37 protein-coding genes and 2 pseudogenes are annotated in these 44,555 nt (G+C 64.5%); 19 read left to right on the top strand and 20 right to left on the bottom strand.

Going from position 1 to position 44,555, the window contains the following annotated elements:
- The 5 genes from ACLP9N_RS34380 to ACLP9N_RS34360 all read right to left on the bottom strand — a co-directional run.
- On the bottom strand, window positions 1–744 hold a 744-nt coding region (locus tag ACLP9N_RS34380; RefSeq protein ID WP_442411573.1), incomplete at its 3' end, for a peroxidase family protein.
- Window positions 745–766: 22 nt separating this feature from the next.
- Window positions 767–1,207, bottom strand: a complete 441-nt coding sequence (locus tag ACLP9N_RS34375) for a Fur family transcriptional regulator (RefSeq protein WP_442411572.1) — start codon at window positions 1,205–1,207, stop codon at window positions 767–769.
- Window positions 1,208–1,271: 64 nt separating this feature from the next.
- Window positions 1,272–1,556: a hypothetical protein gene (locus tag ACLP9N_RS34370; protein ID WP_442411568.1), complete on the bottom strand. Its 285-nt coding sequence runs from the start codon at window positions 1,554–1,556 to the stop codon at window positions 1,272–1,274.
- A gap of 52 nt (window positions 1,557–1,608) precedes the next feature.
- Window positions 1,609–1,833: a hypothetical protein gene (locus ACLP9N_RS34365; protein WP_442411567.1), complete on the bottom strand. Its 225-nt coding sequence runs from the start codon at window positions 1,831–1,833 to the stop codon at window positions 1,609–1,611.
- A 29-nt stretch (window positions 1,834–1,862) separates the two neighbouring features.
- Window positions 1,863–3,137 carry a L,D-transpeptidase gene (locus tag ACLP9N_RS34360; RefSeq protein WP_442411566.1) on the bottom strand — a complete coding sequence of 425 codons (1,275 nt, stop codon included), beginning with the start codon at window positions 3,135–3,137 and terminating at the stop codon, window positions 1,863–1,865.
- Window positions 3,138–3,398: 261 nt separating this feature from the next.
- On the opposite strand from ACLP9N_RS34360, the gene ACLP9N_RS34355 reads away from it, so the two are divergent.
- Entirely contained in the window at window positions 3,399–4,262 is an 864-nt protein-coding gene (locus tag ACLP9N_RS34355) for a cyclopropane mycolic acid synthase family methyltransferase (RefSeq protein WP_442411565.1), read from the top strand.
- Here ACLP9N_RS34355 and ACLP9N_RS34350 read toward each other — a convergent pair.
- From ACLP9N_RS34350 to ACLP9N_RS34340, 3 genes are all read right to left on the bottom strand, one after another.
- Window positions 4,246–4,728: an SRPBCC family protein gene (locus tag ACLP9N_RS34350; RefSeq protein WP_442411564.1), complete on the bottom strand. Its 483-nt coding sequence runs from the start codon at window positions 4,726–4,728 to the stop codon at window positions 4,246–4,248. The two genes, ACLP9N_RS34355 and ACLP9N_RS34350, sit on opposite strands and share 17 nt — an antisense overlap.
- Window positions 4,725–5,432, bottom strand: a complete 708-nt coding sequence (locus tag ACLP9N_RS34345; RefSeq protein WP_442411563.1) for a DUF899 domain-containing protein — start codon at window positions 5,430–5,432, stop codon at window positions 4,725–4,727. The genes ACLP9N_RS34350 and ACLP9N_RS34345 overlap by 4 nt, the downstream gene beginning before the upstream one ends.
- Window positions 5,433–5,522: 90 nt before the next feature.
- A complete protein-coding gene (locus ACLP9N_RS34340; protein ID WP_442411562.1) occupies window positions 5,523–5,921 on the bottom strand; it encodes a PPOX class F420-dependent oxidoreductase in 399 nt (132 codons plus the stop codon).
- A gap of 863 nt (window positions 5,922–6,784) precedes the next feature.
- On the opposite strand from ACLP9N_RS34340, the gene ACLP9N_RS34335 reads away from it, so the two are divergent.
- Window positions 6,785–7,108, top strand: a complete 324-nt coding sequence (locus ACLP9N_RS34335) for a DUF732 domain-containing protein (RefSeq protein ID WP_442411561.1) — start codon at window positions 6,785–6,787, stop codon at window positions 7,106–7,108.
- 132 nt (window positions 7,109–7,240) lie between these two features.
- Here the strand turns inward: ACLP9N_RS34335 and ACLP9N_RS34330 are convergent, their stop codons facing one another.
- On the bottom strand, window positions 7,241–8,224 hold the full coding sequence (locus ACLP9N_RS34330) for a D-2-hydroxyacid dehydrogenase family protein (RefSeq protein WP_442411560.1): 984 nt from the start codon (window positions 8,222–8,224) through the stop codon (window positions 7,241–7,243).
- 164 nt (window positions 8,225–8,388) lie between these two features.
- Window positions 8,389–9,135 carry a cutinase family protein gene (locus ACLP9N_RS34325; protein ID WP_442411559.1) on the bottom strand — a complete coding sequence of 249 codons (747 nt, stop codon included), beginning with the start codon at window positions 9,133–9,135 and terminating at the stop codon, window positions 8,389–8,391.
- 260 nt (window positions 9,136–9,395) lie between these two features.
- On the opposite strand from ACLP9N_RS34325, the gene ACLP9N_RS34320 reads away from it, so the two are divergent.
- The gene (locus ACLP9N_RS34320; RefSeq protein WP_442411571.1) at window positions 9,396–9,899 is read left to right on the top strand and encodes a MarR family winged helix-turn-helix transcriptional regulator; all 504 of its coding nucleotides are present in this window, start codon (window positions 9,396–9,398) and stop codon (window positions 9,897–9,899) included.
- 25 nt (window positions 9,900–9,924) lie between these two features.
- Here the strand turns inward: ACLP9N_RS34320 and ACLP9N_RS34315 are convergent, their stop codons facing one another.
- The 3 genes from ACLP9N_RS34315 to ACLP9N_RS34305 form a co-directional block, all read right to left on the bottom strand.
- Complete coding sequence (locus tag ACLP9N_RS34315; protein ID WP_442411558.1) at window positions 9,925–10,473, bottom strand: thioredoxin family protein; 549 nt, start codon at window positions 10,471–10,473, stop codon at window positions 9,925–9,927.
- A gap of 28 nt (window positions 10,474–10,501) precedes the next feature.
- A complete protein-coding gene (locus ACLP9N_RS34310) occupies window positions 10,502–11,152 on the bottom strand; it encodes a DUF1345 domain-containing protein (RefSeq protein WP_442411557.1) in 651 nt (216 codons plus the stop codon).
- Window positions 11,153–11,308: 156 nt separating this feature from the next.
- On the bottom strand, window positions 11,309–11,962 hold the full coding sequence (locus tag ACLP9N_RS34305) for a cutinase family protein (protein ID WP_442411556.1): 654 nt from the start codon (window positions 11,960–11,962) through the stop codon (window positions 11,309–11,311).
- A gap of 148 nt (window positions 11,963–12,110) precedes the next feature.
- On the opposite strand from ACLP9N_RS34305, the gene ACLP9N_RS34300 reads away from it, so the two are divergent.
- Window positions 12,111–13,619, top strand: a complete 1,509-nt coding sequence (locus ACLP9N_RS34300; RefSeq protein ID WP_442411555.1) for a PecA family PE domain-processing aspartic protease — start codon at window positions 12,111–12,113, stop codon at window positions 13,617–13,619.
- 56 nt (window positions 13,620–13,675) lie between these two features.
- Here ACLP9N_RS34300 and ACLP9N_RS34295 read toward each other — a convergent pair whose 3' ends face one another.
- Window positions 13,676–13,951, bottom strand: coding sequence for a hypothetical protein (locus ACLP9N_RS34295; RefSeq protein WP_442411554.1), 276 nt, complete (start codon window positions 13,949–13,951; stop codon window positions 13,676–13,678).
- A 187-nt stretch (window positions 13,952–14,138) separates the two neighbouring features.
- Between ACLP9N_RS34295 and ACLP9N_RS34290 the strand changes: the two genes are divergently transcribed.
- Both ACLP9N_RS34290 and zwf read left to right on the top strand, forming a co-directional pair.
- The gene (locus ACLP9N_RS34290; RefSeq protein WP_442411553.1) at window positions 14,139–14,951 is read left to right on the top strand and encodes an LLM class F420-dependent oxidoreductase; all 813 of its coding nucleotides are present in this window, start codon (window positions 14,139–14,141) and stop codon (window positions 14,949–14,951) included.
- Between the two features lie 91 nt (window positions 14,952–15,042).
- Window positions 15,043–16,542 carry a glucose-6-phosphate dehydrogenase gene (gene zwf / locus ACLP9N_RS34285; RefSeq protein WP_442411552.1) on the top strand — a complete coding sequence of 500 codons (1,500 nt, stop codon included), beginning with the start codon at window positions 15,043–15,045 and terminating at the stop codon, window positions 16,540–16,542.
- An 89-nt stretch (window positions 16,543–16,631) separates the two neighbouring features.
- Here the strand turns inward: zwf and ACLP9N_RS34280 are convergent.
- A pseudogene (locus ACLP9N_RS34280) lies at window positions 16,632–16,922 on the bottom strand (diguanylate cyclase domain-containing protein); the annotation flags it as partial.
- Between the two features lie 103 nt (window positions 16,923–17,025).
- On the opposite strand from ACLP9N_RS34280, the gene hrpA reads away from it, so the two are divergent.
- The 3 genes from hrpA (at window position 17,026) to ACLP9N_RS34265 (ending at window position 22,229) form a co-directional block, all read left to right on the top strand.
- On the top strand, window positions 17,026–20,970 hold the full coding sequence (gene hrpA / locus ACLP9N_RS34275) for an ATP-dependent RNA helicase HrpA (protein ID WP_442411551.1): 3,945 nt from the start codon (window positions 17,026–17,028) through the stop codon (window positions 20,968–20,970).
- A 236-nt stretch (window positions 20,971–21,206) separates the two neighbouring features.
- Window positions 21,207–21,554, top strand: a complete 348-nt coding sequence (locus ACLP9N_RS34270; RefSeq protein ID WP_442411570.1) for a WhiB family transcriptional regulator — start codon at window positions 21,207–21,209, stop codon at window positions 21,552–21,554.
- A gap of 366 nt (window positions 21,555–21,920) precedes the next feature.
- Window positions 21,921–22,229, top strand: coding sequence for a WhiB family transcriptional regulator (locus ACLP9N_RS34265; protein WP_442411550.1), 309 nt, complete (start codon window positions 21,921–21,923; stop codon window positions 22,227–22,229).
- A gap of 14 nt (window positions 22,230–22,243) precedes the next feature.
- Here ACLP9N_RS34265 and ACLP9N_RS34260 read toward each other — a convergent pair whose 3' ends face one another.
- Complete coding sequence (locus ACLP9N_RS34260; RefSeq protein WP_442411549.1) at window positions 22,244–23,494, bottom strand: MFS transporter; 1,251 nt, start codon at window positions 23,492–23,494, stop codon at window positions 22,244–22,246.
- Window positions 23,495–23,896: 402 nt separating this feature from the next.
- On the opposite strand from ACLP9N_RS34260, the gene ACLP9N_RS34255 reads away from it, so the two are divergent.
- A complete protein-coding gene (locus ACLP9N_RS34255; protein WP_442411569.1) occupies window positions 23,897–25,906 on the top strand; it encodes a glycoside hydrolase family 172 protein in 2,010 nt (669 codons plus the stop codon).
- 156 nt (window positions 25,907–26,062) lie between these two features.
- Here ACLP9N_RS34255 and ACLP9N_RS34250 read toward each other — a convergent pair whose 3' ends face one another.
- Entirely contained in the window at window positions 26,063–26,458 is a 396-nt protein-coding gene (locus ACLP9N_RS34250; RefSeq protein ID WP_442411548.1) for a hypothetical protein, read from the bottom strand.
- Between the two features lie 705 nt (window positions 26,459–27,163).
- Between ACLP9N_RS34250 and ACLP9N_RS34245 the strand changes: the two genes are divergently transcribed.
- The 8 genes from ACLP9N_RS34245 to ACLP9N_RS34210 all read left to right on the top strand — a co-directional run bounded on the left by ACLP9N_RS34245 (window position 27,164) and on the right by ACLP9N_RS34210 (window position 40,999).
- Window positions 27,164–28,216, top strand: a complete 1,053-nt coding sequence (locus tag ACLP9N_RS34245) for an alpha/beta fold hydrolase (protein ID WP_442411547.1) — start codon at window positions 27,164–27,166, stop codon at window positions 28,214–28,216.
- Between the two features lie 337 nt (window positions 28,217–28,553).
- Complete coding sequence (locus tag ACLP9N_RS34240; RefSeq protein ID WP_442411546.1) at window positions 28,554–30,005, top strand: condensation domain-containing protein; 1,452 nt, start codon at window positions 28,554–28,556, stop codon at window positions 30,003–30,005.
- Between the two features lie 21 nt (window positions 30,006–30,026).
- Window positions 30,027–31,376: a hypothetical protein gene (locus tag ACLP9N_RS34235; RefSeq protein ID WP_442411545.1), complete on the top strand. Its 1,350-nt coding sequence runs from the start codon at window positions 30,027–30,029 to the stop codon at window positions 31,374–31,376.
- A 292-nt stretch (window positions 31,377–31,668) separates the two neighbouring features.
- On the top strand, window positions 31,669–33,039 hold the full coding sequence (locus tag ACLP9N_RS34230) for a hypothetical protein (RefSeq protein WP_442411544.1): 1,371 nt from the start codon (window positions 31,669–31,671) through the stop codon (window positions 33,037–33,039).
- Between the two features lie 240 nt (window positions 33,040–33,279).
- On the top strand, window positions 33,280–34,758 hold the full coding sequence (locus ACLP9N_RS34225) for a wax ester/triacylglycerol synthase domain-containing protein (RefSeq protein ID WP_442411543.1): 1,479 nt from the start codon (window positions 33,280–33,282) through the stop codon (window positions 34,756–34,758).
- 4 nt (window positions 34,759–34,762) lie between these two features.
- Window positions 34,763–36,247, top strand: a complete 1,485-nt coding sequence (locus ACLP9N_RS34220; RefSeq protein ID WP_442411542.1) for a wax ester/triacylglycerol synthase domain-containing protein — start codon at window positions 34,763–34,765, stop codon at window positions 36,245–36,247.
- Window positions 36,244–37,611: a hypothetical protein gene (locus tag ACLP9N_RS34215; RefSeq protein WP_442411541.1), complete on the top strand. Its 1,368-nt coding sequence runs from the start codon at window positions 36,244–36,246 to the stop codon at window positions 37,609–37,611. The genes ACLP9N_RS34220 and ACLP9N_RS34215 overlap by 4 nt, the downstream gene beginning before the upstream one ends.
- 235 nt (window positions 37,612–37,846) lie before the next feature.
- Complete coding sequence (locus ACLP9N_RS34210; RefSeq protein ID WP_442411540.1) at window positions 37,847–40,999, top strand: MMPL/RND family transporter; 3,153 nt, start codon at window positions 37,847–37,849, stop codon at window positions 40,997–40,999.
- Window positions 41,000–41,021: 22 nt separating this feature from the next.
- On the opposite strand, the gene ACLP9N_RS34205 is transcribed toward ACLP9N_RS34210, so the two are convergent.
- Both ACLP9N_RS34205 and ACLP9N_RS34200 read right to left on the bottom strand, forming a co-directional pair.
- The gene (locus ACLP9N_RS34205; RefSeq protein WP_442411539.1) at window positions 41,022–41,705 is read right to left on the bottom strand and encodes a response regulator; all 684 of its coding nucleotides are present in this window, start codon (window positions 41,703–41,705) and stop codon (window positions 41,022–41,024) included.
- Entirely contained in the window at window positions 41,702–43,378 is a 1,677-nt protein-coding gene (locus tag ACLP9N_RS34200; RefSeq protein WP_442411538.1) for an ATP-binding protein, read from the bottom strand. Before ACLP9N_RS34200 ends, ACLP9N_RS34205 begins: the two co-directional genes overlap by 4 nt.
- A 353-nt stretch (window positions 43,379–43,731) precedes the next feature.
- On the opposite strand from ACLP9N_RS34200, the gene ACLP9N_RS34195 reads away from it, so the two are divergent.
- Entirely contained in the window at window positions 43,732–43,896 is a 165-nt protein-coding gene (locus ACLP9N_RS34195) for a hypothetical protein (protein ID WP_442411574.1), read from the top strand.
- Between the two features lie 234 nt (window positions 43,897–44,130).
- Here the strand turns inward: ACLP9N_RS34195 and ACLP9N_RS34190 are convergent.
- Window positions 44,131–44,295 (bottom strand): annotated as a pseudogene (locus tag ACLP9N_RS34190) (TetR/AcrR family transcriptional regulator); the annotation flags it as partial.
- Between the last annotated feature and the right edge of the window lie 260 nt (window positions 44,296–44,555).

Genomic DNA, 44,555 nt, shown 5'->3' with positions numbered 1-44,555 from the left:
GGCGACTGGATCCGGCTTGCCTTCGGGGCCTTCGGGATTCACATAGATCAGACCCATGGTGGTCGCACCGTATGGTTGCGCGAGATCCCGCTTACCGGAGTAGCGCTTGTCGGTGCCCAGCCAGGTGTCCTCTTCGCCGAAGAGAATCTCTTCGGGCTCCCAGATGTCGGTGCGACCGAAGGCGAAGCCGAAGGTCCTGAACCCCATCGACTCCAGGGCGCAGTTACCGGCGAAGATGATCAAGTCCGCCCAGGAGATCTTGTTGCCGTACTTTTGCTTGACCGGCCACAGCAGCCGGCGAGCTTTGTCCAGGCTCACGTTGTCCGGCCAGCTGTTTATCGGGGCGAAGCGCTGGGCGCCCTGGCCGCCGCCGCCGCGGCCGTCGTGAATGCGGTAGGTACCCGCAGCATGCCAGCTCATCCGGATGAACAGGCCGCCGTAGTGGCCGTAGTCGGCGGGCCACCAGTCCTGCGAGGTGGTCATCACCGAGATCATGTCCGCCTTGAGCGCCTCGACGTCGAGCTTGGCGAACTCCGTGGCGTAGTCGAAGTCCTCGCCGAGCGGGTTGGCCTGGGGTGAGCGCGGGTGCAGCCTCGACACGTCGATTTGGTTGGGCCACCAGTCCTGATTCGTCAGGGGACGATGCGCCTTCGGCTCGGGCGCGGGGATTGCGGGGCTTTCGCTTTCGCTGGTGCTATGGGATGTCTCGGAGGACACAACATTCCTTTCGGGGGGTGGGTGAATTGGGCTGCGATCACGACTGTGATCAGGAATCTGCAGTCGAGCAGTCGGGGCACAGGCCCCAATAGTTGACTTCGGCCTCGTCCAGGACGAAGCCATCCGGAACGTTGTCGTCGTCCGATGGGGTCAGGCACGGCGCCTCGCCCACCGCACAGTCGACGTCGGCGATGACCCCGCAGGACCGACACACGACGTGGTGGTGGTTGTCGCCGACCCGCGCCTCGTAGCGCGCAACCAGCCCCGACGGCTGGATCCGCCGAACCAGACCCGCCGTGGTCAGTGCATTGAGTACGTCGTACACGGCCTGACGGGAGACGTCGGGCAGGCCAACCCGCACCGCCGAGAAGATCGTCTCGGTGTCGGCATGTGGATGGGCGTCCACAGCCTCCAACACGGCGACCCTGGGCCGGGTCACGCGCAGATCGGCCATCCGCAGCCGGTCCGCGTAATCCGCCGTTGAGAACACCATGCCAATATGGCGCGTTTTCTGGAATCAGTCAAGACTTTGTCGAAGCCGAGTTCGCCCGCTGTCACACCTGGCGCCACGACGGCTGCGTCGGATCAACCAGTTGCATGTCGACCGGGCCGAGCCCGAAGATGGCGATCACCGCCGGGTCGCGCCGGTTGGCCGGGACGCCATCGTAGTGCGGGGTACGCGCGGTCCTTTTCACATAACCGCCGGGCCCGACCGGGACCGCGTCTTTCGGCTGAAAATCATTGCCGCTGTTGACAAACCAGGTGCCGAACACCACGACCTGGATCCGGTCGGTTGCATAGGTATGCGGCGCGCTGAACCAACCGGGATTCCATTTCATCATCACCAGGTATGGCCCCGGCTGGTTGAGGATCCCCGTCGAGCCCCATAAATCACTGCATTTCGCCGCTGTGCGGCGGCAGGTTACCCCATGACTCAAAACTCATTTTTTCGTAGGGCAGTGTGAACGTTTCGTTGGGATCCGGGCCAGTCTTGGGTGCCGGCGCCAACGGCACGTCGCCGATGGTGCCTGTCTTGTCGCCTGCGGCAACCGCCGCAAGCAGCAGTGGGGCTGCTGCCATCAGCAGCGACCGCCGGTTCGATTCCATATCGCCCATCCGATGCCTCCCGATACCCGGCTGGCCCATCACTTCAGGGCGCTGCCGTTGCGCCACTGATCCCGACCGAGCGTCCAGTCTCCGTTCTGCGCCAGTTTCAACGGCGGTCCTCCGCTGTTGCGGATCTCCACGACGTCACCGGGGACTGAGAAGCCGTAGAACCATTTCGCGTTGTCGGCGTTGAGATTCAGGCATCCGTGGGAGGTGTCGGTGTGGCCCTGGGCCCACACCGTCGCGTCGAGCTCATGCAGATAGATGCCGTCGGTGCTGATCCGGGTGGCGTAATTGATAGTCTCGCGATATCCGAGGCGTGAATTCTTGGGCAGCCCGAATGTCGAGGAGTCCATCACGACCGGGTTGCCCTTGTCGAGCACGGTGTAGATGCCCGGCGGCGTCCACAACGATATGTTCTGCGCACCGACGTTTTCCGTACCACCCATTCCCATGGAGGTGGGCATGGTACGGACCAGGGCTCCGTTGTCGAAGACGCTGACCAACTTGGTGGCATCGTCGGCAATGGATACGTGCGCGTCGCCGATCCGAAACGACACCTTGCTATCTTCTTGCCCGAATAAGCCTTTCCCCAAGGAGATTCCGTAGATCTTGGCCTCGGCGGTGACCGTCGTACCCGGTGTGTAGTAGTGCTCTGGCCGCCAGTGGACGTTCTGGTCGTCGACCCAGAACCAAGAACCCTGCACCGAGGGGTTGGTCGTCACCGTCAGCTGCTTCTCGGCGGCGGCGCGGTTGGCGATCTGCTCATCGAAGTGAGCGACGACCACTGTTCCGACGCCGTAGGTGCCGCCGTCTTTCAGTGCCGCCTCCGACGTGGTGGTGAAGGAAACCCTGGTCTGATTGGACGGCCGCAGTGTGGAGAACGACGACACCTGAGTCGAGTCAACGCCATTGGGGCCATGGCTGCTGACTCTTAGCGTGTACGTCCGTCCGTAGCCCAGCGGGACGGTGGGTTTCCAGACCGTGTTATCCGGAGTCATCACGCCCTCGACTGGTTTGCCGCCGTCATTGAACATGCGGACATCAGTCAGCGTCCCCGCGTTGGCTTTTACCACTACGTGCGCGACCGGGTCGACGTCGTGCGCGTTGGGGTCGGGTGTGATCGTCACCTGTTCTGCCCCAAGCATTTTCGAGGGAACCCCGAGCACGTTGCAGTTTGGGCAACGCGGCAACGATGCAATCGTGACCGCGCCGGCCACACCGACGACGACCAACACGGCAAGCAGGAACCGGCGCCGCCCGCTGATGCCGGGTATCCGGCGGACGAGCTGATCACTGTTCTTGGACGTCATCGAAAATGCCGAATCCCTACGTGCTCTCACTTGCTGGCTCGAGGTCATCCCATGCGAACGCAATGTTGCATGTGAAGTTGCGTATCAAGTAGCCCGACCGGTGCGCTCCGAAACCAGGCCACCGGCCCGCGGCCACCATCCGGCGATCCTTAGCGGTGCGAACCAAGTCGGTTTGTTTCGACTGAGCATGCGCGGGTTACCCTGCGGGCATTTGCACGCCACCCGCGGTGGGCCTCGGGGTCCAGAAAGGCACACTCGATCATGGCTCAGAGGCTGACACCGCATTTCGCCAACGTCCAGGCACATTACGACCTATCCGACGACTTCTTCCGCCTGTTCCTCGATCCCACCCAGACGTACAGTTGCGCGTACTTCGAGCGGGAGGACATGACGCTGGAAGAGGCCCAGATCGCCAAGATCGATTTGGCGCTGGGCAAGCTGGGCCTGCGGCCCGGCATGACGTTGCTCGACATCGGCTGCGGTTGGGGAGCGACCATGCGCCGCGCGATCGAGAAGTATGACGTCAACGTCATCGGCCTGACGTTGTCCAAGAACCAGGCCGCCCACGTGCAGAGCTTGTTCGACGGGATGGATACCGCGCGCAGCAGGAGGGTGCTGCTGCAGGGCTGGGAAGAGTTCACGGAGCCCGTCGACCGGATTGTGTCCATCGGCGCGTTCGAGCACTTTGGCCACGATCGCTACGGCGAATTTTTCGGGTTGGCCAACAAGATCCTGCCCGCTGAGGGCGTGATGCTGTTGCACACCATCACCGGGCTGACCGCAGAACAGGTAAGTGACCTGCGCCTGCCCGTCTCGATCGAGCTGGCCCGCTTCGCCAAGTTCATCGTCACCGAGATCTTTCCGGGCGGCCGGTTGCCGTCGATCGACATGGTGCAGGAGCACTCGGCGGTGGCAGGTTTCACGCTGACCCGCCGCCAGTCGTTGCAGAAGCATTACGCGAGGACCCTCGACATCTGGGCGCACGCCCTGCAGGCCCACGAGGCCGAAGCCATCGAGCTCCAGTCCCAAGAGGTCTACGAGCGGTACATGAAATACCTGACCGGCTGCGCCGGCTTATTCCGCTCCGGCCACGTCGACGTCAACCAGTTCACTCTGCAGAAGTGACGGTGCGCTCCAACGTGGCCAGCGAGGCGGCCAGGTAGTCCTCCGGGAACAACGGCATCCCGCCGACCCGGTCACGGAAGCTCTGTGGGGTGCCGCTCCAGTCGTAGGTGAGGGTGACGTCGGTGCGGTCCCCGTTGGGAGCGAGGTCGTAGCGCCAAAACCAGCCACCGGGGGAGTGCTGGCCGGCGTCGTCGAGTTGGCCCGGTATCCATCCGATGGCACGGTCCTTTTCATACACATTCACCAGGTTGTGGGTGACGTAGTCACCGCCGGCCTGCTCGAGGAACATGTTCATCGCGAACATCTGCCCCGTGCCTGTGACCGGCGCGTTGTCCACCGACTCGCGGACCCAGTCGCCGGGCTCGGTGTCCTGATGGTGCGACGGGTCGGCCAGGAAGGCGAAGATCTCCGCCGGGGTGGCGGCGATGGTGCGGGTGACGACGTAGCGTTCGGCGGTCGCGGTCATAGTTGTCCTTTACTCTCGCCGGGCCCGTAGGCGCTGGCGATATCGGGGGAGTCCAGCCAGCCTGAGTATGTGGGACGCGAGGGCCAACCCTCGGGCGAATCGAGCCATTCCTCCTGCCGGCCCCAAGGCAGGATATCGATCAGCGCGAACGAGTGGCTGAGCTGCTCGGTGCCTCGCCCGTTCGTGTGCCAGGTGCGATAGACGGTGTCACCGTCGCGCAGGAAAACATTGACCGCGAAGCCCCCGCCGGGCGGTGCGTCCATGTCGGCGCCGAAGGGGCTCCCCGATGAGGAGTACCACTCCATCCGGTTGCCGACCTTCCGCTTGTAGGCCAAGGCCTCGTCGATCGGTCCGTTGGTGACGATGACGAAACGTGCGTCGTAGTTGTCGAGGAACTCCAGTCGGGTGAACTGCGACGTGAAGCCGGTGCACCCGCCGCACTGCCACTCCGCGCCGTCCGACCACATGTGGTGGTAGACGATGAGCTGCGAGCGGCCTTCGAACACATCGGCGAGACGGATAGGCCCGTCGGCGCCGTTCAGGGTGTAGTCCGGCAACTCGACCATCGACAGACGGCGCCGTTGGGCGGCGATCTCATCGAGTTCGCGGGTGGCGGCCTTCTCGCGCTTGCGCAGTTCGTCGAGCTCGGAGCGCCAGGTCTGGTTGTCGACGATTGGCGGTAGTGCATCAGGTTCAGAGGACATAGGATCCACCCCTTTTCTCTCCGATTTGTGGCGTCTCAAAGGTATGACCTGTGGTGCGCCCAGGATTCATCGCTGGAGCCCGCTAGCGGCTCAGTACGACAATGTGATCCGCAGGATGACCCGCGGCTTGCGTCCACGCGTCGCGATCGTTTCGACCAGGGTCACCAGGCGATATCCGAGGCCGTATTTTCTGCGGATCACATCCCGGAGCCGTTCCACCGTCACTGGATCGGTGACCACCTGCGCGGCGCCCTCGGTAGCCAAAACGCCGTCGCGGACCTTGCCGAAGCGGCTGCTGGGCGCCAACAGGACGCGTGGATTGTTGCGGACCCGTTTGACTTTCCAACTGTCCGCCGGTGTCCACACGAAAAGGTCAGCGGCGTCGCGGCCGATCCACATGGGCGTTGCGACGCCCTCTCCGTTGCGTTTGAACGTGGTCAGCGACACGAAACGCTGCTGGCCAAGGGCGGTCGTTGGATCGCTAGTCACGGCTGCTTCGCTCCGTTCGGGTCCGGGCGAGTCCAGTCCACAATAGTCAACAGCCGCCGATCCTGCTGGCGCATCCGAGACAACGACATGGTCAACGAGGGGCAACAAAGAGTAACGATTCGCGCACCACACTGGATTTGGCGATGGAGCCGATGGAAATGTGGTGTGCGTGAGTGTTCATGCCGGCGATCAGGCGCACTGCTCGCCCAGGCGATGGAAAGACAGCCCGCCTCGACGCTGTGGGCGTGGTCACTGGCTGCTGCCGGGGCACATGATCGTCGCCACCATCCCGTGTTCCTGCGGTGCCCACATCAGCTGGGAATGCGAGTGCGGCACCGCCACATACGAGCCAGAGTTGATCGAATCGTGCAGCCTGGTGACCGGTCGGCGCTGATCTTGACCTACGGACCGGGCCCCAAGGCGCAGCCTGGTCTGAGCCTGGTCGCTGTATCATGTTGTGCCACAGCATATTCGAGTTGGCTCTATTCGATCGCACCGTCGTGAAACGGCCCCCACGGACCGGTTGAGCTGCGCCTGAGGTCCGAGGGAGCCGGCGTCGTACGTTCGCAACGTTGCACCACATCGTTGACGCCGGCGCAACTAGCTTGAAATCGAACCTTCCTACGGTGAGGCGGTTCACGTCCCCTCGGCGTTAGGAATCAATGGAGCGGAAGCGCGGTCCTTGCCGTCATCAGTTTGCCCGCAGACAGATCATCGGCTGCAACGTGTTCGCCAGGGCTGAAACATAGGCGCCACTTTCAGTCGTTCACAGGTTCTTCCCAGCTTCGTCTGTTTTTCAGATTTGCAGTGCTCCGACGCTTCATAATGACGGCGTAGCCGCCAACATAAAGAAAGGGCATTAAATGTCTTCACGTCGCTGGCTCACCAGACTAGTTATCCCGGCGATCATTGGCGCCGCCTTAACCACTGGCACCGCGATTGCCTCCGCCGACGCCAATGACGACGCGTACCTTTCAAAGCTGCGCAACCTCGGCTTTAGCTGGCAGACGGGATCGGACTCCGACATCATCGGGATGGGGCACAGCATCTGCTCCGACCGCCTGGCCGGTAAAACGCCGGACGCGATCGCTGCGGATCTCCACGGCCAGTTGAGTTCGAAAGGGTACTCGTTCGCGGACATCACAGGAATGGTGAGTGCCGCGGAATCCGTCTACTGCCCGGGTTAATCGATTTCTGGCCGTCGCCGCATTCCGCGGGGGCGGTTAAGGGACTGCGTGAGCGGCGCGGGCGTTAGCTCGCGCCGCTCACAGTCTCTGCGCTGACCGGCCCCTCGCCTTGAGGAGTTCGCCGCTGTTGACCTAGTCCCATGCCTCAGCGTTGGCGATCCGAATGGGTGTCCCGTTCAGCCAGGCTGCCACAGCCCTGACGGTGTCGGAGTAGAACGCACTAAGCATTTCGCGGGTGACGTACCCCAGGTGGGGAGACAACGTCACATTCGGGAGAAGCCGCAACGGATGATCGGACGGAAGTGGTTCGCTGTCGTAGACGTCGAGCCCGGCTCCGGCGATGCGCCTTGTCCTGAGCGCAGCGATCAGAGCGGCCTCATCGACGATCGGGCCTCTGGAGGTATTGATCAAGTAGGCGTGTGGCTTCATCAGGGCCAGCTCGGGTTCGGCGACCAGAGAACGGGTGCGCTCCGAGAGCACCAGGTGGATGGAGACCACATCGGACTCTTCGAACAGCGCGGCTTTCTCGACTCGGCGTACGCCGACCGCCGCCGCGGCCTCCTCGGTGAGATTCTGGCTCCACGCAATGACTTGCATGCCAAAGACTTTCGCGTATTCGGCCATGCGCTTGCCGATCCTGCCGAGACCGAGAAGTCCGAGCGTTTTGCCCGACAACGTCATACCGGTGCTGGCCTGCCACCCGCCGGCACGCATGCGCAGGTGCTCTTCGGCGAGATTGCGCACCGTCGCGATCATCAAACCCCAGGCGAATTCTGGAGTGGCGTCGCGCACGGAGCTGAATCTCGGATTGGCGAAGTCGGAGTGGGCGACTAGGACACCTTTCTCGGTGGCCGCGGCCATGTCCAGGTTCGGCAGGCTCTTGCCAACGATGGTGATCAGTTTGAGGTTCGGCAGCCGCTCGATGAGGGTGCGCGGTAGCGCCATACGCTCGCGCAGGGTGCAAAGAACATCGAACGGCCTTAGTGCGTCTGCGGCCTCCTCCTCGGAGAGGTGCCGGTCGAAGACGGTGATTTCGGCTCGGGTCTGCACTGGCGACCAGTCGGCGAGGTCGAGGGCCACTCCGACATAGTCGTCGAGTATCGCTACCTGGGGCATGCGCATTCCCTATCGCATCGTTGGTTGACGTGCCGTCTCCCCATCCTGATGGTCGACGGTGTCGAACCTACGCGTGGGCAGAATGCAGCCCGCCGAGCCGATGACGTAACGCCAAGCGGAGGCGACGGCAAGTCCGCCGCAGGACGACCGGTGCAGCCGTTACGTCAGTTTCCAAAGCCGCCGTGAGGTGCCCGCACCATGGTCACGGGCCCACTGGGACCTGCGCCGAGCTGGCTGGCGGCGAAAGCGGCTCCCTGGTCAACGATGCTGGCGTCGTCAGCATAGGTGTCGTGCGCGGCGAAATTCACCCCGTCAGAGCAAACCGGATCCTCGGGGGCGCATACCTTGATGGTCTTGGCCTGATAGGTCGGGCCAATGGCGATGGGCGGCTGCCCGAGGAAGTTCATCGCCCGGACATTTGGCGTGCCGAAGAGGACGACAGCGGCAACGTGGTTGGCCACGTCGGGCGACAGCGGTTTGGGTACGGTCGCAGGATCGACCCCATCTGGTACTGCCGCCGAGGTGACGAAGCCCATGACGGCCGCGCCCTGAGAATAACCGCCGAGCACCATCTTGGTCTGGGGGCAGCTCGCCGCCTCGGAAACGACATGAGCGCCCGCGTCTTTGATGCCGTCGAGGCCAGTGGACCACTCGTTGCTGGCGGGGTAGTTGACCGGATATACGTCGACCGATTTCCCGCCAGTGCGCGCGCGCAGGGAGTCGACGAATGCCTGGCCGGTGGGGCCAACGCCAGGCGGCTCACCGGTACCGCGGGCGAACGCCACCTCGACGTCGGGGCACGGCTGGGCGGATGCGGAGGTGAGAGCGGGAACGGAGAGGACGGCAGCGCCAATGCCCGATGCTGCAAGGGTTGCGGAACCAAGCAAACGACTGATGTGAAGTGCGATCATGCCGCATAAGTGCCCACGACCGCGCATCGCAAACCACGATTTCCGACGGAGGTTCGATAACCATTGCCGGGGAGCACTCGTTCATCCAAAATTTACAGGCTGCAGCAGGCTGGCGTAGGAACCAATGCGCTACGGCCCGAACGTGGTTCGCGAGCCGGCTGGGTGCGTGGCGGGATCCGCGAGGAGCTGTGAGCAAAGGATTTGCTATGAATACCTCTCCCGACCAACAGTCGCGGCGAGCCCTGAGCGATGATTTCGTAATGACCGCTGCACAACGTCGTGGGGCCGACACCGTAGGACCCTCGGCCGACCAGATCGACGCTGTGTCGCGCGCATCGCGGGCATTAGTGGGCATCGCCGCCGCTTCCATAGCCTCGGTGGTCGACAACGTGACCGTGCCGCAATGTCGGGTGCTGGTCATGGTGGATACACGAGGCCCGCTAAACCTCGCGGCGGTGGCCGCCGGTCTCGATGTCAACCCGTCGAATGCCAGCCGCATCTGTGATCGCCTGATCAAGGCCGGTTGGCTTGACCGCCGAGAATCGCCGACTGACCGGCGAAACATCACGTTGAGCCTGACCGCCGCCGGGCGGGGGCTGGTTACCAAGGTGGTCAGACATCGGCGCAGGGCCATCACCAAGGTGTTGCGCGGTATGGCACCCAGCGATCGTGAACTCCTTGCCACAGCGTTCGATCAGTTCGCCACTGCGGCTGGGGAACCCGCCTATGACGCGGTGTCGCTGATCTGGCCCGGCGGTTGGTGATCTCTCGCCAACGAGTTCGCCCCGCTCAGCGCCACTTGATCCCGCACCCGATCGACGGCCGCTGGTCGGGGTCGACCGCCCGACCAGCGAGCACCGCGTCGACCGCCGCCCGGACGTCAGCGCCCGTCACCGGTAGGTCGTTGCGCGGCCGGGAGTCGTCGAGCTGGCCGCGGTAGACGAGTCGACGCTCGCCGTCGAAGACGAACGTGTCGGGGGTGCAGGCCGCGCAGAAGGCGCGGGCGACGTCCTGCGTCTCGTCGTAGAGGTACGGGAACGTCCAGCCGTGGCGGCGGGCCTCGGCGACCATCTGATCGGGTCCGTCCTGCGGGTAGGTGACAACGTCATTGCTGGAGATGCCGACCAGCGCGACGCTCTGGTCGGCGAGGTCCCGACCGAGCGCGGCCAGCCCGGCGGCGACGTGCTGGACGTAGGGGCAGTGGTTGCAGATGAACGTGACGACGAGTGCGGGACCCGTGAGCTCGTCGACGCTGATCGTTTTGCCGGTGGCTGGCTCGGGGAGTGCGAAGTGCGGGGCGGGGGTGCCGAGGGCGAGCATGGTGGACTCAATGGCCATGCCCGCCAGACTAACTGGCGCGAGTCGGTCAGAGTTTGGAGCCCAGCCCCGCGATCAAATTGATCGTGACGGCCAGCACAACGGCGCCGAGCAGGTAGGAGAGCAGCGCGTGGCGCAACACCGTCGCCCTGATCGATGCCAAACAGATCTCGGTGTCTGCCACCTGGAAGGTCATGCCGACGGTGAACGCGACGTAGGCGAAGTCGCGGAAGCGCGGCGGCTCCGGGTCGTGGAAGTTGATTCCCCCCGGTTCGCCCGAATAGTAGAGCCGCGCGTAGTGCAGGGTGAACAGCGTGTGCACGGCGAACCAGGACGCCGCGACGGTCAGGACGCCGACGACGGCGGCTGCTAGGGCTGCGGCGCCCGAGTGCGACCCGGCGGCCACCACATAGCCGACCCCGCCCAGGCTCGCGACACTCGCCGACAGCACGACCACGTCGGCAACCCACCGGGTGGGATCTTCCCGTGTCGCCCACTTACGGGTTTGCTCGGCATCCATGCCGCGCAGGATGAACCGCGTCCACGCGACATACACGCCGGCGGCAGTGATCCAACCGACGAGCGCGAATCGCCAACCAACTGTGTTGCCCACCGCGACAGCGACGGTGACTCCGAGTGCCACGCTGACCGATATCCGAACCGCGACCGTGTCGCGGAACAACTCAACGACGGATTTCACAATGCCGACCTAAGCACCGGCGCGCGCCGCGCGCACCGAGGGGCTCGGCATTTGTCGCTCGAGGTGGGCAGAATGCCCGCCAGCTTTGTCGGAGGCCTTTGACAGATCTGACCGATGCGCCTTATTTGTCGACCTCGGCGCGTGCCGCTATGCGCGTCAACGCCCCTGATTGAGCTTGTTGGCCGCGAACGTCGCGGCCTGGTTTGTCATCCCGGCCTCAATGTAGGAAACGTGCGCAATGATGTTCCCGCCCCCGGAGCAGATTGGGTCGTCAGGAGCACACAAGCTGAGGGTCTTGCCGCTGTACAACGGGTTGATCGTCGGCAGCGGCTGGCCGCCCCACAACATGGTCGAGAATCCGCTGGACGGCTCGCCGAACAGGGCAACGGCGGCGACATGGTCAGCCGCCGAGGGTGGCATCTGCGTCGTGGCCAAATCGATCACCGTCGAGCCCTGCGAATACCCACCGAGCACGATCTTCGTGTTCGGGCAGCTGGCGACGGTGCCTTGAATATGGGCACTCGCGTCATTGGCTCCGGCGTACGCGCTGTTGTGGTAGTCGTCGTTCGCCGGGTAGTTAACGGCGTAGACATCGACGGACCGCCCGCCAACCTGGGAGGTCAGCGAGTCGACGAATGCCTGTCCAATATTGCCGAGGCCGGGTTCCTGATGGGTGCCGCGCGCGAAAACCACCGCAATGTCGGAGCATGGGTCAGCAGTAGCGGCGGGACTGCCGATGGGCGCGATCAGCAGCGCCCACGCCGTCACAACCGAGACCCCCAGGAAGCGAGCAAAGCTGCGTGAACTCATCTCCAAATGCTGACATACTGCCACCAAGGGCTGTGCGGCGGCAGCGCTGGCGGGGCGGGGAGCAGCGTCAAGTGGCCAAAACCAAGATGCTGAGACAGGATCTGGATACTCTGTACGCGGCACATAAATCGGTGATTGAGGGGGCGGCGTGTCAATTCTGGTCGTGGCTCCCGAGTTTTTGGCGTCGGCAGCGGCGGATTTGAAGAGCATCGGCGCGGAGCTGAATGCGGCGCATGCCGCGGCAGCTGGTCCGACGACTGGGCTGCTTGCCGCCGGCGCTGATGAGGTGTCGGCGGCGGTGGCCTCGCTGTTTTCCGGGCACAGCGAGGCGTTCCAGGCGATCAGCGCCCAGGCCAGTGAGTTTCATGCCCAGTTCGTGCAGGCCTTGAGCGGGGCGGGAGGCACGTATGCGGCCGCGGAGGCCACGAACGCCTCGCCGCTGCAGGCCGCAGGGCAGGCAGCGTCGCAGACGCAGTGGTTTTCGCCGTGGGAGAGCCTGACGGGCCGCCCGCTGGTGGGCAACGGCGCCAACGGAGCCGCCGGCACCGGAAAGTCCGGAGGGGACGGCGGGTGGATTCTCGGCAACGGTGGCAACGGCGGCTCGGGTGGGCCCGGCCACGCCGGCGGCAACGGTGGTGACGCCGGGCTGATCGGCAACGGTGGCGCCGGTGGTGCCGGCGGAACCGGTGCGGCTGGTGGGGCCGGTGGTGGCGGTGGGACGCTGATCGGCAGTGGCGGGAACGGTGGGCACGGCGGAACCAACGCAGCTGGTGGGGCCGGAGGCCTCCCCGGCCGGCTGTTCGGCAACTACGGGGCCGGCGGGCAAACCGGGGCCAGCCTGGGGACCGGCGGGGTGTCGATGCAGATGTATCAGACCACCGAGCCGGTGGTGGACATCTCCGTGAACGGCGGACCGAGTGTGCCCGTGTTGGTGGACACCGGATCCACTGGTCTGGTTATCCCCCTCAGAGACATCGGGCTGTTCAACCTCGGCCTCCCCACCGGATTCGGTACGGGCGCGTACAGCGGGGGGCTGACGTACTTCTACGCCACGTTCGACACGACGGTGAACTTCGGAAACGGCATCGTCTCCTCGACCCCCGTCGACGTCGTCCTCCTCGGATTGCCGACATCTTTTGGCAGCTTTGCCAACGGCAACGGTGCCGCCGGCATCATGGGTATCGGGGTGAACGCGGGAGGCCCGGGCCCCAGCTCACCGGTCACGGGATTGCCGAGCACCCTCAATCAGGGTGTTCTCATCAACGAACCGCAGGGCTACCTGCAGTTCGGTCCCAACCCGATAATTCCGCCACCCGGCGCGGGCTCGGTTACCGGAGCGCCAGTCGGCGACCTGCAGGTATCGGTCGGTGGCGCGCCGCAGGTAGATGTTCCCGGCTCGTATATCGACTCCGGCGGCGTGTACGGGACCCTTCCGACATCCGTCGGATCCCTGCCGCCGGGGACACTCATCAAGGTCTACAGCGGCGGTACGGAGCTGTACCAGTACACGACGACCGCGACGAACACTCCGACGGTTACTACTACGTCGGGAGACTCGATGAACACCGGGTTTGAGCCGTTCTCGCAGGGACCGGTGTACATCTCGTACAGCCCCAACGGTACCGGGACGACAGTCTTTGATTACCTGCCGACCTGAGATGTCCCTGTCGTAGCCGGGCAACCGGGCGCGAGGACGTCTCGACGTCTCGCGTCTTAGCCCACGCGCTTGAGGGTGTAGTGGGCAGTCGTCCGGTTGGGATCAGCTGCCAGCCGGTCTACCTCTTGTCGGATTGGATCGACGGCACCGCCGAAAGCGCCGGGGCAGCCGTCGGGGCACGAGACTTCCCACCACATGTCCGTCTGGTGTGGTGGCCACGCCGCTAGCTGCTGTCCACCTCGCGAGCGATAGCCGATCTGGGTTGCGTTCTTCACGAGATTGCCGACGTGATGTTGCGCCGGACAGAAGAGCGATACGTCAATTCCGTTCATGGCCGCTATTCTGCGCTGTCCGATACGCCGCCGAGCGCTGACGCCTACTCCATGGCGGCAGGGGCAGTGACAAGAAAGTAGGTACTTGCCGTCGGGAAGGAACTGCATTTTTCTTCAGTTCCAACGTAGGTAACCAGGCAAGGCCGTCGTGCCACGACACGAAATCCAATGAAAGGCAAGGCAAACGATGACCGACTCCAACCGGGTGAGGATAGGCGTTCAGCTGTGGCCGGGAGGAACGCCGGACTACCGAACGTGGCGCCAAGCGGTGCTGCACGCCGAAGAACTCGGTGCTGACGCCGTCTTCGGTTACGACCACTTTCACAAACCGTTCGTCGAGATCGTCGACGGCAGCCCGCAGCTCGATGACGAACAACCGGATGTCAACAATTTCGAAGGATGGACCGCGCTGGCGTCCTGGGGTGAGATCACCACCCGCGCCGAGATCGGACTACTCGTCACCGGCATCCCGTACCGCAACCCCGACCTCGTCGCGGATATGGCACGAACTGTCGACCACATCAGCGGAGGACGACTCATCCTCGGGCTGGGGGCAGGCTGGTATCCAAAAGACTTCATGGTCTACGGATACGACTACGGCACCACGAAATCGAGGATGGACCAGTTCGAGGAAGGCTTGGCACGCATCGAACACCGGCTCAACCACTTGACTCCCGGCCCGGTGCGTCACATCCCGATTCTCATCGGGGGCGGCGGGGAGAAGCGCACCCTTCCCGCGGCCGCTCGGTACGCCGACATCTGGCACAGCTTTGAACCTATCGAGGAATTTCGTCGCAAGAACGAACTGCTCAAGCGGCTTGCCGCTGACGCCGGACGCGACGAAGCCGGCATCGAACGCGCGATGGCGTGGACTGACGCCAAGACCGCCGACGTCTTTGCCGACGAGGGCGTCTCCCTGTTCACCACCGAAATCCATCCTGACAGCAATGGTTACGGCTTCTCCGAACTTGAGACGATGCTTGCCTGGCGCGACCGATAGACACCATGAGGTTCACCCCGACAAGTGGCGTTTCCGTGAACGCCGAGGCATCAGCGCTGCAAACACAGCGAGCCGGTGGAAGTATCAGAGAGTGGCCAACAAAAAACCTCAAACGATCTCTTACCCGGCGCCGGGCTCGCGTCCGCGCCGCCACGACTACGACCCGCTCGACCCCCATGTCATCGTCCTGTTCGGCGCGACGGGGGATCTGGCCAAACGCAAGCTGATCCCCGGCCTGGCCTACTTGGATCAGTCCGCGCTCGCGCCCGATATCCAAATCATCGCGACCTCACTGGAAGACCTCACCGATGACGAGTTCCGAGACATCGCCAAGGCCGCGATCGACTCGTTCGGCACCCATAAGCTCACGGACGAACAGTGGGCCGACTTCGCAAAAATAATCAGGTACGTCCCGCAGAGCGCTGGACCCGCATCGCTGGCCGCCGCGGTCGCCGAAGCCGAAATCGCCCTCGGACCGAACACGCGGCGACTGCATTACTTGTCGGTCCCTCCCAGAGCGGCGCGCGACGTCATCAAGTTGCTGCGCGAGGCCTACCTTGTCGAACGCTCCAGGGTGGTGATGGAGAAGCCGTTCGGCACCGACTTGGCCAGCGCGGTGGCGCTCAACGATTTCGTGCACGAGACGTTCGATGAATCCCAAATCTTCCGCATCGACCACTTCTTGGGCAAGGAGGCGGCCCAGAACATCCTGGCGTTCCGCTTTGCCAATGGTTTGTTCGAGCCGATCTGGAACCGCAACTTCATCGACCACATCCAGATCGACATTCCCGAAACCCTCGGCCTGGATGAGCGGGCCAACTTCTACGAAAGCACCGGTGCCTACAAGGACATGGTGGTGACCCACCTGTTCCAGGTGATGGCGTTCGTGGTGATGGAGCCGCCAACGGCGCTTGAGCCGTATGCCATCAGTGAGGAGAAGAACAAGGTATTCCGGTCGATGCTGCCGATCAAAATTTCCAATGTGGTGCGCGGCCAGTACAGCGGGTACCGCGAAGAGTCCGGAGTCGCAAAAGATTCCGACACCGAGACGTTCATCGCGCTCACGGTCGGCATAGACAACTGGCGCTGGGCCGGCGTGCCGATCTATCTGCGCACCGGCAAGAAGATGGCCGAGGGAATCCGCATCATTTCGATCGCGTTCAAAGAGGCGCCACGAAGCATGTTCCCGCCGGGATCCGGGGTAGGGACCCAGGGCCCGGACCACCTCACGTTCGACCTCGCCGACAACTCGAAGGTGTCGCTGTCCTTTTATGGCAAGCGGCCCGGTCCCGGTATGAAGCTCGACAAGTTGTCCATGCAGTTCTCCACGCAGGAGATCTCCTCCTCCGCCGACGTGCTGGAGGCCTATGAACGGCTCATCCTCGACGCGATGCGCGGCGATCACACGCTATTCACTACCGCTGAGGGCATCGAATCGCTGTGGGAGCGTTCGGAACAACTGCTGGATGACCCGCCGTCGGCGAAGAGTTACCCGCCCGGCACGTGGGGCCCCAACGCCATTCATCAGTTGATCGCGCCCAATGCGTGGCGGTTGCCGTTCGAGCGGGGGTGGCGCGAAGCCAACGGCTAGGCCGGCGTCGATCATGTTCGACCCGCTGTGTGCCTGAGCGACCAATGCAACCATAAGGTGTTGGGCAGTAAAGAAATCCGGCGGAGGTTCTAGCGCGCGTGGCGCAGATCGGGGTCTCGGACATCCGGAAATCTCTCTCGCTTGGCAGCGTAGAGACTGGCGTCCGCGCTCGCGTATAACGCGGCGACGTCGGCAGCGTCACCGCTGTGGACGGCCGTCCCGATGCTCGTCCCCGGGGTGTGCAGCCGGACGCCGGCGACGAAGAGCTTCGCCGAGGTCGGCGTCGAGCCCGTCCGCTCAGCGATGCACACCGCGAACTCGTCACCGCCGAGCCTGGCCAGGACGGCGTTCGCGGGCGTCAATTCGCGCCAGCATTTCGCGTAACTGATGGAAGTCGGCCTCGCGTATTCGTTTCTCTGGATCCTGCGAGCCGTGGCCGCGGGTCAGAGCGAGAGCCCGTCGCGGACACCTATTGTGGGCGGAATGGCCGAACCCCCCAGCTCAACGTCTGAGAAGGCGTTGCGCAGACGCCTGGACGGCCTGACCATCCGCGATGCCGCACACTTTGGCAGGCGCCTGAAGAACCTCCGCGGCTCGGGGCCAGAGAAGCTGCAACAGCTCGCCAACCAGATCGCAAAGGCCGAAGCACTCGTTGCCACCCGGCAGGCCGCCGTCCCGACGATCACCTACCCCGATTTGCCGGTCAGCGAGCGGCGCCAGGAAATCGCCGACGCGCTTCGGGCGCACCAGGTGGTCGTCGTCGCCGGCGAAACCGGGTCGGGAAAGACCACCCAGCTGCCTAAGATCTGCCTCGACATCGGCCGCGGCATCCGCGGAACCATCGGGCACACCCAGCCCCGGCGGCTGGCTGCCCGCACTGTCGCGCAGCGCATCGCCGAAGAACTGGTCAGCCCCCTCGGCGACGCGGTCGGCTACACCGTGCGGTTCACCGACCAGGTCAGCGACCGTACCCTGGTCAAGCTGATGACCGACGGCATCCTGCTCGCCGAGATCCAGCGCGACCGCCGCCTGCTGCGCTACGACACGCTGATCCTCGACGAGGCCCACGAACGCAGCCTCAACGTCGACTTCCTGCTCGGGTACCTACGTGAGCTGTTGCCGCGTCGCCCCGAGCTGAAGGTGATCGTCACATCGGCGACGATCGAACCGCAACGCTTCGCGGCGCATTTCGGCGGCGCGCCGATTATCGAGGTGTCGGGGCGGACGTACCCGGTGGACATCCGTTACCGGCCACTGGAAGTCGCTGTTTCGGTCGGCCCCCAAGACGATCCCGACGACCCCGACCACGAAATCGTCCGCACCGAGATCCGCGACGAAATCGAGGCGATCGTCGACGCGATCCACGAACTCGAGGCCGAACCGCCGGGGGACGTCCTGGTGTTCCTGTCCGGTGAGCGCGAGATCCGCGACACCGCAGAGGCTTTGGTGGGTTCGGAGGGCGGACTCAAGCACACGGAGGTGCTTCCGCTCTACGCGCGGCTGCCGACCGCCGAGCAGCAGAAGGTGTTCGCACCCCACACCGGGCGCCGCGTCGTGCTGGCGACCAATGTCGCCGAGACGTCGCTGACCGTGCCAGCGATCCGCTACGTCGTCGACCCAGGCAACGCCCGCATTTCGCGCTACAGCCGGCGCTTGAAGGTGCAGCGGGTGCCGATCGAACCGGTCTCGCAGGCCTCTGCTGCCCAGCGGGCCGGCCGGTCCGGCCGGATCGCGCCCGGTGTGTGCATCCGCCTCTATTCCGAGGACGACTTCGCCGCCCGCCCGCGCTACACCGATCCCGAAATATTGCGGACCAACCTCGCCGCGGTGATTCTGCAGATGGCGGCGCTGCAGCTGGGCGAGGTCGAGAACTTCCCGTTCCTCGACCCGCCGGACCGACGCAGTATCCGCGACGGCGTGCAGCTGCTGCAGGAGCTCGGCGCCTTCGACCAGCAGGGCGCGATCACCGACCTCGGCCGTCGGCTCGCGCGCCTGCCGGTCGACCCGAGGCTGGGCCGGATGATTCTGCAGGCCGAGACCGAGGGGTGTGTGCGGGAGGTGCTGGTGCTGGCCGCGGCGCTGTCGATCCCCGACCCGCGGGAAAGGCCCGCCGACCGCGAGGAGGCCGCGCGCCAGAAGCATGCCCGTTTCGCCGACGAGAACTCCGACTTCATGTCCTACCTGAACCTCTGGCGATATCTGCGCGGACAGCGAAAGAGCTTATCTAGCAGCGCGTTTCGACGGATGTGTCGGAATGAATTTTTGCACTTTCTGCGCATCCGCGAGTGGCAGGACCTCGTCGGGCAGCTACGCAGCATCGCCCGCGACTTAGGCATTGTTGAAGGCATCAATGAGTCTGGCGAGCCGGCCGACCCGGCCCGGGTGCACGCGGCGCTGCTCGCCGGGCTGCTGTCGCACGTGGGGATGCGACGTGAGGATTCGCGCGACTATCTGGGCGCGCGGAACTCGCGATTCGTCCTGGCGCCCGGCTCGGTGCTCAGCAAGCGGCCGCCGCGCTGGGTCGTCGTTGCGGAGCTGGTCGAGACCAGCCGCCTTTACGGGCGGACCGCCGCGCGCACCGGGCCGGAGGTCGTCGAGCGGGTCGCGGGCGACCTCGTGCAACGCACCTACAGCGAACCGCACTGGGACGCCCAACGCGGCGAGGTGATGGCCCACGAGCGGGTGACGTTGTACGGCCTGCCACTGGTGGCGGCCCGACGCGTCGGATACGCCGCGGTCGAGCCGGCGGTAGCGCGGGAATTGTTCATCCGGCACGCGCTCGTGGAGGGCGACTGGCAGACCCGCCATCACTTCTTTCGCGACAACGCGGTGCTGCGCACGGAACTCGAGGACCTGGAGGAGCGGGTCCGCCGCCGTGACCTGCTGGTCGGCGACCATGACATCTACGCTCTCTACGACGCCCGCATCCCCGCCGATGTCGTCTCCGCGCGGCACTTCGACGCGTGGTGGAAAAAGCAGCGGCACCGGACACCCGATCTGTTGACCTTCAGCCGCGACGATCTGCTGCGCGCCAGCAAGACTGCCGGCACCGCGGACGCCGATCGGCCAGACACCTGGGAAACGGGCGATGTCGCGCTGCCGCTGACCTACCGATTCCAGCCGGGCGCTGCCAACGACGGCGTCACGGTGCACGTGCCGGTTGACGCCCTCGCGCGGTTGGGTGGCGACGAGTTCGCCTGGCAGGTGCCGGCGCTGCGCGAGGAGCTGGTTACCGCTCTCATCCGCTCGCTGCCAAAAGACTTGCGGCGCAACTTCGTTCCCGCCCCTGACACCGCCCGCGCGGTGCTGGCCGCGATCGACCCGGCAACAGAGCCGCTGCTGGACGCGTTGCAGCGCGAATTGCGCCGTCGCACTGGGGTTCTGGTGCCCACCGACGCCTTCGACCTCGACGCGCTGCCGGCGCATCTGCGGGTGACATTCGCCGTCGAATCCGCCGACGACACCGAGATCGCCCGAGGCAAGGACCTCGTCGCGCTGCAGGAGCGGCTGGCGGCACAGGCTCGGCGCGCGGTGGCCGACGCGGTCGCCGCCGAGCTGGAGCGGACCGGACTGCGCACCTGGCCCGACGCCCTGCACGAACTGCCGCGCGTGGTCGAGCGCGCGATCAATGGACGTAGCGTGCGGGGCTTTCCCGCCTTCGTCGACGCGGGAACCGCGGTGGACCTGCGCGTGTTTGCCACGCCGGTCGAGCAGGAAGGTGCGATGGGCCCAGGCACGCGACGGCTGGTGCGGCTGAGCGTCGCCTCGCCCGTCAAAGCGGTTGAGCGGCAGCTGGATCTGCGGACACGCCTGGCGCTCGGCGCGAACCCGGACGGCTCCGTGTCCGCGTTGCTCGACGACTGTGCCGACGCGGCGGCGGACGCGCTGGTGTCTGGGCCGGCGTGGACGCGCGCCGAGTTCGCCGCGCTGCGCGATCGGGTGGCGGAGGATCTCGTGTCGACGACGGTCGACATCGTGGGCCGCGTGCAGATGGTCTTGTCCGCCGCGCAGGAAGTGCAACTTTTGCTGCCCGACCAGCCGCCACCAGCGCAGAGGGACGCGATGGCCGATGTCAGCGCCCAGCTGGACCGGCTCATGCAGCCCGGGTTCGTCACCGTCACCGGACGTGCGCGTCTGGCCGACCTCACCCGCTACCTGACTGCGATCCGCCGCCGCCTCGAGCGGCTGCCTCACGCGATCGGGGCTGACCGGGAACGGATGCAGCGAGTGCAGGCCGTGCAGGACGCCTACGACGAACTGGTGCACGCGCTGCCGCCGGCGCGGGGGAGAGCCGCCGACGTCCGCGACATCGCCTGGCAGATCGAGGAGCTGCGGGTGAGCCTGTGGGCCCAGCAGCTCGGCACCCCCCGTCCGGTCAGTGAGCAGCGGATTTACCGCGCGATCGACGCCGTGCACGACCGTTTCTGACCTGGCCCTATCTGTCGCTGGCTTCCGTTCAGGCCGCCAGGGCCGCGTCATCGCCGAAATATCAGGTACGTGCGTGCCAAAAACCGTTGCGCAATTGGTACCCAACGGCTACCTTAGGCACACGGGAGATCTGCATCACACCATTCAGGGAGCACGGCGTGGCGGCAGACCCCAGCACGGTCTTCGCCAAAGGGGAGCGGCCGCAGCTCGTGGGCCGGGATGAAGGGAACACTTCGTTGTCAGAACCACGACCGGCCGCGCGACGACTGAACCTCGTACCGGTAAACAGCACTCTGCGCGCAGTAGCCGAGGGCGACCGCACGTGGGTCTCAAAAGCCCTGTGCAGAAGCGCCGACCCCGACGAACTCTTCGTACGGGGGGCCGCGCAACGCCAGGCCGCGGTTATCTGCCGGCACTGCCCTGTCATGCAGCAATGCGCGGCCGACGCGCTCGACAACCACGTCGAGTACGGCGTCTGGGGCGGCTTGACCGAGCGGCAGCGCAGGTCGCTGCTCAAGGAGCACCCCGAGGTCGTGTCGTGGGCGGAGTTCCTCGAAAAGCGCAACACCCGCTCGATCGGATAGCCCCTAGCAGCGCCCTTCCGCAATACTTTTCTGTTACGGCACTCGGGCGATACCGGCTCACGGCCGTCAGAAGCACAACGAGCGGTCGCGGGGGCAACACCACGGGCTGGTGAACAACTGCGGCCCTGTACTGAACGGGGCAAAGTCGGGTAGCCGACTACGCTACTGGGCGCCCGCGCCGGCAGTGACGATATAGCCGATTTGTCATTTGCCAGCTCGGAGGGCTATCCATGCCGGTCATCACCGTCAGCCGTTCGCAGCCAGTGGCAGTTTCTTCTCGACAGGGCGGCCGTCGCAGCGTGCGGCCGGTATGAAGGGAACACCCCGTTGTCAGAAACACGGCCTTCCGCGCAACAACTGAACCTTATGGCTCTGAGCAGCAATCTGCCCGTGGTGACCGAAGGGGAGCGTGCTTGGGTCGCGAAAGCACTGTGTACAACTGCCGATCCCGACGAACTCTTTGTGCGGGGGGCCGCCCAGCGCAGGGCGGTGGTTATCTGCCGCCACTGCCCGGTCATGCGAGAGTGCGCGGCCGACGCGCTCGACAACCAGGTCGAGTACGGCATCTGGGGCGGTATGACCGAGAGGCAGCGCAGGGCACTGCTCAAGGAGCACCCCGAGGTCGTGTCGTGGGCCGACTTCCTCAACAAGCGCGAACCCCGCTCCGCCGGATAGGTGCGCCATCGAAATCAGTTCTGGCGGTGGCTATCTCGTCGCAACCGCACTGCTCGACTGGCCGCCGTCGCCGACGCCAGCACCGCCATCACAGCAAGAATGATCGCCGAGTCTCTCGCCGACCCGACCGTACTCAGTAACAGCGGCAGGCCGAAGCCGACGTAAGACACGGTATAGAAAGCTCCCGTGAGGGCGCCGCGCACCCGTTCCGGCGCCGCGGCTTCCAAGTCGATCAAGCCCTCGCGCAGCAGCAAGCCGGACGCGCACCCCAAAATCACCAGCATCGACAAGCCCAGCCCGAGCGTCATCGTCGGCGGTGCCATCGCGATGACCGCATAGCCGAGCGCCGCCAATTGTGCGCCGACGGTGCCGGCTCGCGGCCCCCAGCGACGTGCGCGGGCGACGATTTGCGTAAGCGCGCTGACGCCGTTGGCGATGAGCGTGGCTATCCCGGCGACCATGGGGGCCGCGAACCCGGTGTGTACCCGGCTGGGGATCGTGACGAAAGCAAGTGTCGCCGAGGCGAACACCCACGGCGCCAACGGCATTGCCCAGCTCAGCGCCCACGCACTGCCCTGACGCAATGGCATTGAGGTCACTGACCACTCCGGTCTGGGCGCTGTTGCCGACGCGGTCACAGCCGCGCGCTGCGCAACCAGAACAGCAGCAACAGTCGCCAACACCACAATGACGGCTGCGATCGCGAACGACACCCGGATCCCGGATTGCCCGGCCGAGGCGATCAGACCCGAAGCGAACGGGCCAATGGCGAAACCGGCGGTCAAGACGGCTCCGGCGACGGCCGCCCCGGCCGGACCTTTCAGATCGGAAGCCCATGCGGTGCAAGAGCTGATCGCAAGACCGACTCCCACCCCGACGATCACGCGGCCTACCAGCAACACGGCGGAGTGCTGCGAGACCAACATCGCCACCGTCCCCAGCAAAGCGGCCGTCGAGCCTGCCCACGCCACTGACTGACGCCCCAACGCGTCCGATGCGCGCCCGCCGATCAGCAGCCCGGGCAGTAGGCCCACCGCGTAGATGCCAAACACCGCGTCAAGCGTGGACGCGCCCGGGTGTTGGTGATCGCGGATCGCGGGGAGCAACCCCGCGAAATGATTGGCGGCCCATCCTGTTGCCAACAGAACGGCCAGCACTCCGGCGAATAGGGCCCGGTTGGCACCCGGCGCGCCGCGCTGGTGGCGCCCATCCGTGGTGATCAGTGCCGATGGCGGCCGGCCTGTCGCCACATTCAACCAGGTCACTGACTTCCTCTCCAGGATCTTTGTGATAGACACCGCTACGAGCTCCGTTGGATAGACGATGCCGCCCAAGCAGTTATTCCCATCCGAGCCCTCATCAAGTCATTCGGAGGCGCATTAGTCTTGCCTGAGCGCGCCAGCTCGCGCAGATCGGTTGCGCTGCAACAGGAATCAAATAGATAGTATCCGAACGACACCTCAATTAACATGGCATCGGGCCGGAATTGCTCAACGGCTCTCCTTACAACTGCGAGAGGAAGGCCCGAGATTCCCCCGCGGCGACGACGAGCACTGACGAATCGTGGACGGCAGAGCCGAGCGACACGCGGAATACGCTGCCGCGCAAGGGCGTCCGCCGCTACTGGTAACCAGCCGCAGTTGATTCGCAAAGCATTAGTGAACGTGCTGTTCGCGTTGCTGGTGCTGGGGATTACGAGTGTTGCGGCCGCGGGCAGAACGCGTGCCGAGCCCGCCATCCCTGGGCTCGGCGAGCGGTTGGTGGGCTGGGACAGCTACCGGCATCTGGATCGATTGCCTTATCTGAGCGCTGACACGCAGACTCTGCAGGTGTCGAGCTTCGACCGGAGCGGCGGTGATCTCGACCTTTCCACCGGTAACCAAAACGGCAGCGGCGGATGTCTGGCGTCCGGTGGCGTCGGCTGTGTCATCGCCGAGGATCGCGGTGCCGGCGAGGTTGATTCGATCTGGTTCACCCGCGATGGCGGCGATGTGAGCCGGATGGGAGCGATCCGCATCGACCTGGATGGGCGGACGGTGATAGAAGCGCCCTTGCAATCGTTGGTCGACGGTGGGCTGGGTGCGCCATTCGAGTGGCCACTTGTGGCCAACGCCGCACAGTCGCCGGGGGGCGTCTACATCAAAGTACCCATGCCGTATCGGCAATCGATGCGGATCAGCGTCGCGTCGAGTTTGCAGTACTACCACGTCGACTATCGCCGGTTTTCGACGGCCGATGGCGTCAGCACTTTCTCGCCCGCCGACCCCGCGCTCGACGTGCTCGCCAGCCTCCGTGCCGCGGGCACCATCGACCCCAAACCGGCGGCCCCCACGGCAACGCACGACAGTCGAGTCGTCGAACTCCCCGCCGGCGCCGGGCTGACGATCGCGGAATCGACCGGGCCCGCGACCATCTCGGCGCTGCGCCTGCAGCTGGCGGAACCGACGGATCGACTCCTGACCGGGGTGCGGCTCCAGATCGAGTTCGACGGCCGCACGCTGGTCGACTCCCCACTCGGGGAATTCTTCGGCGCCGGACTGGGCGCCGACACCGTGCGATCGCTGATGTTCGCCGCGAGCCCACAACCCGGCGGGTCATTGTCGTTGTCCGAGTGGTGGCCGATGCCTTTCGCCCGCACGGCCCGCATCACCCTCGTCAACACGACCGGCGATCCCGTAGCCGGGATCGACGCCGACGTCGTGACGGCGCCCGATGCCCAGTGGGCATCCGCGCTGGCCAGCGGCCGTGCCGGCTACTTCACCGCACGCTCGCACAGCGGACCGACGACGGTGGGTCAGGACTGGTTGTTCGCCGATGAACCTGGCCACGGCAAATTCGTCGGCGTCAGCCACACCATCAGGGGTGCTCGGATCAAAACGTCGTTCAGCGACGACGCCCCGTACTTTCTCGAAGGAGCCGAACGTGTCTACACGGACGGTTCCGCTTCACCCCAGTGGTACGGCACCGGCACCGAGGACTTCTACGAGGGCGGCTGGTACTTCAAGGACGGCACCCGCTATAGCGACCCGCTCACCGGCCAACCGGATCAACGCACGGCCAGCGGCGGATGTGCAGACTACTGCGTCGCGGTCTACCGACTCATGCTCGCCGACGCCATCGGATACCACTCCGCGCTTCGATTCGGCATTGAGCACGGCAAACGCAACATGGTCCAACCCGATTACAGCTCAACCGCATTCCTCTACACCCAACCGGACGACACCAGTACAACCAGCGACGAAGTCAACCCCACCGATCCGGTGAATCGACTCCTGCACGGGTATACCGACACCGCAGCCGCGAACCACGTGTTGGTCAGCGAATACGAGGGGAGTGACGACACCCGCACGATCGTTGGTTTGGTTGCCCACGCCAGCCAGGCGGCGATCACATTCCACGTCCAGATCCCCCCGGACAACCGCGGGGTCCTGCTGCACCGCACGTCGGACCAGGCAACCGGCTATCAATCGGCTGACGTCGCCATCGACGGCATACCTGCCGGGATTTGGTTACAACCACGCAGCAACGCCTCACATCGCTGGCTTGATGACAGCTATCTCGTACCTGACTCCCTTACTGCGGGCAAAGCCCTCATTACGGTCACGCTCACACCTGTCCCCGACTCTCCATCCTGGACCGCCAGCCGCTACCGCATAGAGGCATTGACGGGGGCGTAGCACCATGACAAACCCAAATCAGGGCGAGGGGAGTAGGTGGCCGGCAGGTTGGCGCAGGGTCAGACCGCACACCCGATGCAGCAGCTCCAGGGGGTTGTTAGCGACCCGCAGAGTCCACAGAGAATGACATGTGGGGCGACAGGTGACCGTGTGCAGCTAGTGGTCGCGGTCGTCGCGGATGCCGAGAAATTCGACAAGCAGTTGGAAGCCCTTGTAGGTGCGCGAGGCGAGGGCTTCGGTGGTCCGAGCGAGGATTTCGTCGCCGCAGCGGCCCGCGACCATCGCGTACCGGTGGTAAACCGAGCCCACGCACGACCCGGACGGCGCCACCGCCACGTCACAGTCGACGTCGTCGAACACGTCGACGTGATGGCGCACCTGTGGCAGGGCCGGGCGGAAATAGCCGGTCTTGGTGGGCATCTGGCGGCGGCAGGTTTGTCCGGCCGGGAAATGCCCGGCGTGGCCGAGCCGTTGGAGCAGCTGCCCGGTGGCGATGGCCGCTTGCGGAGACAACGGATCTGCAAGGTGAGTGGCGAACAATGCTATGCGCATCGCAACCTCAGCCAATATCTCCGCGACGCTGCGGCGTCGAACTCATTACGGTAGGGCACCGCGGTGAACGTATCAGGCGTTTGTGTCGGGCTACTTGCGCAGGCGCGGTAAATCTAAAGTTCCCACGCACCACAGGTTCTGAAGCGTGACGAGGCGATCGACCGGCTCAACCGATCCCCAGGCTGCTGTCGCGCGGACTCGCAGGTCCGCAATGACACCGAGAAGTGCAGGCAGACAAGCAATTAACGGCGATCGCCGTCGGGGCAGCGGCCCGGCAGGTGACAGGCAGCGGCTTGTTGATCGCATGAAAACGTCGACTTTACTGGTAACCCGCGGGCACCCTCGCCGAAGTGCGGGTGCGGTGGGCGCTGGGTGAAGTCTCGTCCGCAACAAGTGTCCGATCACGATTTCTGTTGGCGCCCTGCCATATTCGATTCCGTCTATCAGGGTGCAGTGCGCCTCCCCGGAGGAGAGCAGCCGCTAAGCGCAAGGCGTGGTCTTGGGCGCTCATACCGCCCTCTGGGTCTGGCTATCTTCGCTGGGGCCAGCGCACCCGCGCCACCGAGCACAATGCGCAAAAGCTCAAAATCGCCTGTTGCGTGGCTATTGCGCACAAGCGAGTCACGGCCGCTGCCGATCCCTAGCCTTCGAGTTCAACAGGTTGTCGGATTCGTTCCCGACATCGACACCGACAAGGAGTACACAATGTTCGCTCGGCCATATCCGACTAGTGCATCTCCCGCGTATCGTCCGAAGACGTCCTTGCCCACCCCGGGCGGTGGCAGTCTCGACAGCACGGCGGCGCATCTGCAGCGGCTAGACGCGAAGCGCGATGGCTATGTCGAGCGAACGGTTATCACGAGTGACGGCGTGCGGCTGGCGGTCCGCGACTACGGCTCTGCCGGTGCTCGCGACCACACGGTCGTCCTGCTGCACGGTCTGTGCCTGACACAGTCGAGCTGGGCACTCCAAGTCCGCCACCTATTGCGTCGGTGGGGCAAAAGCGTACGAATCATCACCTACGATCACCGCGGCCACGGCCGTTCGGGCGGCGCGGAAATGCACACATACCGGATCGACCGACTCGCTGCTGACCTCGCCGAGGTCCTGACCATTCTGCGCGTCACGGGCCCGCTCACCCTGGCGGGACACTCGATGGGCGGAATGACAGCGCTGGCATACCTCGGCCGTCCCGCCGACGATCGTCCGGTGGAACCGGACGGCCTCGTCCTGGTTGCCACCGCGGCTGGCCGGCTCTCCGAGCGAGGACTCGGCCGTTTGCTGGCCACCCGCGCCACAGGAATGCTGTTCGATCTCGTTAACCACATGCCCCGGCGCATGGACGAGGTGATCCATGGTCTCGTGCGGCCGGTCTGCAAAGGCCTAAGCAGATATGCCAGCGCCGCGCGGAGCGGCGCCGCCGCAGTCACAGCATCCGCCCTCGACACAAACTCTTTGTCGACTACAGCCGGCTTCCTTCCCAGCCTGAAGCGATACGACCAGTACCACACGCTTGCCTCGATTGCCGCAAAGACAATCGTCATCAGCGGGGGAGCGGACATGACGACGCCAGTCGACCACGCACGCGACCTGGTCGCCGCCATCCCGGGTGCTACCCATCTGCATTGCCCCGCCGGCGGACACATGCTTCTCGAGGAGGAATCAGACTGCGTCAGCAACGCAATCGACGGCGTCATGGGCATGCACCGTCGATTCGCGCGTACGGCACCTTCACAATGTTTGCGCTCCGCTGTCTGAATGGAGTCACGGCAGCGCGTGTTACGAAGACCTATCGATAGCCTGCGAATGAAAGCTGTTCTCGGCGCGTGATTTTGGGCGACCATACGGCTGCAGCGGCGGTGGACCGAATCGACGATGCGCGCTTCCGTCCGGCCTGAAGTCGCGGGTGAGCACAATGCACAAAACTTCGAAATCGTCGCTTATTCCAACTATCGCCTACAAGAGCGACATCGCTGTAAGCGCGCCGTAAGTTCTGTTTTAACAAATAACTGAACACGCCGCGCGATCGCAGCGGGAAAAAGATTCATCCGATCGCGCAATAAACGTCAGCATCACACGGACAAGGATTAAGGAAATGGTCGCACTGGGCAGCATCACCGGATGGCAGCCGGCAGACGGTTTAGTTACCACTTGGATGGCCTCACACACGGCACGCGAAGCGGCTCGGAATGCGCGGCGAAGCGATCTACCGCCGAGCTACCAGAGGAGCCAGCACCTCCGGGCAGCCCGCGAATATAAAGCGAAGGGCATTCAGCTACCACGCCTGATGGTCGTGGCGTGGGACATACCCGGCGTGTGTGACATTCCGGCAATGACGGCAACGATCAATGCGCACGTGCGTCGCCACGATGCCTACCACGATTGGTTCCAATTCGAAAACGGCGCCTTTGTCCGTCGGACGATCGACAACCCCGAGGTCATCGAATTTGTCCCTGCGGAGTTCGGACATATGCACGCTGAACAAATACGCACGCACGCCTTATCGACGACGCCGGAGACACTTCAGTGGGACTGCTTCACATTTGGCATTGTCCAGCACACTGACTATTTCACGTTCTACGCCAGTGTCGACCATCTCCACATCGACGGTATGTCGGCCGGCCTGATCTTCGTCGACATCCACCTGATGTATCAGGATCTGTCAAAGGCCGTGCATCGACCCACCATGTTTCCGCAGGTCGCGAGCTACCGCAGTTACGCGGCACGGCAGCGCGACAAGGTGACGAGCTTGACCCTGTCGTCGCCTGAGATCAGGGACTGGATCGAGTTCGCGCAGGACACCGACGGCGACTGGCCGAAATTCCCGCTGCCGGTGGGTGACACGTGGACCAATAACAAAGGCGATTTCCTGACGGTCGACTTGTTAGACGATGTCGAGACGGAGTCTTTCGACACCGCATGCACCGCGGCCGGCGTCCGGTTCAGCGGGGGTGTTCTGGCGTGCGCAGCGCTGGCCGACCACGAGTTGACGGGCACCGAGACATACCACGGATTCACACCATCTGACACGCGGATGCCTGGCATCGACACGATGACTGTGGGTTGGTTCGCCAGCCTGATTCCGATCACCGTGCCGACCGGCATCTGCTCGTTTCCTGCGGCAGCCCGGGCTGCGCAGAAATCATTCGATGACTCCAGACACCTTGCCAGCGTGCCGATTAAACGAGTCCTCGAGTTGGCGGCCCAGGACGGAATGGGGATCAAGCCGCCCTCGCCTCGGGCAATGATGGTGTCCTTCATGGATTTACGCAAAATACCCCTCGCCGCATTGTTCGGCGAGACCAATTTCGGTACCTACGGCGACAATTTGTCGCACGGTGGGATCAACTTGTGGATCAACCGCCACGCCGACAAAACCACAGCGACGATTTCCTTTCCGGATAACCCCATCGCACGTGAGTCGGTGCATCGCTACATCGCGGCGTTGACCCAGGCGTTCGCACGCATCAATACCACCTCGGACTGGGTGAGTGCGGTTGCAGACCATGCGAACTCGGGGCACGGCGTACCTGTTCTCAGCCGCTAGCAACGAAGGGACCTTAGGAAAATGAGCAACATACTTGATCTGGTCGACCAGACCTTCTTTCGCGTCGAGCGGGCGGCCGGAGTCACCAACGTGATTCAGTGTGTCTGGGTGTATAGCCGCCCGATCGACATCGACGGACTGCGCCAGTTCCATCACCATCTGCAGCGGGGGCGGTTATCCCGTCGCATCGAGCGCTCACCGTTGCCGTTCGGCCGGCATCGCTGGGTCTCGCCTGGCGATCAGTCCGATCTCGAGATCGCTACGCCTCGGCCGCGTGAAGAATTCGACGCCTGGCTGAACGAGCAGACCAATACCTCCATCGATCCCGAGCACGGACCCGGATGGCACCTTGCGGTGCTGCCCTTCATCGAGGGCGGCGCGGGGGTGAGCTTGGTCGCCTCACATTGCCTCAGCGACGGCGTCGGGTTGTGCGAGGCGGTGGCGGACGCGGCTTGCGGCTACGACAATGCAATCGACTGGCCCGCTGCCCGATCGCGCCCGCGGTGGCAGGCGCTGCGTGAGGATACCCGCCAAACCGTGCGCGACGTCCCAGACATCGGCCGAGCCGTCGTCGACGGAGCGCGATTTGCCTGGCGTAACCGCGGCAATGCCGGATCTGCCACCCCAGCGCCTGCGCCGACCGCCGGAGCCGACGAATCCATCACGCCCCCAACGGCAACCATCTTTGTCGATGCCGACGAGTGGGACGCCCGCGCACACGCACTCGGAGGAACCAGCAACACCCTGCTCGCGGCATTGGCGGCCCGCCTGGCCCAGCGAGTGGGACGGGTCACCGCAGACGGCTCGGTCACCTTGACGATGGCCGTCAACGAACGCATCGCCGGCGATACCCGCGCCAACGCCATCACGAATGTCGACTTCACGGTGGATCCGGCACCTGCGACGACAAACCTGCGCGAGATCCGGGCCGCAACTAAGGAAGCGCTGATCCGCTGTCAAGGGCAGCCCGACGAGCGATGGACACTGCTGCCCCTCGTTCCCCTGGTGCCTGAGCGGCTCGGCCGGCGATGGGTCGGGGCGGCCACCAACAGTGCGATCAGTGTGGGCTCATCCAACGTCGGTGCGGTTGCCCCAGCCATCAACCGGCCAGACGGCACGGACGCCGACCACTTCGCCATGAAGTCGCTCAGCCTGGGTATGACCACGGCGATGATGCACCGGCTCGGCGGAATGCTGTCTTTGCTCTCGGGAAGAGCGGACGGACGGGTCTTCGTGTCGGTCGTTGCGTATCAGCCGGACCATTCCAACTCGAATGACGATTTACAACAGCGCGTTTCGAGCGTTCTGAGCGAATTCTCGCTCACCGCCACGACGGGCTGGCCATGCAATGAGCCTGTGCGGGAGCGGTAGGCATCACCCGCTGATGGCCCTGGTGTCGAGGGTAAGCACAATGCGCAAAACCACGAAATCGTCGCTTATTCCGACTATCGCTTACAAGCGCGACAGAGGCGCGAGCGGAGCCGTAATTTCGGGTTCAACAAATAAAAGGGATACGTCGCAAGATCTACTGCGGGACCAGAATTCACGCTAGCGCCAAAAGTCATTCACGAACATCCGTTTCTTGCCATGGATGACATTGCCGACCAAGCGAATTCGGACTAGCAGTACCCCGTAGGCAAATGACAAGAAAGGCGTTAGAAAAATGAGCAACGTACTTGATCTGGTCGACCAGACCTTTTTTCGCCTCGGGCAGGCGGCCGGAGTCGGTCAGTCTGTCTGGGTGTATAACCGCCCAGTCGACATCGACGGACTGCGCCAGTTCCATCAGCATCTCCAGCAGGGGCGGTTAGACCGTCGCATCGAACGCTCACCCTTGCGGTTCGGCCGGCATCGCTGGGTCCTGCCCCGCGATCAGCACGAGCTCGAGATCGCGACGCCTCGGCCGCGCGAGGAATTCGACGCCTGGCTGGGCGAGCAGGCCAACATCCCCCTGGATGCCGAGCACGGACCCGGATGGCACCTTGCGGTGCTCCCGTTCACCGACGGGGGCGCGGGAGTGAGCTTGGTCGTCACACATTGCCTCAGCGACGGCATCGGAGGGTGCCTGGCGGTGGTGGAAGCGGCTTGCGGCTACGACCACACAATCGACTGGCCCGCAGCCGGGTCACGCAAGAAATGGCGCGCCCTGCGCGAGGACGCCCGCCAAATCACGCGCGACATCCCCGGTATCCGCCGAGCCGTCGTCGACGCAGCACGATTCGCTCGAAGTAACCGCCGCAGCGCCGGATCAGCCACTCCACCCCTGTCTCAGCCCCTTTCTAAGCCTCATGCACCGATCGCCGGACCCGACGAACTCGTCGCGCTCCCAACGGCAACAGCCTTTCTCGATGCCGACGAGTGGGACGCCCGCGCGCAATCACTGGGAGGGACCAGCAACACGCTGCTCGCGGGATTGGCGGCCCGCCTCGCCCAGCGGGTCGGACGAATCGCCGCAGACGGCTCGGTCACCTTGGCGATACCCGTCAACGAGCGCACCGCCGACGATACCCGCGCCAACGCCGTCACGATGCTCGACATCACGGTCGACCCTGCACCCGCGGCGACGGACCTGCGCGAGATCCGGGCCGCAACCAAACAAGCGCTGATCAGCCACCGGGAGCTGCCCGACGAACGGCGGACACTGCTGCCCCTCGTTCCGCTGCTGCCTGAGCGGCTGGTCAAGCGAATGGTCGGCGTGGCCACCGGCGGTGCGACCAACGTCGTTGTTACGTCCAACATCGGCGCGGCCCCCCCGGCCGCCAACCGGCCAGACGGCACAGACGCCGACCGCGTCGCCCTGCTGTCTCGCTACCCGGGCCTGACCAAGGCGATGATGCACCAGCTTGGCGGGTTGCTGGTGATGCACTCGGCAAGAGTGCACCAACAGGTCTTCGTCTCGGTCCTCGCGTATCAGCCGGACCGTCCCAACTCGAACGACGACCTGTGGCAAGACCTCTCAAGCGCTCTGAGCGACTTCTCGCTCACTGCCACCACGGGCTGGGGATGCCCAGAGCCAGTGAGCGCGGCGCGGTAGACGCCCCGTCGTCGGCGCGCTTCCCGTTGCACTGGCGTAACGGGTGAGCACAATGCGCGAAACCGCGAAATCGTGGCTTTCGCCGACTATCGCTTACAAGCGCGACACGGGTGCGAGCGGCGCCGTAAGTTCGGTCTCAACCACCAGGGACCGAGTGGATGCGATTGCAAACCAAGCGAATTCGTCCGAACTGTATGACCTGACAGCGTAGGCAAGCGACAAGAAAAGGACCTCGGGAAAATGAGCAACGTACTCGACCTGTATGACCAGACCTACTTCAGCTTCGAGCGGGCGACCGGGACCACCACCCTGCTGCAATGCGTCTGGGTGTACAACCGCGCGATCGAAATCGACGGTCTGCGCCAATTCCATCGCCATCTGCAGCAGGGGCGGTTATCCCGCCGCATCGAACGCTCAGCCCTGCCGTTCGGTCGCCATCGCTGGGTCTCGCCCAGCGATCAGTCCGACCTTGAGATCGTCGCGACGCCTTGTGCGCGCGAGGAATTCGACGCCTGGCTCAGCGAGCAGGCCAACACCCCTCTGGATGCCGAGCACGGACCCGGATGGCACCTTGCGGTGCTGCCGTTCACCGATGGCGGCGCGGGGGTGAGCTTGGTCATCTCACATTGCCTCATCGACGGTGTCGGGCTGTGCGAGGCGTTGACGGAAGCGGCTTCCGGCCGCCACAACCCGATCAACTGGCCCGCTGCCGTGTCACGCCGACGGTGGCACGCCCTGCGCGAGGACACCTGCCAAACCGCTCGCGACATCCCCGGCGTCGGCCGCGCCGTCGTCGCCGCAGCGCGATTTGCCCGGCGTCACAGCGGCGGTGCCGGATCTGCCACCCCACCCATTTCAAAGCCACCTATCGCGCCACCCGCGCCGATCGCCGGAGCCGACGAATGCGTCACTCTGTCAACGGCAACGATTTTTCTCGATGCCGACGAGTGGGACGCCCGCGCACACTCACTTGGTGGAACCAGCAACACCCTGCTCGCGGGATTGGCGGCCCGCCTGGCCCAGCGAGTGGGACGGGTCACCGCAGACGGCTTGGTCACCCCGTCGATACCCGTCAACGAACGCGCGGCCGGCGATACTCGCGCCAACGCCATCACGAATGTCGACATCACAGTCGACCCTGCACTGGCGGCGACGGACCTGAGCGAGATCCGGGCTGCAACCAAGCAAGCGCTGATCCGCCACCGGGAGGTGCCCGACGAACGGTGGCCACTGCTGCCCCTCGTTCCCTTGCTGCCTCAGCGGCTTGCCAGGCGATTGGTCGGTCTGGCCACCGGCGGTACGACCAACGTCGTCTCATCAAACCTCGGTGCGGTCACGCCGGCCGCTAACCGGCCAGACGGCACGGACGCGGACTACTTCGCCATGAAGTCTCTCTACCCAGGCGTGACCGAGGCGATAATGCACCGCACCGGCGGAGTTTTGGCCTTGCTCTCGGGAAGAGTGGACCGACAGGTCTTCGTCTCGTTCCTTGCGTATCAGCCGGACCGTCCTAACTCGAATGACGACCTGCGAAGGGACCTTTCCAGCACTCTGAGCGACTTCTCGCTCACCGCTACGACGGGCTGGCCAAGCCCAGTTTCAGTGGCCGAGGCGCGCGTCCCGACCACCTCGGACTGGGCGGATGCGATTGCAGAACAAGCGAATTCGTCCGGGCTGTTCGACCTGACAGCGCAGGCAAGTGACAAGAAAGGACCCTAAGAAAATGAGCAACGTACTCGATCTCTTTGACCAGACGGTGTTTCTCGGCGAGCGAGCGACCGGAGCCACCAACCTGCTGCAGTGCGTCTGGATATACAACCGCACGATCGACATCGACGGTCTGCGCCAGTTCCATCGCCATCTGCAGCAGGGGCGGTTATCCCGCCGCGTCGAACGGTCACCCTTGCCGTTCGGCCGCCATCGCTGGGTCTCGCCCAGCGGTCAGTCCGACCTTGAGATCGTCGCGACGCCTCGCCCGCGTGAAGAATTCGACGCCTGGCTCGACGAGCAGGCCAACACCCCTCTGGATGCCGAGCACGGACCCGGATGGCACCTTGCGATGCACCCGTTCACCGATGGCGGCGCCGGGTTGAGCTTGGTCATCTCACATTGCCTTACCGACGGCGTCGGATTGTGCGAGGCGTTGGCGGACGCGGCTTCCGGTCGCCACGACCCGATCAACTGGCCTGCTGCCGCATCACGCCGGCCGTGGCAGGCACTGCGCGAGGACGCCCGCCAAACCGCGCGCGACATCCCCGGTATCGGCCGCGCCGTCGTCGCCGCAGCGCGATTTGCCCGGCGCCACAGCGGGGGTGCCTCTGCCGCTTCACCCGTTTCTAAGCCCCTTGCTGAGCCGCCTGCGTTGTCCGCGAGCGCGGACGAACGCATCTCTCTCCCAACGGCAACGATCTTCGTCGACGCCGATGAGTGGGACGCCCGCGCAGAGTCCCTAGGAGGGACCAGCAACACCCTGCTCGCGGGATTGTCGGCCCGCCTCGCCCAGCGAGTGGGGCGGATCGCCGCAGACGGATCGGTCGCCGTGACATTGCCCGTCAACGAGCGCACCGCCGGCGACACCCGCGCCAACGCCATCACGAATGTCGATTTCACGGTCGACCCTGCACCAGCAGCGACGGACCTGAGCGAGATCCGGGCCGCAATCAAGCAAGCGCTGATCCGCTCTCAGGAGGAGACGAACGAACGGTTTGAATTGCTGCACCTTGCTCCTCTCTTGCCGCAGTGGCTCGCCAGGCGATTGGTCGGCGTTTCCGCCAACGGTGCGGCCAGCGTCGTCTCATCTAACCTCGGCGCGGTCAGCCCGGCCGTCCACCGGCCAGACGGAACGAACGCCGACCACTTCGTCATGAAGCCTCTCGGCCCGGGTGTGACCAAGGCGACCATGCACCGGCTAGGCGGATTGCTGGTGTTGCTGTCGGGAAGAACGCACGGACGGGTCTTCGTCTCGGTCCTCGCGTATCAGCCGGGCCGCCCCAACTCGAATGATGACCTGCGACGGGACCTTTCGAGCATTCTGAGCGACTTCTCGCTCACCGCCACGACGGGCTGGCCACGCCCAGTTTCAGTGGCCGGGGCGCGCGTCCCGACCAGCGGCAACCAAGTGGATGCGATTCCAGGCCAAGCGAATTCGTCCGAACTGTATGACCTGACAACGTACGCGAGTGACAAGAAAAGGACCTTAGGAAAATGAGCAACGTACTCGATCTGATCGACCAGAGCGCGTTTCGCGGCGAGCGGGCGACCGGAGCCACCAACCTGCTGCAGTGTGTCTGGGTGTACAACCGCACGATCGACATCGACGGTCTGCGCCAATTCCACCGCGCCCTGCAGCGGGGGCGGTTATCCCGCCGCATCGAGCGCTCACCCTTGCCGCTTGGCCGCCATCGCTGGGTCTCGCCCAGCGATCAGTCCGATCTCGAGATCGTTGCAACGCCTCGGCCGCGTGAAGGATTCGAAGCGTGGCTCAGCGAGCAGGCCAACACCCCGGTGGATGCCGAGCACGGACCCGGATGGCACCTCGCGGTGCTGCCGTTCACCGACGGCGGGGCGGGAGTGAGCTTCGTTATCTCACATACCCTCATCGACGGCGTCGGGTTGTGCGAGGCGTTGGCGGACGCGGCTTCCGGCCGCCACGATCCGATCAACTGGCCCGCTCCCGGGTCACGCCGGCGGCGGCGAGTACTCCGCGAGGACGCCCGCCAAATCGCGCGCGACATCCTTGCTATGGGCCGCGCCGTCGTCGCCGCGGCACGATTCGCGAGGCGTAACGGCGGCGGCGATGGATCTGGCACGCAGCTACCCAGCGCGCCGCGTTCGCGGTTCGTCGGACCCGACCAATGCGTTGCTCTCCCAAAGGCAACGGTCTTCGTCGACGCCGACGAGTGGGATGCCCGCGCGCACTCACTCGGAGGGACCAGCAACGCACTACTAGCGGGATTGGCGGGCCGCCTGGCACAGCGAGTTGGACGGGTCGCGGGGGACGGCGTCGCCACCTTGGCGATACCCGTTAACGAGCGCGCCGACGGCGATACTCGCGCCAACGCAATCACAGCTGTCAACATCATGGTCGACCCTGCAGCTGCGGCGACGGATCTCCGCGAGATCCGGGCCGCAATCAAGCAAGCGCTGATCCGTCGTCAAGAGGTCCCCGACGAACGATTGGCACTGCTGCCCCTCGCTCCTTTGTTGCCGCAGTGGCTCATCAGACGAATGGCCAGCGTGGCCCTCGGCGGCGCGACGACCAGCGGATCATCCAACCTCGGTGCTGTCGACCCTGCCGCCAACCGGCCAGACGGTACAGACGCTGACTACTTCGCCCTCAGGTCGCTCTTCGCGGGGGCGACTGAGGCGACGATACACCGCACCGGGGGACTGCTGGGATTGCTCTCGGGAAGAGTGCACGGACAGATCTTCGTCTCGATCGTTGCGTATCAGCCTGGCCACCCTAACTCGAATGACAACTTGCAGCAGCATATTTCGAGTGTTCTGAGCGACTTCTCGCTTACCGCCGCCGTCGGGTGGCCGTGCCCCGAGCCAGTGAGCGGGGCGGGGTAGACGTAGCTGGTGAGCACAATGCGCATAACCAGGAAATCGCCGCTTTGGCCGACTATCGCTTACAAGCGAGACAAGGGTGCAGGCGGCGCAATAAGTTCGGTCTGAACCAAATAACCGAAATACTCGCACGATCTGCAGCGCGGAGGAATTGGCGCTGGCGCGAAAAGTCGAGGGAACCCTTTTAGCTCCCGCGCCTGGCTTACCCGTGCTTGACACACCAACGAAGGATTTCACCATGTCCAAAAACTCCGCCGCCCCCAAGACCTCGGTGCGCATCGGTGCGTTTACGGCGTTGGGTCGCTTCGTCGTTCGTGCGCCCTGGCTCATCATCGCCGCCTGGATCGCTTTGGTCGCCGTGCTGGCCGTGGCGTTCCCCCCGCTGACGAAGGTGGTGGAAAGCCAGACACTACAGCCGCTTCCGCCCAAAGCCATGGCGGCGGCCGAGCAGATGGCCAAGGATTTCGGTGAATCCGCACAGAACGTCCTAGTTGTCGTACTCACCGACAATCGGGGTCTGCAACCTGGCGATGAGGACGCCTACCGCAAACTGGCCGCCACGTTACGCGGCGAGACCCACGACGTGACCGGCGTGCAGGACATCGTTACCACACCCGCACTGCGACCATTGATGGTCAGCGCGGACAATAAGGCGTTTTACCTGGCAGTGGGCCTGAGGGCGCCTGCCGGATCCCCCGAGTCCTCGCAGGCCTACGAGCGCATCACAGAAATCGCCAAACGCTCCACCGCGGGCTCCCCGCTGACCGCGGAGGTGACCGGACAGGGTGCCATGGCCGGCGACTTGGCGATCGTCACCGCCCACGACATGCACACGATCGAGATCGTCACCGCGTTGTTCGTACTGATCATCCTGCTGGTGATCTACCGACGACCCGTGACGGTGTTGCTGCCGTTGATCACCATCGGAATTTCGGTGACGTCATCCCAGGGCGTGGTGTCCTGGTTGGTTCAGCTCGGGCTCGGGGTGTCCTCGCTGACGATCGCGTTGATGACGGCCATGATCTTCGGCGCCGGGACCGACTATGCCGTCTTCTTGATCAGCCGCTACCACGAGTACATCCGGTCCGGCACTGACTCCGACCTGGCTGTACAAAAAGCACTGAGCTCCATCGGCGAGGTCATCGCGGGCTCGGCGGCCACCGTTGCCGTCACCTTTCTTGGCATGGTCTTCACCCGCCTACCCGCGTTTACGAGCATCGGCCCGGCGCTTGCGGTTTCGATTGCGATCGCGTTTCTTGCCGCCATGACGCTGTTGCCCGCCATACTCGTGCTCGCCGGTCGACGCGGATGGGTGACGCCACGATCGGCGCTCACCAGCCGCATGTGGCAGCGCTCAGCTGTTCAGCTCGTTCGTCGGCCCAAAGCGCATCTGCTGGTTAGCCTGTCGGTGTTGATCGGGCTGGCCGGCTGCGCGGCCTTCCTCCAGCCCACCTTCAACGACCGCCTGCAATTGTCGCAGTCGGCGCCAAGCAACGTCGGCTTTTCGACTATGGCAGACCACTTTTCGACGAGCACGTTGCTGCCGCAATACATCTACGTCCGCTCACCCCAAGACCTGCGGACGTCGCGGGCCCTGGCCGACCTGGACCAAATGGCGCAACGTGTATCTCAGCTGCCCAATATCGCTGCGGTGCGCGGCATCACGCGACCCACCGGCCAGCCGCTCGATCAGACCAAGCTCAGCTTTCAAGCCGGAGAAGTCGGCAGCAAGCTCGAAGACGCCTCGACACAGATCAGCGACAAAACCAACGACCTCAACGCGCTGACCAATGGCGCCGACCAACTGGCAGCAAGTCTCGCAGAGGTTCGTGACCAAATCCGCAGCGCCAGCGGGCCAATGACCCAGATCGCCGCGACGCTGAACCAGGTGCGGCAGCAGCTCGGTGCGGCGGCGAACGTCCTGGACAACGTACGCGCGCTCGCGAACGGGTCCGTTTCGACGCTCGCCAACGGTATCGCCGGCGCGGGAGCCCCCATGCTCAATGGGCTGAACAACATTCCGCTATGCAAAGCCAGCCAGGCATGCAACGCTGCGCGCGCCCAGCTCGAACAACTCGCCGGAGGGCGGAACGGTACGTTGGCCGCGCCGCCCGCGGCGCAAGGCCTGCAGGCTGCAGTGCAGAATCTGACCACGCTCTTGGCTACGACATCTAACAGTCTGCGGACAGCGGGTGGCAACACCGCCGGCATGTCGCAGAAGATTGCAGGCCTGCAGGCGGTTGCCGACCAGCTGGCCGACGGTAGCCGGCGGCTTGCCGACGGCGTGCGGACACTCGTCGACCAGACCAAGAAGATGGGCCTGGGAATGAACCAGGCGGCCGGGCTGCTGCTGTCGATGAAGCGCGACGCCACACAACCTTCCATGTCGGGCATGTACATCCCGCCCCAGGTGCTTACCTCGGACGACTTCAAGAACGCTGCGAAGATGTTCATCTCGCCCGATGGTCATTCGGTGCGCTACTTGGTCGAAACCAAATTCGACCCGTTCAGCGCTGCCGCGATGGATCAGGTGACATCGATTCTCGACACGGCGCGCGGCGCGCAGCCGAACACCTCCCTCTCGGATGCGTCGATATCGATAGTCGGCCCGACCGCGATGTACAGTACGCTGCGCAGCTACTACGACGACGACTTCCGGCTGATCGTCATCATGACACTGCTCGTTGTATTCTTCATCCTCGTCATCCTGCTCCGCGCGATCGTGGCGCCACTGTATCTGATTGCCTCCGTGGTGATCTCGTATCTGTCGGCGGTGGGACTGGGAGTCGTTTTATTCCAGTTCGTGCTCCACCAGGCGATCTGTTGGAACGTGCAGGCGACGGCCTTCATCGTGCTGGTCGCCGTCGGGGCCGACTACAACCTGCTGTTGATCACGCGAATTCGTGAGGAGTCACGCAGGGGCATCCGCTCCGGCATCATTCGTGCCGTCCGTTCGACGGGTGGTGTCATCACCTCGGCCGGCATAATCTTCGCCGCCTCGATGTTCGGCCTGGTGTTCGGCAGCCTGTCGACCATGACGCAAACCGGGTTCATCATCGGCCTGGGCCTGTTGATCGACACCTTCGTCGTTCGCACCGTCACCGTGCCGGCCATGGCGGCACTGGTTGGGAAGGCGAACTGGTGGCCCTCCAAGAGAACTCACGCCACCGCGGCTGCTGACGCCATCGACGCGACTGACAGCACCGACACCGAAGTGGCTCCGCGCGCCGCCGAAATGCCGGTCCAGGCGGTATCAGAAGGTTTTCCCGGCGACTGCTCTCATCGCTTGGCCACCAACAACATCCGTCGTTTCGCGGCCAGCCGGCGGCGGACAGTCAGTCAGCGCGGTAAACGAGTTCGTCGCTTGTCGGTCGCAGGCACGAGACAATAGAACGGAACCAGTAACGCGCTGCTCATCGCAAACGACGGGTTGGCCTGTTGTCGTTCGCTGCGAATTCTTGCTCGGGTCGTCCAGTGGTGCCGTAACGCAGCCCAACGGTGACCTCCCGGGAGGTGGCCAATGCTGCCAGATACCTTTGGGCGGTTGCCCTTGATATCCCGATCGCCGCAGAGACCTCCGCCGCCGACATCGGCTGCTCCGACTTTCGCAAAGCTTCCAGCACAAGCTTTTTCGTGGAGGATCCGGCGATTGTCGGGGGCGCAGGGGTGGCGATCCTGGGGCGAAGGGCATCCAGAGCCGCATCCACGTCGCCGGCGCTGAGATTGGCGCGGGCCAGAATATTGCGGTAGCGAGCATAGCCGGCCAGGCGGGCGGCGAGCTCGGTGGTCGCGAACGGCTTGACGAGGTAGCTCAGCGCCCCAGCGGTCATGGCAGCGCGGATCGTTACCGGCTCGGTTGCCGCCGTCAAAACCATGCTGTCCCCTTGCAGTTCGCGGACGAAGTCGATTCCTGACCCGTCGGGTAGGTAGACATCGACCAGGGCGAGGTCGACTGCGTTGGCTTTTCGCGCGCCCGCGAGGGTGTTGACGGTGGCGGTCACGGTGAAGCCCGGAAGCGTGTCGACGACCTGGGCGTGCAGGTTGGCGACACGGAAGTCGTCGTCGACCACCAGCACCGTCAGGTCTACGTCACTCATTGTGCCTCCTCTTCCATCACGCCCGGCAGCCAGGCGATGAACTCAGCGCCAGTCAGCCGAGGCTCCCCGTCGGCGCCGCCCGGGCTGGACAGCCGCAGGTCGCCACCGAGGGATCGGCCGATCTGCCGCGAAAGCGCGAGCCCGATACCCCGGCCGCCCGGTATCCCGGAGTCCGGTTTTGTCGTCCTGCCCTCGGTGAATAGATCCTCGACGAAGTCGGGAGCGACGCCGTCGCCGCTGTCGAGCACTATGACATGCAAGGCCGAATCCTCTTGCAACAGCTCGATTTCCACCTCTTTTATCTGGTTGCTGCCCGACCGGGCCGCGTCGATGGCGTTGTCGAGCAAGTTACCCACCACGGTGGTGACGTCGACGGGCAGTACCAGCCGGCCAGATACCCAGGTGTTCTCACCGATCTTCAACGTCACCCCGGCTTCGCGGGCGGCCGCGGCCTTGGCCGCCAGGAATGCCTGCAGGTAGGCATCGCGGATGGCGTCGATACCGGGTAGCGCGGATCCCAGCGGGCCCGTCCCGAGGAGCTCTTCCAGATACTCCAATCCCTCATCGACGTGACCGCCGTGCAATAACCCGTTCAGCAGGTGCAGACGGTTGGCGAACTCATGGCGTTGTGCACGCAGCACCGTGCTCATCACCTGTACCGCGTCGAGTTGCCGGGTCAGTGACTCAACATCGGTTCGATCACGCGCCACCAGCACGGTTCCCAGCTCGCGTCCGTCGCGCGATACCTGCCGCGCCGAGACCACGACGATGCGTTCTCCGACAGTGGCCAAAGTGGGTGTCGAATCGGCAGCCTTGAACACGTCGAGCACACGCGGTGTCAACCCGATCTCTTCGATACGCCGGCCCGGTTCGTTACCGATCTGGAGCAGTCCGCACGCCTCGTCGTTGACGAAGGTGGTCTTCCAGGCCGTGTCGACCGCTAGCACGCCCTCGCCGATGCCCTGCAGCACCGCCGCCTGAGTGCGCACCAGCTCGGTAATCTCGCCTGGCCGCAAACCCAGCGTCAGCCCTCGCCACCGCCGGGCCAATGCCGCTGAGCCGGCAACACCGATCAGCAGGAGAACACCTCCTATCGCGGCCATCACGCGCAGGTTCTTCGAAAACTGCTCATCAAATGCCTTCGTGGAGATGCCAACGATGACCACCCCCAGCACGCGATTAGAACCTGGCGCAAGTACCGGGACCTTGCCAACGATCGCCTGCCCGAAAACGGTAGAGTCATGCGCCGTTTCCTCGTGCCCGGCTAGCGGCGGCGTGAGATCGGCACGGACATGAAGACCTAACTCGTCGCGCCGAGGGGTCGCGAGCCTGATGCCCCGCGTGTTGGCGACTACCACAAACAACACATGGGTGCGCGCTTCAACCCGTGACGCGACGCCCTGGATCGGACCCGCCGCGAGCTGGTCGACCAATGCGGGGGTTGGGGTCACCGGGGCATCGTCGTAGCGAGCGATGTTATTGAGCACCGTGGGCGAAGAGGCCACTACACGGGCGATATCCAAAGCGTGGACGCCGTATTGAACGTCTAGGCGCTGGCGGTTGAATGCGGCATACAATCCGAAAGCAATCACCAACGTCAGCGTCACGATGACGAGTTGCAGCAACAGTACTTGCGTGGCGAGTCGCAAGGCGATGCGACTCTTGGTTGCCATAGACAGACCCTAGCGCGCTAGTGAGCACAATGCGCGAAAGTCCGACATCGTCTGCGGCACCGACGCCGATGGCAGCGCAGGATGCGCCGGCCATGCCGCTGGATGCCACCCACATGCACCGGTTAGAGACGCTGAACCGGGCCACCCGGTTGACCGGCTTCGGTGCCGCTGCCGAATCAGTCGGAGGCATGGCGCTCGACTGTTGCGGCGGCGGAGATGGTGCTAGGGCGTGTGGGCGCGACCGAGCAACTTCATCAACGTATAGACGCTGACGTCAGCGTTGGGGTCTGCTGCACGAATAGGTGACATCGGAGTTGGCTTGCCCGTGATGGGTGGGCTGGAAGGATGTCATTGTGGCAAGGCTTTATCCCGGCGAGTTCCGCGACGATGTCGTCCGGGTCGCCCGCAACCGTGATGATGGGGTGACGATCGAGCAGGTCGCCCGCGCGCGAATCGAGATAACTGTCGAGGACCTCGATCAGCTTCTGCTCTATAGGCATTCGGCGCTGGCCGCTTAGTCTCGTCACCGTGCAGCCGACCCTACGGCTGGACGGTTCGGCGTCTCCGCTCATTTTGTGGCGGAGAGAGAGCGGGCGCTGAGCCGTACAAGGCGAAGGCTTGGCGACCATAGGGGCGCCCCCCAGCCTTCCTGAGTGGGGTCTGGGATCACCTTGCTCGCAGTCCGTCGAGCAACGCCTTAACGCCTTAACGCCTTGGTCACTGGCTGCACGTTGATCGGGTGCATTCGCGATAAACAGAGCAGTCTCATCAGCAGCAGCAAGTAGGACATGAGCGAGCGCATCCTCTGGCTGGCCGGCAGCGAGGTCACCTTCCTCGACGGCGAGCTCAAGCATTGCCCGGATGGCTCCCAATCCATAGTGGCTTTCGAGTTCGCGCCATTTGACCCAGCCCAGCACGGCAGGTCCAGCCTTGGCAATGGGGAGGACACGTCGCTGTTGAACCGCAGTGGGATGCCACGATCGGTAACTGCCCCGGGGGAGTGGGCGGTTGTTCGACACGCTTAAGTTGTGGGCGTGGCAGCTCGCGCCGTCCTGGTTACCCCACTGTCGGGGCCGCTGGCCAGATTCGGGAAAGCAGGGGCGAGCGCCCTCGCTCTGTGGGCCGAGCGTTCCGGAGTAAGTCTGGAGGTGATCGACGCTTACCCCTCCGCGGCGTC

Origin of the sequence: Mycobacterium sp. (genome assembly GCF_052144515.1) — a bacterium.
Lineage (GTDB): Bacteria > Actinomycetota > Actinomycetes > Mycobacteriales > Mycobacteriaceae > Mycobacterium.
Note: the sequence above shows the minus strand (reverse complement) of the source record. Positions and strands in the feature narration are given on the sequence as shown.

Bases quoted from the DNA above. Each gene is read 5' to 3' on its own strand.
- ACLP9N_RS34370 (WP_442411568.1), bottom strand. From the start codon at position 1,556: ATGAAATGGAATCCCGGTTGGTTCAGCGCGCCGCATACCTATGCAACC.
- ACLP9N_RS34365 (WP_442411567.1), bottom strand. From the start codon at position 1,833: ATGGGCGATATGGAATCGAACCGGCGGTCGCTGCTGATGGCAGCAGCC.
- ACLP9N_RS34360 (WP_442411566.1), bottom strand. From the start codon at position 3,137: ATGACGTCCAAGAACAGTGATCAGCTCGTCCGCCGGATACCCGGCATC.
- ACLP9N_RS34355 (WP_442411565.1), top strand. From the start codon at position 3,399: ATGGCTCAGAGGCTGACACCGCATTTCGCCAACGTCCAGGCACATTAC.
- ACLP9N_RS34350 (WP_442411564.1), bottom strand. From the start codon at position 4,728: ATGACCGCGACCGCCGAACGCTACGTCGTCACCCGCACCATCGCCGCC.
- ACLP9N_RS34345 (WP_442411563.1), bottom strand. From the start codon at position 5,432: ATGTCCTCTGAACCTGATGCACTACCGCCAATCGTCGACAACCAGACC.
- ACLP9N_RS34335 (WP_442411561.1), top strand. From the start codon at position 6,785: ATGTCTTCACGTCGCTGGCTCACCAGACTAGTTATCCCGGCGATCATT.
- ACLP9N_RS34330 (WP_442411560.1), bottom strand. From the start codon at position 8,224: ATGCCCCAGGTAGCGATACTCGACGACTATGTCGGAGTGGCCCTCGAC.
- ACLP9N_RS34325 (WP_442411559.1), bottom strand. From the start codon at position 9,135: ATGATCGCACTTCACATCAGTCGTTTGCTTGGTTCCGCAACCCTTGCA.
- ACLP9N_RS34320 (WP_442411571.1), top strand. From the start codon at position 9,396: ATGACCGCTGCACAACGTCGTGGGGCCGACACCGTAGGACCCTCGGCC.
- ACLP9N_RS34315 (WP_442411558.1), bottom strand. From the start codon at position 10,473: ATGGCCATTGAGTCCACCATGCTCGCCCTCGGCACCCCCGCCCCGCAC.
- ACLP9N_RS34305 (WP_442411556.1), bottom strand. From the start codon at position 11,962: ATGAGTTCACGCAGCTTTGCTCGCTTCCTGGGGGTCTCGGTTGTGACG.
- ACLP9N_RS34295 (WP_442411554.1), bottom strand. From the start codon at position 13,951: ATGAACGGAATTGACGTATCGCTCTTCTGTCCGGCGCAACATCACGTC.
- ACLP9N_RS34290 (WP_442411553.1), top strand. From the start codon at position 14,139: ATGACCGACTCCAACCGGGTGAGGATAGGCGTTCAGCTGTGGCCGGGA.
- hrpA (WP_442411551.1), top strand. From the start codon at position 17,026: ATGGCCGAACCCCCCAGCTCAACGTCTGAGAAGGCGTTGCGCAGACGC.
- ACLP9N_RS34265 (WP_442411550.1), top strand. From the start codon at position 21,921: ATGGCTCTGAGCAGCAATCTGCCCGTGGTGACCGAAGGGGAGCGTGCT.
- ACLP9N_RS34250 (WP_442411548.1), bottom strand. From the start codon at position 26,458: ATGCGCATAGCATTGTTCGCCACTCACCTTGCAGATCCGTTGTCTCCG.
- ACLP9N_RS34245 (WP_442411547.1), top strand. From the start codon at position 27,164: ATGTTCGCTCGGCCATATCCGACTAGTGCATCTCCCGCGTATCGTCCG.
- ACLP9N_RS34240 (WP_442411546.1), top strand. From the start codon at position 28,554: ATGGTCGCACTGGGCAGCATCACCGGATGGCAGCCGGCAGACGGTTTA.
- ACLP9N_RS34235 (WP_442411545.1), top strand. From the start codon at position 30,027: ATGAGCAACATACTTGATCTGGTCGACCAGACCTTCTTTCGCGTCGAG.
- ACLP9N_RS34230 (WP_442411544.1), top strand. From the start codon at position 31,669: ATGAGCAACGTACTTGATCTGGTCGACCAGACCTTTTTTCGCCTCGGG.
- ACLP9N_RS34225 (WP_442411543.1), top strand. From the start codon at position 33,280: ATGAGCAACGTACTCGACCTGTATGACCAGACCTACTTCAGCTTCGAG.
- ACLP9N_RS34220 (WP_442411542.1), top strand. From the start codon at position 34,763: ATGAGCAACGTACTCGATCTCTTTGACCAGACGGTGTTTCTCGGCGAG.
- ACLP9N_RS34215 (WP_442411541.1), top strand. From the start codon at position 36,244: ATGAGCAACGTACTCGATCTGATCGACCAGAGCGCGTTTCGCGGCGAG.
- ACLP9N_RS34210 (WP_442411540.1), top strand. From the start codon at position 37,847: ATGTCCAAAAACTCCGCCGCCCCCAAGACCTCGGTGCGCATCGGTGCG.
- ACLP9N_RS34205 (WP_442411539.1), bottom strand. From the start codon at position 41,705: ATGAGTGACGTAGACCTGACGGTGCTGGTGGTCGACGACGACTTCCGT.
- ACLP9N_RS34200 (WP_442411538.1), bottom strand. From the start codon at position 43,378: ATGGCAACCAAGAGTCGCATCGCCTTGCGACTCGCCACGCAAGTACTG.